Here is a 55,805-nt window from a genome sequence, read left to right on the forward strand (position 1 = left end):
GGTCCTCGGTCGAGGGAGTGGCGTCCTCGCCCCGGTTGAAGGGCAGGAAGACCGCGCCAGCGAGCGCCGCGAACGGCAGCAGATAGCCGATCCACGCCCCGGCGAAGGTGTCGAGCACGTTGCGGAAGCTGCGGTCCGGGCTCGGGCCCACCACCTCGGCGGTGGCGGCCATCACATCCTGGCCCAGCATCTTCAGCGCCACCAGATAGACGGCAAGCGGACCGGCTGCGACCAGCAGCGTCAACAGGATGCGCCGGTCGAACAACGCGCGGCGGAAGCTCGGCTCGAACAGGCTCGCCAGCACCAGCACGATGACGAAGGGCAGGAAGCCGAACTTGCCCAGCAGGCCGACGGCGATCCAGGCCCCGAGGCCCGCGTAGAGGGCGGCCGAGGGCGCGCGCACGATGGCCAGCAGCGTCAGGAAGCTGCCGGCGATGGCGACAATCATCACATTGGAATGGGTGAGGATGCGGTGGCTGTGATAGCCGATCACCCATAGCGCCGAGAGCGAGAAGACGGCGAGCGCCTGAAGCTTCGGGTCCGCGATCACCCGGCGGGCGATGCGATAGACCAGCATGCCGCAGGTAAACAGCAGCACGTAGCGCAGGATCGCATAGGGCAGCGTGCCGGGCCCAAAGATCCAGAGCAGGCCATAGAGCAGCCAGTCGAACAGCGGCGGATTGCGCGGCACATAGGAGAGCTGGAACGACTGGACCAGATAGCTCTCGATGGCGTCGTCCACATTGATGGACGATTCCAGCAGCACCGCCACCAGGGCATGCGCCAGCGCCCAGAGGCCGACGATGACCGCCACGCCCCGCGCCGTGGCCCACCAGGGCGTCGGCTCCTCGGGCGCCCGTCCGAAGGGCGGCGTGCCATAGCGGGAATCGATCGGCTGTGCAGTGGAAGACAGACGCACGGCCCTCTCCTGGGCAAGTTGGAGCGCGGTCTATAGCTCCCTTTCCCTATGGGTGGCTATGACGGGAAAAGCACGCCCCGCCCCTTTGCTGCCGGCTTAGCACTCGGCAGGCGGCCGCACGCGCAACGGCGGTTGCATTTTCATACCGTTGCGGCCACGCGGAACCCGGTTCCAGCGGGAGGCGCCTCCGCCACCGCTTCCTCGATCCGCTCCACATGGGCATGGGCGGGACCCGAGCGGCAGGCCTCGAGCATCGCGGCGACAGCCTCCGATGGGCCGGAAATCACGGCCTCCACCGTGCCCTCCCGGCGGTTGCGCACGAAGCCGGAGAGGCCACGCGCCACCGCCTCATCCGCGCACCAGGCCCGATAGCCGACGCCCTGCACGCGGCCGTGGATGACGAGATGGAGGGTATGCGTCATGTCGGCCCCGCTTCACTTCTTCGGCTGGCACGGGGTGGCAGAGGCCTTCAGCGGTTCGAACGCATCGAGCGCGCCGCGCAAGGCGAAGTCGCCATAATCGATCTTCAGCTCGCCGATGACGCCGTTGTCATAGAGCGTGAAGGTCATGACATACTCGGGGCTCGCGTCCTTCTTTTCCGCGTCATAGTAGCTGACGCTTACCGGATAGAAGGTGTGGCCCGACAGGCTCGCCTTGGCGCCGTCGAAGAGCTTGGCCGTGTCGGTGCTGGCGCGGCCGATGACGGCCAGCGTGTTATAGACCTTGGTGCCGTCGCTGGAGCCGTCATAGACCTTGGCTTCCAGAAGGCTGTCGCCCTTCGCAGCGGCCTCGAGCACATGCACCACGTGCTCGGTAGGCATCAGGATGCCGCCCTTCAGGTCCACGGTGCGGGCGTCCGGTTTGGCGATCTTCACCTGCAGGTCGCCATTGTCGAGGCGGTTCGCCTGCGCATCCACGTCCGACTTGGTGTCGCCGTCCATGCGGTCGCGCGTCTTGAAGCGGTAGGCGTTGCCGGAGCCGTCCTCCCAGCTGGTGGAGACCATCTCCGAGCGCACGGGCGCCCCCTCCCCGGTGTCGAGGCTGGAGACCTGCCGCATGTTCACCGTATAGCCCTCGCAGGCATCGCCCCGGATCTCATAATCGATGCGCCCGGATGCATCGTCGAGCCGGCCGGAGTTCTTGCTGGCGTCGAGCGTCATCTTGTACCCCGCCCGATGCGGCAGGAGCGCCTCCGCGGAGGCCGGCAGCAGGCCGGCGAGCGTGAGGACAAGAGCAAGGCTCGCGGAGCCCGGACGAAGCGGCATTTCAGATCTCCAATACGGGCGAATGGCTTGCGCCATGTCCCTGCTTCGGCCAAGAGGAAGTCGCAAATTGCGCACTTGGTGTGGCAGGAGAGGATTATGTCGCAAAGCGTTGAACAGAAACTGGCGGAACTCGGCATCACCCTGCCGACCCCCACCGCGCCGCTCGCCAATTATGTGCCGTCCGTGCGCACCGGCAACCTGCTCTTCATTTCCGGCCAGGTCTCCATCGACGGCGCCGGCAAGCTGTCCACCGGCAAGCTCGGTACCGGCCTCGACGTGGATGCCGGCCGCGCGGCCGCCCGCCTGTGCGGCATCAACCTCATCGCTCAGATGAAGGTGGCCCTCGGCGACCTCGACAAGGTGGTGCGCATCGTCAAGCTGGTCGGCTTCGTGAACTCGGCTCCCGACTTCGTGGACCACCCCAAGGTCATCAACGGCTGCTCGGACCTGTTCGTGGAAGTGTTCGGCGACAAGGGCCGCCACGCCCGCTCGGCGGTCGGCATCGCCGCTTTGCCCTTCGATGCGGCGGTGGAAGTGGAAGCCATCGTGGAAGTGGCCTGAGCGCCATGGACCTGACTGCCCGCCCCGTCGCCCATCGCGGCCTGCATGACGCGGCGGCGGGCGTCATCGAGAATACCGCCTCGGCCGTGGAAGCGGCCGTGGCGGCCGGTTACGCCATCGAACTGGACGTGCAGCTCACCCGCGACGGCGAGGCGGTCGTGTTCCACGACTTCACCCTCGACCGGCTGACGCAGGCGCAAGGACGGCTTGCAGACCGCACGGTGGCCGAGCTGAAGACGGTGCGCTTCAAAGCCACCTCCGACGTCATGATGACGCTGCCGGACCTGCTGGCGCGCGTCGCCGGGCGGGCTTTGCTCGTGGTCGAGATCAAGAGCGACTTCTCCGGCGACATGCGCCTCGTCCGGCGCACGGCCGAGCTCGCGGCGGCATATAATGGGCCGATTGCCCTCATGTCCTTCGATCCGGATATGGTCGCGGAAATCGGGCGCCGGGCGCCGGGCGTGCGTCGCGGCATCGTCGCCCAGCGCCGCTATGACCATGCGGAATGGGATTGCGTGCCGCCGGTGCGCCGCAAGGGCCTGGGCCTCCTGCTGCACTGGTCGCGGTCGCGCTTCCAGTTCGTGAACTACCGGGTATCGGACCTCGATGCGCCGGCGCTGCGGGTGGTGCGGGCCATGGGGCTGCCGCTGCTCACCTGGACGGTGCGCACACCGCAAGATCGGGCGCTGGCCGCGTCCGGCGCCGACCAGATCGTCTTCGAGGGGTTCCGGCCCTGACCGGCCGAGGGGGAGAGACGGGGCATGATCGACAACCACAAGACCTTCGGCCGCCGCACGGCCCGCCTCCTGCTCGCCGGCCTGCTGGCCGCGGCGGCCGGAACGCCCGCGCTCGCCAACGACAGCACAGCGGCCCTGAGCGCCGGCGGCCTCATCCTGGTGCCCAATCTCGATATCGAGATGGCCTCGGAGGACCTGTTCATTTCCGAGCAGGAAGTGCGGGTGCGCTATGTCTTCCGCAACACCGCCAAGCAGGACCAGACGGTTCTCGTCGCCTTCCCGATGCCCGACATCACCATCCGGGAATCGCTGAACATCACCATTCCCAATGACGCGTCGGACAATTTCCTCGACTTCAAGACAACGGTCGAGGGCAAGCCGGTCCAGACCCAATTGGAGCAGCGGGCGCTGGCGCTGGAGATCGACCGCACGGCCATGCTGCGCGACCTCAAGATCCCGCTTGCGCCCTATCTGAAGCAGACGCAGGCGGCGCTGGACGCCCTGCCGCAGGACAAGTGGAAAGAGTTCGAGGCCCTCGGCCTCGGCATGGTGGACGAATATGAGGCCGGCAAGGGTCCCGAGCGCCATCTGGCGCCGCAGTGGACCCTGAAGTCGACCTATTACTGGTCGCAGACCTTTCCGGCCGGAAAGGATCTGGTGGTCGAGCACAAATACCGGCCCAGCGTCGGCATGTCGGCGGGCACGCTCATCGGCCTCAAGCTCAAGGACAATGAGTACGCCGCCGAGGAGCAGCGCCAGCAGATGGACCAGTTCTGCGTCGATCAGGCCTTCCTCAATGGGGTGTCGAAGGCCTCCAAGGCATCGAAGAATTCCGGCGAGGTGCCCTTTTCGGATGCCCGCATCCACTACATCCTGCAAACGGGCGGCAACTGGTCCGGCGGCACCATCCGGGACTTCAAGCTCACCGTCGACAAGGGTGCCCCGGAGAACCTCGTCAGCTTCTGCGGCAAGGACGTGAAGAAGATCAGTCCGACGCAGTTCCAGATGACGGCCAAGGACTTCTACCCGGCCAGGAACCTCGGTATCCTGATCCTGAAGCCCTACCCTAAGCAGTAAGCCGACCTTCCGGAGGTGCACCGCAGCATCTTCCCGCGTCGCGCCTTCAGGCCCATGTTAGGCGGGCATGACCGAGATCCGCATTCTCCCCGCTCTGTCCGAAATCCCAGCCGCCGACTGGGACGCCTGTGCCGCCGGAGGCGCGGCGCGTCCCGAGCCCTTCGTCTCCCACGCCTTTCTCCAGGCGCTGGAAGAAGCCGGCTGCGCCCGCGCCCGCACCGGCTGGCAACCCCAGCATCTGGTGCTGGACGGGCCGGACGACCGTCCCGTGGCGGTCGCCCCCGCCTATCTGAAATCCCATTCGCGCGGGGAATACGTCTTCGACCATGGCTGGGCCGAGGCCTATGAGAGCGCGGGCGGGCGCTATTATCCCAAGGTGCAGGCGGCTGTGCCCTTCACCCCCGCCACCGGCCGCCGGCTGCTGGTGCGCCGCGATGGGGATGAAGGCGCCCTGCGCGAGACGCTGGGCGTTGGCCTCGTGCAACTGGCCAAGCTGCGCAATGCCTCATCCGTCCATGTGACCTTCGCCACGGAGGAGGAATGGGAGGCGCTGGCCGCGCTCGGCTTCCTGAAGCGCACCGACCAGCAGTTCCACTGGGTGAACGAGGGCTACTCCAGCTATGACGACTTCCTGGAGGCCCTTGCCTCCCGCAAGCGCAAGGCGCTGCGCAAGGAGCGGCGGGAGGCGCTGGCGAACGGCATCGAGATCGAGTGGCTGACCGGCAAGGACATTACGGAAGCCGCCTGGGATGCCTTCTTCGCCTTCTACATGGACACCGGCTCCCGCAAATGGGGCAGCCCATATCTCAACCGCGCCTTCTTCTCGCTGCTCGGGCAGCGGATGGCGGATGCCTGCCTGCTGGTGATGGCGAAGCGCGCCGGGCGCTATGTGGCGGGCGCGCTCAACCTCATCGGGACGGACCGGCTCTATGGCCGCTATTGGGGCTGCATCGAGCATCACCCATACCTGCATTTCGAGGTGTGCTACCATCAGGCGGTGGATTTCGCGATCGCCCGGGGCCTCAAGGTGGTGGAGGCCGGGGCGCAGGGGGAGCACAAGCTTGCCCGCGGCTACCTGCCGCGCACCACCTATTCCGCCCACTGGATCGCCGACGCCGGCCTGCGGCGGGCGGTCGCCAATTATCTGGAGCGCGAGCGCGCCTATGTGGCGCAGGCCAATGAAGATCTCTCGGCTCTTGGCCCCTTCCGCCGTGGATCGGCACCCGAAGAAGTGGAATAGGCTCGACCTGCGCCGCGACTTATGTTTGGGAGAAGCTGCGTGCGGCACGTCCGCGCGGAAGAAAGGGCGAGCCCCGAAGGGCCCTGGGAGAAACCATGACCTATTGTTGCGGCGTTCTGGTTCGGGACGGGCTGGTGATGATCGCGGACACGCGCACCAATGCCGGGCTCGACAACATCTCCACCTTCCGCAAGCTGCACATTTTCGAGGAGCCGGGCCATTACGTGATGGCGCTCGCCTCCGCCGGCAATCTCTCGGTGTCCCAGTCCGTGGTCAGCCTGCTGCACGAGGGCGTGGAGGACCATGAGGCCGGCGAACGGCAGATGATCGGCGACTGCCGCACCATGTTCCAGGCCGCGCAACTCGTGGGCCGCGCCATCCGGCAGGTGCATGCGGTGGATGCGCAGGCGCTGGAGCACAGCAATGTCAGCTTCGATGTGTCCTTCCTGCTGGGCGGCCAGATCGCCGGCGGGCCGCTGCGGCTGTTCATGGTCTATTCGGCGGGCAACTTCATCGAATGCACCACCGACACGCCCTTCCTCCAGATCGGCGAGCACAAATACGGCAAGCCGGTTCTGGACCGCGCCGTGACCTATGACATGGAGATTTCCGACGCTCTCAAGGCGAGCCTCATCTCCATGGACAGCACCATGCGCTCGAACCTCGGCGTCGGCCTGCCCATCGACGTGCTGGTGCTCTGCCCGAATACGCTGGAAGCGGAACTGAACTACCGCATCGAGCCGGGCGAGCCCTATTTCCACGACCTCCGCGAACGTTGGTCCGCCGCTTTGCGCGCCGCCCATTCCGGCATTCCGCGCCCGCCGTATCTCAAGAACGGTCGCCGCGTCATCGAGAGTTGATGGCATTCCGGCTCAGGTAGGGCCTATCTAGGCGCCCCACGCCGGAGGGTCTGCCATGGTCCATATCCACATCACCGGGGCGTCCGGTTCGGGCACCTCGACGCTGGGCGCCGCCGTTGCGGAAGTGCTGGGCATCCGGCATCTCGACACCGACCGCTTCTTCTGGATGCCGACCGAGCCACCCTTCACCACCCCGCGAGAGGTGAGCGCGCGCCTTGCGCTGTTGCAACAGGAGGCGCTGCCGGATGTGGGGTGGGTGCTCTCCGGCTCTGCGCTCAAATGGGCCGCCCCGCTTGAGCCCCTCTACAATCTCATCGTCTTCCTCCACCTCGATCCGGCGCTGCGCATGGAACGGATCCGGCGCCGGGAGGAGCAGCGCTATGGCGAGCGTATTCGGCCGGGCGGCGACATGGCCGAGGTGAGCCGGGCCTTTCTCGAATGGGCGGAAAGCTATGACTCCGCAGGTCCCGAGCGCCGCAGCCGCGCGGCCCACGAGGACTGGCTTCAGCGCCAGAGCGCGCCGATCCTGAGGCTCGACTCCGCGCAGCCCGTGGAGGCGCTGCTTGCCTTGGTCCTCGACCATCCGGCCGTGCGCGCCCGCTAGAAATGAAACGGCCCCGGTTCCATCTGGAAACCGGGGCCGTTGTCTTCAGAACGCCAGCGGCGCGCCGATCACTCGGCGGCGACGAGCTTCGCCGTCACGATCTTGTCGGGATCCTGCACGGGCTCGCCGCGCTTGATCTTGTCCACATTCTCCATGCCGGACACCACCTGGCCCCACACCGTGTACTGGCGGTCGAGGAAGCGGGCGTCGGTGAAGCAGATGAAGAACTGGCTGTCACCGCTGTCCGGGTTCTGGGCGCGGGCCATGGAGCAGGTGCCGCGCACGTGCGGCTCCGCATTGAACTCGGCCTTCAGCTTCTTGCCGGAGCCGCCCATGCCGTTGCCATACTGGCCGTCGCCGGTCTGGGCCATGAAGCCCTCGATGACGCGGTGGAACGGGACGTTGTTGTAGAAGCCTTCGTTCACCAGCTCCTTGATGCGCGCCACGTGGTTCGGGGCGAGATCGGGGCGGAACTTGATGGTGACGTCGCCCTTGGTGGTTTCGAGGACGAGCAGTTCTTCAGCCATTGGGCCTCTCCTGATGATTGTTGCAATGGATCACTTCACGTCGGCCGCGACCTGCATCTTCACGATGCGGTCGGGATTGGGCACCGCGCCATTGGCTTCCTTCGGGCCCTTCCTCAGCTTGTCGATGAACTCCATGCCGGAGACCACCTGCCCGACCACCGTGTACTGGCCGTTGAGGAAGGAGGAATCCGCATAGCAGATGAAGAACTGGGAATTGGCGCTGTCCGGCGAGGAGGCGCGGGCCATGCCCACCGTGCCGCGCACGAACGGGGTGTTGCTGAACTCGGCCTTCAGGTTCGGATACTTCGAACCGCCGGTGCCGTTGCCATACTGGCCATCGCCCGTCTGGGCCATGAAGCCGTCGATGACGCGGTGGAACGGCACGTTGTTGTAATAGCCCTCGCGGGTGAGCGTCTTGAGGCGCTCCACATGGGCGGGCGCGAGATCGGGACGCAGCGCGATCACCACGCGGCCATAGGCCGTGTCGAGATAGAGCGTGTTCTGCGGATCGCTCTTCGGCGCAGGCTTGGCGGTCTGGGCCATGGCCGGGGCGGCGAAGGCCGTGGCGAGGGCAAGGCCCGTGAATTCACGGCGGCCGATGAGACGGGACATCACGAGGCTCCTTGGATCGCCGGCGGGTCTTCGCCCGTGAGACGGCGGGTGAATGGCGGGTCGTCCGGTCAGGACGCGGAGGGGAACTTGGCCTTCAGGCGCGCGAGCACTTCCGCAGGCACGAACGGCGCGACCTCGCCGCCCATGGCAGCGATTTGCCGGACCAGCGTGGCGGTGATGGGGCGCACGCGCGGCGAAGCCGGGAGAAAGACGGTCTGGATTTCCGGCGCCATGGTGCCGTTCATGCCCGCCATCTGCATTTCATAGTCGAGGTCGGTGCCGTCCCGCAGGCCGCGGATCAGCAGCGTCGCGCCGACCCGCCGGGCGGTGTTCACCACGAGATCGGCGAAGGTGATGGCCTCGAGCGTCGCGCCCTCCTCCTGCGCGATGGGACCGCAGATGTCCTTGAGCATCGCGAGCCGCTCGTCGGCCGTGAACAGAGGGGTCTTGCCGGGATGGATGCCGACCGCCAGCACGAGATGGTCGGCGAGGCGCGAGGCCGAGCGGACCACATCGAGATGGCCGTTCGTCGGCGGATCGAACGAACCGGCATAGATGGCAACGCGGCGCGTGTGGTCGGGTCGGCTCATGGCGATGGGGTAGCCTTAGACGGCGCGCAGCGCAATGGGGCGGGTCAGCGCCGGCCGGCGGCGAGCAGCACCAAGGCCCCGCCCGCGAGAATGCCGGCGGACACCCGGTCGGCGATGCGGGTGAAGCGGCCGGCAAGCGCCGCGCGGGCCCGGTCCGCCACCACCGCCCAGATCATGTCGCCCACCAGCGCGATCACCGCGAAGATGGCCGCGAGCAGCGCGATCTGCGGGCCGGGATCGGCGGTGTTGGTGACGAACTGCGGCAGGAAGGCCGCGTGGAACAGCAGCGTCTTGGGATTGGCGAAGGCAACCGCGAAGCCGCGCCCGAAGGAGGCTCGGCGGGTGGGCATGGGCTTGTCGCCCATCTTGCCGGCGCCGCGCCATTGCAGCACGGCGAGCCAGATCAGATAGGCCGCGCCGAGATAGCGGATCACGTCGAAATGGCGGGCGAACAGGTCCACCAGCCAGGAGAGGCCCGCCGCCACAGCGGCGAGCTGGAGGATGATGCCGACATTGACCCCAAGGGCGCTCAGCATGCCGGCCTTGCGCCCGTGCTTCAGGCTGGTGCCGACAATGAGCGCCACATTGGGGCCGGGCGTCGCGCAGAGAGCGAGGCAGGCGAGGATGAAGATGGCCAGGCTCTCTGCGGAGATCATGGATCAGGCCTCGGGGTTCTCGTCGGGGGCGCCGGTCTCCTCGCCTTCGCCCTCGGTCGCTTCGCCGGCCTCGTCCTCGCTGATGTGCTCCACCGAGACCACGCGCTCGTCCGCGGCGGTGTCGAAGACGATGACGCCCTGGCTGCTGCGACCGACGATGCGGATGCCGTTCACCGGGCAGCGGATGAGCTGGCCACCGTCCGTCACCAGCATGATCTGGTCGGCGTCGCGCACCGGGAAGGAGGCCACGAGCTTGCCGTTGCGCTCGTTCACCGCCATGGCGACGATGCCCTTACCGCCGCGCCCGGTGACGCGATACTCATAGGACGAGGTGCGCTTGCCGTAGCCATTCTCGGAGAGGGTGAGGATGAACTGCTCGTTCGTCTCCATCTCCAGGAACTTGACCGGATCGAGCTTGCCCTCGGCGGCGGGCGCCTCGCCCTCCAGCTCGATGGGCGCATCCTCGGCCGCCTGGGCGCGGGACTGGCGCAGATACTGCACGCGCTCTTCGGCAGCGGCATCGGTGTGGTTGATGATGGCCATGGAAATGAGCCGGTCGCCATCCTCCAGCCGGATGCCACGCACGCCCACGCTGTCGCGACCCTTGAACAGGCGCACCTCGGGGACGGGGAAGCGGATGCAGGCGCCGTTGGCCGTGGTCAGCAGAACGTCCTGATGCTCGTTGCAGAGCTGGACCGAGGCGATCTGCTCGCCCTCCTCCAGCTTCATGGCGATCTTGCCGTTGCGGTTCACCTGGCTGAAGTCGGCCAGCGCATTGCGCCGGACGGTGCCCCCGGTGGTCGCGAACATGATCTGCCAGAGGCTGTGCTCTTCCAGATTTTCCGGCAACGGCACGATGGAGGTGATCCGCTCGTCCGGCTGGAGCGGCAGGATATTGATGAGCGCCTTGCCGCGCGCCTGGGGCGCGGCGGCGGGCAGGCGCCACACCTTGAGCTTGTAGACCTGCCCCTTGGACGAGAAGAACAGCACCGGGGCGTGGGTCGAGGCCACGAACAGGCGGGTGACGAAATCCTCGTCGCGCGTCTGCATGGCCGAGCGCCCCTTGCCCCCGCGCCGCTGTGCCCGATAGGTGGACAGCGGCACGCGCTTCACATAGCCGGCGTGAGACACGGTAACGACCATGTCCTCGCGGGCGATGAGGTCCTCGTCGTCCAGATCGCCGAACCCTTCGGTGATCTCGGTCCGGCGGGGCGTGTTGAACTCGGCCCGCAGCGCCAGCAGTTCGTCGCGGATGATCGCCCGCATGCGCGGCCGGCTGGCGAGGATTTCCAGATATTCGGCGATCTCCAGCGCCAGCTTGTCCAGCTCGTCGGAGATTTCGTCGCGACCGAGGGCGGTGAGGCGCTGCAGGCGCAGGTCGAGGATGGCGCGGGCCTGCTCCATGGAGAGGCGATAGGTGCCGTCGCTGGCCACCACATGGCGCGGATCGGCGATCAAGGCCACCAGCGAAGCCACATCCTTAGCCGGCCAATGACGCTCCATCAGCCGCTCGCGTGCCGTCCCCGGATCGGGTGCGGTGCGGATAAGCTGAATGATTTCATCGATGTTGGCGACGGCGATGGCGAGACCCACAAGCACATGGGCTCGGTCGCGGGCCTTGCGGAGCAGGAACTTCGTTCGCCGGCTTACGACCTCTTCACGGAAGGCAATGAAGGCGGTGAGCGTATCGTGCAGCGTCATCACCGCCGGGCGGCCGCCGGAGAGCGCCACCATGTTCACGCCGAACGAGGTCTGGAGCGGCGTCATGCGGTACAGATTGTTCAGCACCACGTCCGCCTGGGCGTCGCGCTTCACCTCGATGACCACGCGCATGCCTTCGCGGTCGCTCTCGTCGCGGATCTCGGCGATGCCTTCCAGGCGCTTGTCGCGCACCAGTTCGGCGATCTTCTCGATCATCGTCGCCTTGTTCACCTGATACGGGATCTCGGTGATGATGATCGCCTCGCGCTCCTTGCGCACCGTCTCGATGGTGGCGCGGGCGCGCATCATGATCGAGCCGCGCCCGGTCATGTAGGCCTGGCGGATGCCGGAGCGGCCCATGATGAGGGCGCCGGTCGGGAAGTCGGGGCCGGGGATATAGTCGAGCAGCAGCTCGGGATCCATCACCGGATCGTCGAGCAGGGCCACCGTGCCGTCGATCACCTCGCCCAGATTGTGCGGCGGGATATTGGTGGCCATGCCCACCGCGATGCCGCCGGCGCCGTTCACGAGCAGATTCGGGAAGCGGGCGGGAAGAACGCTGGGTTCGTTTTCGGAATTGTCGTAGTTGGCCTGGAAATCGACCGTGTCCTGGCCGAGTTCATCCAGCAGCGACTGCGTCACCTTCTCGAGGCGCACCTCGGTGTAACGCATGGCCGCCGGCGGATCGCCGTCCACCGAGCCGAAGTTGCCCTGACCGTCGATCAGCGGCACGCGCATGGAGAAGGTCTGCACCATACGCACGAGGGCGTCATAGACCGACTGGTCGCCGTGCGGGTGATACTTACCGATGACGTCGCCGACGACGCGGGCCGACTTGCGATACTGTTTGTTCCACTCGTAGCCGTTCTCGTGCATCGAGAACAGGATGCGGCGGTGGACCGGCTTGAGGCCATCGCGCACGTCTGGCAGAGCGCGCGCGACGATGACGCTCATCGCATAATCGAGATAGGAACGCGACAGCTCGTCCGTGATGGAGACGGGCCGGATGTCCGAGGGGGTCGCGCCACCCTGCGGGGGCGTGTCGTTATCAGCCAAACGAGCACTCTTTCATGGTCGGCGATTAGCCGTTTCTTGTAGCCGATTCATCCCCGCAACACCAGCAAAAGCCCCCTCCCCGCGCCCAATAAAACCCTTGGCGGACAAGGGCTTGCGCGGGGCAGTTCAGACATCTGGGGATTGAGTGCCACATTCGAGCCGCAAACGGCCCTTTTCGGCCCCGCCGCCTCAGCCGAACACCACCTGATGCAGCAGCCGTCCGGGAACGAGCGTGAAGGCTCCGGCGCCGATCAGGGCCAGCCAGAAGAGCTTCATCATGATGCGGCGGTGATCCAGGATCCGCCCCTGCCGGACCGCCCGCACGGCGCCCCACAAACCGACCAGCGTGATGACCGAGAGGATGTGGATGGGGCTCCATGGCCCCCAGAGGCGCAATTCGTGAATGCCGAAGGAGCTCAGCGCGACGACCGCCATCAGCGCCACCCAGAGCCACCCCATCCGCTTGTGGGCGCCACTGCCCTTGGGCCGCATGACCTGCACCGTTCCGAGGGCCAGGGCCGCGAGCGCCGTCGCCGTATGGATCTGGATGGCCGGCGAGGCGGCAAGAAGCGGTTCGAGGGTCAAGGCGGCCTCCCGGCGGAACCGGGAGACCGTAGCGCAGAGCGGGCTCGATGTGAATGATGTTCACATTGAGCAAATCCCGTCATTTCGCGAGGAACGTGCGGATGGCGTCGCCCGCCTCCGAAATGTTGACGACGCCGTTCAGATGCCCGCGCCCGCCGCCGATCTTCACCTGTTCCACCTTGGCGCCGCCGGCGCGGATGCGCTCGGCCGTCTTGGCGATCACGGGGGGCGGGAAGACGAGATCCTCGTCCGTGGAGATCAACAGCACCGGCGCCTTGATGCGCGAGACAGCGGCATCCCCTCCGGCCACGAAGAGCTGGTTGGCCTTCACGAGATAGAGGAGATGGTTGGCATCCGAGAGTTCGGCGCGGGCGGCGGAGATCTTGTCGATCGTTGATTCCACCAGGAAGCGGTTGCCCATGGCGGTCGCTGGATCCTGCTGCGGCTCGGCCCATTTGCGGCCGAACGTGTCGTCCACCCAGGTCCAGTAGCCGGCCCAGAGCGTCACCATCTTGAGCGCCTGCGTCAGCCCCGCCTTGGGCGGGGTGCGGCCGTAATAATCGCCATTGTTCCAATTGGCATCGACGCGGATGGGCGCGCCCCACGCATCCAGCAGCGCGATCAGCCAGCCGCTGGTTTCGCTGGCGCCGATCACCGGAATGATGCGCCCCACCATCTCGGGATAGCTGGAGGCCCATTCATAGGCCTGCAAGGCGCCCATGGAGGCGCCCGCGACCGCATGGAGCTTGGTGATGCCGAGACTCTCGAGAAGCGCCTTCTGCACGTTCACGAAGTCGCGGATGCCGACCACCGGAAAGCTCATGCCATAGGGCTTGTTGGTGCCGGGTTGAAGGGAGGCCGGGCCGGTGGTGATGACGTTCGGATCGTAAGCGTTGAGGTTCACCAGCGTATCGGACGAGATGATGTAATATTTGTCCGTATCGAGCGGCTTGCCGGGGCCGATGATGGCGTCCCAATAGCCGGCGACCTTGTCATCGGCCTTGTATTTTCCCGCCGCATGGCTCGAGCCCGAGAAGAAGTGCGTGACGAGGATCACGTTGCTCTTGTCGGCATTGAGCGTGCCATAGGCTTCCCAGCCGATCTTCACATCCTTCAGCGGAGCGCCACCCTGCGTCGTGTAAGCGGGGAGCGTGAAACTCTTCTTCTCCACAATGGCATCGAGCGCGGATGCGGGCGTCGGCAGCACGGAACCGGCGACCGCAAGAGCGAGGGCGAAGGCTCCCGCCATGGCGCGCACATGGTTCGATTTCAGGCACAGGCGTTCAAGCGTCTGGGTGATCGGCCTCATCGCGTTTCCTCCGGCCGCCTGCGGCGGCGGTTTCAGGGCGCCCAGCTTCTTGTGAGCGCGACGGGGGAAACGGCCACGAAGGCGGCAGGCCACGGGGAACAGACGATCGGCGGCCTAGCCCTTCGCGCGGAGCCCCCCGGATCGCGCGGGCTGGGTCCGGTTAATGTGCGACGGCCCCCGCCGGCCCGCAATCGGCTTTCGTGTCCCGAGCCGGCTCGCCATTTTCCGGCCGGCGCTGGACCGGCCGCAAAAGCCGTGCTAATGGCGCCGCCTTCCCTTGAGGGTGTCATGATCCAGGCCTGCCAGCGACGACGAGAGACCGCCCCGCGCCTTGTGGCGCGGCGTCCTGCGTTCCTGCCTGCCTGAGTGGCCGTCGCGGCCCGGGCGGGTGCATCCCGTCTCGCGCCGAAGGCCCTGATCCATGACCGAACTGCCCATCACCGTCACGACCGAATCGCCTGAGAGCAACACCGCCATCGAGCGGTTGCACCAGCGGACCTTCGGCCCCGGCCGCTTCGCCCGCACCGCCTTCCGGCTGCGGGAGAACGTCCCTCACGACCTCACCCTCTCCTTCACCGCTTATGTGGGGACGATGATGGTGGGCTCGGTGCGCCAGACGCCCATCCTGATCGGCAGCCAGCCGGCGCTCCTGCTTGGCCCGCTCACGGTCGAGCCGCCGTTCCGGGCGGTGGGCATCGGCGGCCGGCTGATGCGGGTGTGCATGGACGCCGCGCGCGAGCAGGGCCACGGCCTGATCCTGCTGGTGGGGGATGAGCCCTATTACCGGCGCTTCGGCTTCAAGGTGGTGCCGCATGGGCGCATCGCCATGCCAGGCCCCGTCGATCCCGGCCGGCTGCTGATCGCCGAGCTGAAGGACGGCGCCTTTGAGGGCATCACCGGCCCCGCCCGCTCCATCGCCGCCTGAGCGGACACGTCCCCACAAACGAAAATGCCCCGGCGAACCGGGGCATCTCCAAAAGTTTGGTGAGACGGACGCGGCTTACTCGGCCGCGACCACCTCCCGGCGCCCGCGCGACTGGCGCGCGGTCTTGAGCAGTTCGGCTACCAGGAAGGCGAGCTCGATGGACTGCTCCGCATTGAGGCGCGGATCGCAATAGGTGTGGTAGCGGTCGCGCAGATCCTCATCCGAAATGGCCCGCGCGCCGCCGGTGCATTCGGTGACGTTCTTGCCGGTCATCTCGAGATGCACGCCGCCGGGGATCGTGCCTTCCGCCGCATGGACATCGAAGAAGGTCCGGATCTCGGACAGGATGCGGTCGAACGGCCGCGTCTTGTAGCCCGAGCCCGCCTTGATGGTGTTGCCGTGCATGGGATCGCACGACCACACCACCGTGCGGCCTTCCTTCTCGACCGCCCGCACCAGCGCCGGCAGGTGCTCGGCGGCCTTCTCCGCGCCGAAGCGGCAGATCAGGGTGATGCGGCCGGCCTCATTGTCGGGCTGGAGCACGTCCAGCAGGCGGATGAGACCGTCGGCCGAGAGCGAGGGACCGCACTTGATGCCGATCGGATTGCGGATGCCGCGGAAATACTCGACATGCGCATGGTCCGGCTGGCGGGTGCGGTCGCCGATCCACAGCATGTGGCCGGAGGTGGCGTACCAGTCGCCGGACGTCGAATCGACACGGGTCAGCGCCTGCTCGTAGCCGAGCAGCAGCGCCTCGTGGCTGGTGAAGAAATCCGTCGAGCGCATCTCGGGATGCACCTGCGGATCGATCCCGCAGGCGCGCATGAAGTCGAGCGCCTCGGTGATGCGGTTCGCCAGTTCCTGATAGCGGTGCGACTGCGGGCTGTCCTTCACGAAGCCGAGCATCCACTGATGCGCGTTCGCGAGGTTGGCATAGCCGCCCGAAGCGAAGGCGCGCAGCAGGTTCAGCGTCGCCGCCGACTGGCGGTAGGCTTCGAGCTGGCGATGCGGATCGGGAATGCGGGCGTCCGGCGTGAACGCAATGTCATTCACGATGTCGCCGCGGTAGCTCGGCAGTTCCACGCCGTTGACCGTCTCGGTCGGGGCCGACCGGGGCTTGGCGAACTGGCCGGCGATGCGGCCCACCTTCACCACCGGCGAGCCGCCGGAGAAGGTCAGCACCACGGCCATCTGCAGGAACACCCGGAAGAAATCGCGGATGTTGTCTGCCGAATGCTCGTCGAAGCTCTCGGCGCAGTCACCGCCCTGGAGCAGGAAAGCCTCGCCGGCCGCAACCTTGGCGAGGTGCGCCTTCAGGCGGCGGGCCTCACCTGCAAAAACCAGCGGCGGGTAGGAGGCGAGCTTGCCCTCCACCTCGCCGAGCGCGACCTTGTCTGGATAATCGGGCACCTGGACCACGGGATAAAATCGCCAGGAATCCGGACGCCAGCCTTCGGCGCGGCGAGACACGATCTCGGCGCTCGGGTTGCGGTCGGAAACAGGGCGGGTGGTCATAGTGATCTCCATCCAGTTTCGCGCGGCGCCCATGCGCCGTGCGTCCGGTCCTTGGCTCCATGGTCAGAGGATGCGGATTGGCGCTTATACACGACCCACCGGGGGCACGAAACCGGAACATGGCGGGTCTGCCCTGCGGATTGTCACATGAGCGCGACGTCTGCCTGAAAATCAGCCACGCAATGAGCCATGCGCTCCATGCAATCATCCCCGCCCGCCCTGCCCGCACAGGGACGCGCTTTTTGTCGCGGCATCGCTTAAAAGGGCTGGCCCTGCGCGGCTGGCGTCGCGCGGCCCCACCTTGAGTAAATGTATGACCAGATCTGATCCGGGCGTCGCATCGGCGGCGGCCCAGAAGCCCAGCTTTGTCGAATTCGTCGCCCTCGTCGCGCTGATGATGGGCGTCACCGCCTTCTCCATCGACAACCTGCTCCCGGCCTTCGAGCCGATCCGCGTCGATCTGAAGGTGCCCCGCGCCGGCGATCTCCAGCTCATCGTCACCGCCTACATGATCGGCTTCGCGCTGATGCAGCTGGTGTTCGGCACCATCTCCGACGTCATCGGCCGCAAGCCCGCCCTCATCATCGGTCTCGCCATCTATGCAGTGGGCTGCGGCCTGGCCATGGTCACAGACAACTTCACGGTCCTGCTGGTGGCCCGCGCAATCCAGGGCATGGGCACGGCGGCGGCCCGCGTGCTCTCTGTCGCCATCGTGCGCGACCGCTTCAAGGGCCGCGACATGGCCCGCGTCATGTCGCTGTGCATGATGGTGTTCCTCGTCGTGCCCGTGGTGGCGCCGACGCTCGGCAGCGCCATCCTGCTGGTGGGCACGTGGCACCTCATCTTCCTCGCCATGCTGGCGCTCGGCGTGATTCTGGCCGTCTGGTTCGGCCTGCGCATGCCGGAGACGCTGCATCCGGAAAATCGCGTGCCCTTCTCCGTCGCCTCCATCGTGCGCGGGCTGAAGGTCACGGTCACGACGCGGCGGGCCTTCGGCTATGCCACCGGCATGGGGCTGATGATGGGCGCGCTGATGTCCTTCGTCGCCTCGGCCCCGCAGATCTTCGACACCGAGGTCTATCATCTCGGCAGTGCCTTCCCCCTCGCCTTCTCGTCCGTCGCGGCGGTGATGTCGGCGGCGTCCTTCCTCAATTCCCGGCTCGTGGGGCGCATCGGCATGCGCCATCTCTCGCACGCCGCCATCATCGGCTTCACGCTGGTGGGCGGGCTGCAGGTGGCATTCGCCCTCGCCTATGACGGCAAGCCGCCCTTCCTGCTCTTCTGCACGCTGATCGCGCTCAACCAGGCGCTGTTCGCGCTCACCGTGCCGAACTTCAACTCCATGGCCATGGAGCCGCTCGGCGCCATTGCCGGCACCGCATCGTCCTTCATCGGCTTCTACACGACGCTGTTCGGGGCCATCATGGGCATGGTGGTCGGCCAGTCGGTGGCGGGGTCGGTGCTGCCGCTGGCGCTCGGCTATTTCTGCCTCGGCTTCCTCGCCATCCTCTCCACCTTCTGGGCCGAGAAGGGAAAGCTCTTCGGCGGCCAGATGGGCGCGCAGCCGCATTGACCCGTATCGGCGGGGCGCAACCGCCCCGCCGAACTCGTCAGTTGCCGGTTTCCTTGGCGCAGGCAGCGATGGTGGCCGACAGCTTCACCCGGCCCGCATTGTCTTCCGTCGCCTGCCGCAGGGTGCAGGCGTCGAGCGCCGTGAAGGCGCCGTCGCTGAGCTTGCGGCCCATGAACGCGTCGAGGGTCGCCCGCCGGTCCGGGGGCGTCAGCACCTGATACTTGAGCAAGGCTCCCGCCTTGTCCTGCTGCGGCGGGATCGGCGCCGCAGAGGCGGCGGCGGAGAGGAACACAGCGGCGGCCAGCACGGCCACAGAACCTGACTTGCGCACGGAATACCCCCGAAGGAATGGAACGCCCGCTTCGGCGCCGGATCGGCTGGAGGCGAGTCGCTCCACCCGAAATCCATCGACGCCCGCCGGCTCTATGGCAAAGCCGGTGGGCGTTCGTCCAGAGGGTCCGCTGGCGAGCTCACGCGCTCTTGGTGCGCAGCGTCACGAGTTCCTCTGCCGCCGTGGGATGGACAGCGACCGTGCGATCGAAATCCGCCTTGGTGGCGCCCATGCCCATGGCGATGGCGGCCATCTGGATGATCTCGCCCGCGCCCTCGCCCACCACGTGGCAGCCCAGCACCTTGTCGCTCTGCTGATCGACGATGAGCTTCACCAGCATGCGCGTCTCGCGGCCCGAGAGGGTCGCCCGCATGGGACGGAACTGGGACTTGTAGATGTCCACCGCATGCCCGGCGGCGCGCGCGGCGGTCTCGCTGAGGCCGCAGGTGCCCACCTCCGGCTCGGTGAAGACGGCGGTCGCGACGAGGCTGTGATCCACCCGCCAGGGCTTGTTGCCGAACACGCTGTCCGCGAAGGCATGGCCCTCGCGGATGGCCACGGGGGTCAGGTTGATGCGGTTGGTGACATCGCCCACCGCATAGATGGACGGCACATTGGTGCGCCCGTCCGCATCGACGATCACCGCGCCTACCTTGTCGGTGGCAACGCCCACGACGTCCAGCCCCAGGCCCGAGGTGTTGGGCAGACGGCCGATGGCCAACATCACCTCGTCCACCGCGATGGCGGAGCCGTCGGACAGGGTCACCGTCTTCGTGCCGCCCTCTGCGGTGATGCCGGTGAGGGTCTGGCCTGTGTGGAACACGATGCCTGAATGGGCCATCTCCTGCGCCACCAGCGCGCGCACGTCCTCGTCGAAGCCGCGCAGAATCTGGTCGGCGCGGAACACGAGATGCACCTCGCTGCCCAGCGCGCGGAACAGGCAGGCGAACTCCACCGCGATATAGCCGCCGCCCTGGATCAGGATGCGCGGCGGCAGGCGGGGCAGATGGAAGGCCTCGTTGGAGGTGATGGCGTGCTCGGCGCCGGAAATCGCGGGGCCGAGCGCGGGATGCGCGCCGGTGGCGATGAGGATGTGGCCGGCCTCGATCTCCTCGCCCGTGGCGACGAGGCGCACGCGGTTGGGGCCGATGATCTCGGCCCGCCCGTCCACGATCTCGACACCCGGCGCCACGAGGTTGCGGCGGTAGATGCCCTCCAGACGGGCGATCTCCTGGTCCTTGCGTGCGATCAGCGTCGGCCAGTCGAAGCGGGCGCCCTCCACGGTCCAGCCGAAGCCGGCCATGTCTTCCAGATCATGGGCATAGCGTCCGGCATAGACGAACAGCTTCTTCGGCACGCAGCCGCGGATCACGCAGGTCCCGCCGAGGCGATATTCCTCCGCCAGCATCACCTTCGCGCCGTGCTGGGCCGCGATGCGTCCGGCCCGCACGCCGCCCGAGCCGCCGCCGATGACGAAAAGATCCACGCTACGCGACATGACTGATTCCCTCCGGCGGCCGGCAAAGCCCGCGTCTGTGCGGTGCGGCTGAGATAGGTGCGACGGCCCACGACCGAAAGGCCGGAGCGGCGGCGGCGCAGTTCAGGGCGGCGCGGCACGCACGTCAAGCCGGCTTGCCCGGCCGGCGGCTTGGTGCTTCAACCGCGCTGGCGGCCGCGTCCGGCCGCGTTTTCAGGAAAAATCCGGCGCGATGTCCGACCTCATTCCGCCCCGCCCGTTGCGGGTGCGCCGCACCGCCGAAGGCGCCGCCGAGATCGCGCTGCCGCTTCCCATCCGCTGGCGGGCGCGCCGGCGGGGCTATGCCCTCGTGTTCTGGCTCGGCGGCACCATATCGCGCGGCGGTCGCTTCGTGGATCGCACCGGCCGGCCGCTCGGACCCGCGACGCTGGAGCCGGGCACCACGGGCGCGTTCGTGCCGAAAGGGGCGGTGGCGCTGCTGCTGCCAGATGCGCCGACGGATCTGACCATCGGCTATTTCCCACGCACCAAGGTGGAGTTGAAGCTTCATGCCTTCGCGGCCGGTCGGTTCGCTCCGGGCTCGGTGTTGAAGCGCTGGAAAGCGGCAACCATTGCCGCACGCGACCTGCGCGGCCTCCATGGCGCGCTGTTGCAGGCAGGTCCCGCCCATGCGCAGGAACAGGCGGCCTTCTACCGAGCCTATCGGGCCCGGTTCGTCGAGGACTTCGTCGCCGTTCCTCCGAAGGAGGCGGCCCCACCCCTCGCCTTCATCAGCGCCCTGACTGCCGCTGCGGATGTCGCGCGCGTGGCCGCGGCCCTCGCCGCACAGACCGACCCCAACTGGCAGTGGGTTATCCTGCACCCCGAAGGCGCCCCGCCCGTTCTTCCGCCTTCCGACGCGCGCATCCGTCTCGTGGCCCATGCGGCTCCCGAGGGACCGGAGGCCTTCAATGCGGCCAGCGCGCTCGTTCCGGCCGCGCTGGTCGCGCCCCTCGATCCGCGCGGCACGCCGACCCGCGATGCCGTCGCGATGATCCGCGCCGCCTTCGCCGTTCATCCCGATTGTGCGCTGCTCTATACGGACGAGGAGCGCCTCGATGACACCGGCACGCCGGTGGATGGCCTCTTCAAGCCGGCCTTCAACCGGCATCTGCTGCGCAGCCTCGATTATGTGGGGGCCCTCCGCGTCTTCTCGCCTGCCCGGCTGGCCGAGATCGCCGGGGCGCGCGCCGGCTTCGGCGCCGCCTGGGCCTATGACCTGCTGCTGCGGGCGGCCGAACCGCTCGATCCCGCGCGCATCCTGCACCTGCCGCGCGTCGCCTTCTCCCGCCCGCCGGAGATGGGCGACGGCACCTTCGCGCCGCACGTGGTGGCGGACGCCGCCGCCGCGCTCAAGGCCGCGACCGGCGTTGCCGAGGTTGAGGCCACCGCGGGACGCCTCCAGCCGGTCTATCCGCTGCCGGAGGATGCCCCGCTCGTCTCCTTCGTGATCCCCACCCGCGACCGGGCCGACCTGCTGGGCCTCGCGCTGCGTTCCATGATCGCGCTGACGCGCTATCGCAATTTCGAGATCGTGGTGGTGGACAACGGCTCGGTGGAGCCGGCGACCTTCGCGCTGTTCGAGGAGATCAAGGCCGCCTGGCCGCGCACGGTCATCGTGCGAGACGACGGCGGCTTCAATTATCCGCGCATCTGCAATCTCGGCGTCGAGGCCGCCTCCGGCAGTCTGATCGGCCTCCTCAACAATGATATCGAGGTGGTGGAGCCGGGCTGGTTGGACGAGATGGTGGCGCTCGCCGCTCTGCCGGGCACCGGGGTGGTCGGCGCCAAGCTGCTGTTCCCCGATCGCTCCATCCAGCATGCGGGCGTGATCTGCGGCCTGTTCGATTATGCCGCCCACTGGTTCGCCCATGCGGATCAGGATGCACCCGGCTATCAGGGGCGGCTGCACAGCCGGCAGAATCTGTCCGCCGTGACCGCCGCCTGCCTCCTGATCTCCCGTGCCTGCTGGGAAGCTATCGGCCCGCTCGATGCCGAGCGCTTTGCCGAGGATTGCAACGACATCGACCTGTGCCTGAGGGCGGTGGCGGCGGGCTATGAGCTGGTGTGGACGCCCTTCGCCTGCCTCATCCACCACGAATCCGCCTCGCGCGGGAAGCGCCGCAGCAAGGCCCATCGCGAGCGGCTGAAGGCCCAGCGCCGCCGCTTCGTGGAGCGCTGGCGGTCGAAATCGCTTATCGACCCGCACTACAATCCGAACCTGCGGCGCAAGAGCCTCTACGCGGCGCTGGCCAAGGCCCCCGAAGGCCCGCGCGAAGCCCGCACCTGCGCCGTGCCGAAGCCCCAGACTTAGAAGCCGCCCCGCGAGCCTGCTGCGGGACGCGGATCGAGGCAGACCTATTGCGGCAGGGCGGCGGAGATGCGCTGGGCGGCGTCCATAAGCACGGGCAGGAAGCGGTTGCGCATGGCCTCGAGAGGGGTGCGCCCCTCATGGGTCGAGACGTTGAGCGCAGCCAGCACCTCGCCTCGGCGATTGCGGATCGGGACGGCGATGGAGCGCAGGCCCAGTTCGAGTTCCTGATCCACCAGCGCCCAGCCCTGTCGGCGCGCCGTTTCCACCTCGTCCTTCAGGGCCACCTTGGTCGGCACGGTGCGCGGCGTGCGCTTCTCGATCCGCACCCGGTCGTAGAAGGCGGCGAGCTCCGCCGGCGGCAGGCCGGACAGCAGCACCCGACCCATGGAACTGCAATAGGCCGGCAGGCGCGAGCCGATGGACAGCCCGATGGTCATGACCCGCGCCGTGGGCTCGCGCGCCACATAGACGATGTCCTCGCCGTCCAGAACGGAGAGGGAGCAGGATTCCTGCAGGGTATTCACCACATCCCGCATCACCGGCTGGGCCACCTCCCACATGGGCAGGGAGGACAGATAGGCAAAGCCCAGTTCCAGCACCTTCGGGCGCAGGGCAAACCGCTTGCCGTCCGTCTCCGCAAAGCCCTCGCGCACGAGGGTCAGGAGGAAGCGCCGGGCGGCAGCGCGGGTGAGGCCGGTATGCTGGGCCACTTCGCTGAGCGTCATGCGCGGCTTGTATTGGCTGAAGGCCCGCAGCACCTGCAGGCCACGCGCGAGGGACTGGACGTAATCCTTCTCGTCGGCCGCCCCCTCGGCCCGCCCCTCCAGCACCTCGCTCGTCATGCCCCCTCCCTCAGACCGCCGGCGGCGGTGTTCTCCCCGGGCGCAGTATAGGTGGGACTTTCCCGTTCGGCAGCACGGGCCTTCATCAGCCGCTCGTCCCGCCAGGCAACCCGTGCGCCCCAGTCCTCAAGGGGCAGCAGGGCCCGTCTTTCAGCCGCAGCACGGGCGACGAGGGTCTCGTCCCATCCGTCCGGCTGGCCCCGCTCGGCGCCCATCTGCCGATAGCGCTCGCCCATGCGGCGGGCGTGCTCCTCAAGGCCGCCCTGATAGTTGAGATCGGCCGTCTCGAACGGGCCGACGATCGACCAGCGCAGGCCGAGGCCGGAGGTCATGACCCGATCGATGGACGCCACATCGGCAATGCCCTGCTCCAGCATCCAATAGGCTTCTCTCAGCACAGCCCCTTGCAGCCGGTTGTAGATGAAGCCGTTGACCTCGCGTTGCAGCACCACCGGAACCTGCCCGGCCTGGGCCATGAGGGCGCGGGTGCGCTCGACGGCCTCCGGATCGGTGAAGGGGGCCGGCACGATCTCGGCGATGGGCAGGAGATGGGGCGGGTTGGCCGGATGGGCCACGAGGCAGCGTGCGCGCCCCGGAAGGGCCGCCGCGAACTCGGATGCCGGCAGCGACGATGTGGAACTGGCGAGCACCGCCTCCGGCGCCGCCACCGCATCCATGGCACGGAAGACCTGCGTCTTGAGGTCGAGCCGCTCCGGTACGTTCTCCTGGACATGAACGGCGCCGGCGATGGCGGCGCCGAGCGTTTCTGCCACTGTGATCCGTGCCATCACGACGCCGGGCGCCTCCGACAGCAGGTCATAGGCGGCGAGCGCGGCCAGGCGTTCCGCCACAGCTCCGAGCACCGCGCTACGCACGGCTGGCGCGGCGTCATGGACGCGCACCTCCCGGCCGGAGCGAGCGAACACGATTGCCCACCCCACCCCCATGCTGCCGCCGCCCACGACAGCCACCGGGCCGTTTCGTCCTGTGTCCATGGCGATCACCGATGTGCGAATTGAGGGAAAATGTTCGTTATGCGAACACAAAACGGGGCCCAAAAGCTTTTCAAGCGAGTGCTCGACCGATTTGGGTCGATCGCGCAAGCAAATGCAAGCGGTCTCACATTCGAGTATTTCCGGTTTTGTTGTGCAGGTGCAGCATCGATTATGCTTGACCGCAACAGCATGGCAGACGTACCAATTTCCGCATAGATGTTCGACATACGAACACGACGGTTCGAGATGCGGCGATGGGAAGGTCCCGCCTTCCATGCCCGTTCGTCCGAGATTGAGACGCAGTTCAACGCGCATCACCGCAGTGATCCCGCGCGTCCTTCGTCATCGACAGCCGGGCTGCCGCATCCTGCTTCAGCCCCCCGGGAGGAAACATGAAGACCAAGGCCCTCGCGGCGCCCTTTGCGGCGGCGCTCTTTGCCAGCGCCATGATCGTGACCCCAGCGGCCGCCCAATATGCCGGCGGCGGGGTGAAGATCGGCGTGCTCACCGACATGTCCGGCGCCTATTCGGATCTCGCCGGCGCTGGCTCGGTGGAAGCCGCGAAGATGGCCATTGAGGATTTCGGCAAGCCCATCAACGGCAAGCCGGTGGAACTGGTCTCCGCAGATCACCAGAACAAGGCCGACATCGCCTCCGCCACCGCCCGCAAGTGGTACGACACGCAGGACGTGGACGCCATCTTCGACATCAACGGCTCGGTGGCCGCACTCGCGGTGCGCGAGGTCTCCCGCGAGAAGGGCAAGGTCGACATCAATTCCGGCGCCGCTGCGATGGCGCTCACCAACAAGGCCTGCTCGCCGACCGGCCTGCACTGGACCTATGACGTCTATTCGCTGGCCGCCGGCACCGGCAACGCGCTGGTGAGCGAGGGTTTCAAGACCTGGTACTTCATCACGGCGGACTACACCTTCGGCCACGATCTGGAGAACCAGGTGGCGAAGATCGTGAAGGAGAAGGGCGGCACGGTGAAGGGCTCGGTGGCCCATCCCTTCGGCTCTCCGGACGTGTCCTCCTACCTGCTCCAGGCGCAGGGCTCGGGGGCCAAGATCATCGCCATGGCGAACGCTGGCGCCGATACCATCAACACCATCAAGCAGGCGCGCGAATTCGGCATCACGCAGGGCGGCCAGACGCTGGCGGCGCTGCTGCTGTTCATCACGGACATCCACTCCGTGGGCCTCGAAGCCGCACAGGGCATGGTGCTGACCACCGGCTTCTACTGGGACACGGACGAGAAGACCCGCGCCTTCTCCAAGCGCTTCGCCGCCCGGATGAACGGCAAGATGCCCACCATGGTGCATGCGGGCGTCTATTCGTCCGTCCTGCATTATCTCAAGGCCGCGGAAGCCGCCGGCACCGACGACGGCGAGAAGGTGGTGGCCAAGATGCGCGAGTTGCCCATCGACGACATGTTCGCGAAGAACGGCAAGATCCGTGCGGACGGCCGCATGGTGCACGACATGTATCTGGCGAAGGTGAAGTCCCCCAAGGAGTCGAAGGGCGCGTGGGACTATTACCAGATCGTCCGCGTCATCCCCGGCGACGAGGCCTTCCAGCCGCTCAGCGAGAGCACCTGCCCGCTCGTCAAGAAGTGAGCCTCCGGCGTGCCGGGCCGCTCGTGCCCGGCCGCCCCTTGGGGGATCCGGCCGCGCCGGATTGTCCGTCCCCTTTAGCTTCAGGCCGCAGGACGTTCCGTCCGCCGCCCCTCACGAGAGCCAGGGTCATGCTGTTCCACGTCGAAATGCAGGTGAACATTCCGCACGATTTTCCGGCCGAGAAGGCGGATGCGATCAAGGCGGCGGAGAAGGCCTATGCGCAGGACCTCCAGCGGCAGGGCAAGTGGCTCCACCTCTGGCGCATCGCCGGGCGCTACGCCAACGTGTCCATCTTCGAGGTGGAGAGCGTGGACGAACTGCACCAGCTTCTCTCCTCGCTCCCGCTGTTCCCGTTCATGGACATCAAGGTGACGCCGCTCGCCCGTCATCCCTCCGCCATCTGAGGACGCAGGCCTGAAGGGGACGCGCCCACATGCCCTACATGATCGAGACCTTCGACAAGCCCGGCACACTCGACCTGCGCGCCCGGGAGCGCGATGCACACCTCGCCTTCCTTGATGCGCACAAGCACCTGCTTCTGGCCTGCGGCGCCAAGCTGGACGACGAGGGCAATGCCTCCGGTGGCGGGCTCTATGTGGTGGCACTGGAGACGCGGGCCGAGGCGGAAGCCTTCATCGCAGTTGATCCCTTCTTCACCGCAGGCCTGTTCGAACGCGTTCAGATCACCCGCTGGCGCAAGGCCTATGTGGATGGCGTGTGCTATCTGCCGGAGGCGAAATGACGGACCGCACGCTGGTCACAGGCGGAGCGGGCGGAATCGGCCTCGCGGTGGCCCGGCAGGAGCGGATGGCCGGCCGTGCGTTGGTGGTGCTGGACCGCGAGCCGCCGCCGCCCGACCTTGAGGCCCGCTTCCTCTGCGTGGACCTGATGAGCGAGGCGGCGACCGCGGGGGCGCTCACCGAGGCGCTCTCCGAGGGCCCGATCACCCGTCTCGTGAACAATGTGGGCATGGTGCGCCCTGCCAGCCTCGATGACACGACGGCGGAGGATTTCGCGGCCGTCATGCGGCTTAATCTCGGCGTCGCCATTCAGGTCACGCAGGCGCTGGTGCCCAGCATGCGGGCCGCCCGCTTCGGGCGCATCGTCAATGTGTCCAGCCGTGCCGCCTATGGCAAGGAACTGCGCACCGCTTACGCCGCCAGCAAGGCCGGCCTTCTCGGCGCCACCCGCACCTGGGCTCTGGAACTGGGGCGCGACGGCATCACGGTGAACGCCGTGGCGCCCGGACCCATTGCCACGCCGCTGTTCACAGCAGCCAACCCGCCGGATGCGCCCCGCACCCGCGCCATCGTGGAGTCAATCCCCGTGGGCCGCATGGGCACGCCGGAAGATGTGGCGCAGGCCGTGAGCTTCTTCCTCGGCGAATCGGCCGGCTTCATCACCGGCCAGACGCTGCCGGTCTGCGGCGGAATCACCGTTGGCAAGGGCGCGAACTGAGGCCAATGCCCCATAGGGAGAATACCATGCCGTCCGATCGCCGCTGGGTCCGCCGTCCGGAAGGCTCCACCTGGGGCGATTTTGGGCCGGACGACGAGCTCGGCCGCCTGAACCTCATCACACCCGACAAGGTCCGCGCCGCCGTGGCCGAGGTGTCGGAAGGGCGCACCTTCTGCCTCAGTCTGCCGCTCGACAGGCCCGGCGGGAACGTCCTGAATGTGCGGCGTGTGCCGCCCGTGCTGAAGCCCACCGGTCCGGAGGACAATCCGCGCTTCAATGCCATGCTCTGCGCGGATGACGCCTGCTTCGTGGACGTGGTCTGCGACGACAAGGTGGAGATCTGCCTGCAATATTCCACCCAGTGGGACAGCTTCGCCCATGTGGGCGCCCTGTTCGATGTCAGCGGCGAGGGGCGCCCCGAGCCGGTCTATTACAACGGCTTCCGCGCGGGCATCGACATCGTGGGCCCGCGCGAGGCGGCCGAACGGGACATCGCCCCCGGCGCCCACCGTCTGGGCATCCAGAATGCGGCGGCCCATGGCGTCCAGGGACGCGGCGTTCTGGTGGATCTCCTTTCCCCCTTCGGAACGGATCGCCATCTGGTGGGCTATGATGATCTGATGCGGGCCATGGAGGCTCAGGGCGTCAGCGTGGAGGAGGCAGATATCCTGTGCCTCTACACCGGCTTCACGGAGGTCATCATGGGGATGGGCGGCCAGCCGGACGGCGCCGTTCTCGCCCGGAGTTGCGCCGCGCTCGATGGGCGCGACGCGCGCCTCCTCCAGTGGATCGCCGACAGCCGCATTTCGGCGCTGGTTGCCGACAATTATGCGGTGGAGCAATTGCCGGCCAAGCGCCTTGCCTCCAATACGCAGGCCTCGATGCCGCTCCATCATCACTGCCTTTTCAAGCTGGGCGTGCCGCTGGGCGAACTGTGGTGGCTTGCCGATCTCGCCGCCCATCTGCGCGCCGCCGGCCGCAGCCGCTTTCTGCTCACCGCCCCTCCCTTGCGCCTCCCCGGCGCGGTGGGGTCCCCCGTCACGCCGATTGCCACCGTCTGAACGCCCCGCCGGAGACCTGCATGCCCTTTCTCGCCATCGACGGACGCACCGTTCACTACGCCCTTGAAGGACGTACCGACGCGCCGGTTCTCCTGCTCGCCAACTCTCTGGGGACCAGCTTCCTTGTTTGGGACGCGGTGATGCCGGCGCTCGCCGCGCACTTCCGCGTGCTGCGGTACGACATGCGCGGCCACGGCCTCTCCGACGTCGCCCCGCTGCGGGACGAAGCCAACGGCTATTCAATTGCGGACCTTGCCGGCGATGCCCTTGGGCTTCTGGATGCGCTGGGCATCGCGAAGGCCCATGTGTGCGGCCTCTCCATCGGCGGCATGGTGGCCCAGCACCTGGGCGCCCAAGCCCCTGCGCGGGTGGATCGCCTCGTCCTGTGCGACACCGCCATGCAGATCGGCCCGGCCTCGGTCTGGAACGAGCGCGTCGCGGGCATCCGCCGCGATGGTCTTGCCGCCATCGCCCCGGGCGTGATGGGCCGGTGGTTCACCGACGGGTTCCGGGAGCGCGTTCCGCACATCGTGCGCGGCTATGCCAACATGGTGGCCCGCACCACGCTGGACGGCTATGTGGGCTGCGCCCTCGCGGTGCGCGACGCCGACCTCACCGCTTCCGCCGCCCGCATCACGGCTCCCACGCTGGTGGTGGTCGGCGACAAGGACCCCTCCACACCCCCGGCCGCCGCCGAGGCCATGGCCGCTGCCATTCCCGGCGCCCGGCTGGAACTCATCGCCGATGCCTCGCACATCCCTTGCGTGGAGCAGCCGGAGGTTCTTGCCCGCCTGCTGCTGTCTCATCTGGCGGGTTGAGGGATCGGCGGGAAACGTGTTTGGCGAGCTGGTGCAAGGCTCCTCCTTGGCCCGTCCCTATGCCATGCTCGGAGCGCCGACGACACAGGCGAGGGGCTGATGGCAGGCGAAGCCGATAATCCAAGCGCACTGATCGACGCCAAGATCGCCGGGCTGAGCGACTGGCGCGGCGAGACACTCGCCCGGATGCGCAAGCTGATCCGGGACACGGTCCCCGGCGTCGTGGAAGCCGTGAAGTGGCGCAAGCCGACCAATCCCGCCGGCGTGCCCGTCTGGGAACAGGACGGAATCATCTGCACGGGCGAGATCTACAAGGCCTATGTGAAGCTCACCTTCCCAAAGGGGGCGCTGCTCGCCGATCCGGCTGGACTCTTCAATGGCAGCCTGAACGGCCAGTCCATGCGCGCCATCGATATCCGCGAGGGCGATGTCATCGACCCGGACGCGTTTGCTGAACTGGTCCGCGCAGCGGTCGAATTCAACGCCGCCAAGACCAAACGGTGAAGGGGGGCCACTGCCCGCGGCTCAGGTCCTCTGGGCCGGATCCGAGCCGAGCGCCGACAGGGTCGCCGCCTGCGGCGGCAGACGCAGGGCATTGAGGACCAGTTCGGCCACATGGGCGCGGCGGGCGGCCAGTTCCTTCTTGGACGCCAGGTCGCGATTGAGGATGACCGACAGCGTGAAGATGTTGGAGAAATAGAAATAGGACAGGCCGGCAATGGATATCCAGAGCTGCGCCGGATCGTGCCCGTCCCGGAACACGCCCTCCTTCACGCCCCGCTCGACGATAGCGCTGATCATGCCGATAAGCGGCGAATGCATGTCCTTCACCCGCTCGGATTCCTTCAGGTGCCGGGCCTGATGCAGGTTTTCGCTGTTCAGCAGGTTGATGAAGGTGCGCTCGCCGATGAAGCTGTCGAACGTGAAGGTCACGAGCCGCCGCATGGCGTCCTCGGGAGAGAGGCTTTCGAGATTGAGCTTCAGTTCCGAGGTGCGCGCTCGCTCGTAGGCGGCCTCCAGCACGGCCAGCCAAAGCCCGCGCTTGGAGCCGAAGTAATGATAGATCATCCGCCGGTTGGCGCCCGAGCGCGAGGCGATGGCGTCGATGCCCGCCCCGGCGAAACCGCGGGCTGAAAATTCGGCTGTGGCAGCGGAGAGGATGCTCGCCTTGGTGCGCTCCGGGTCGCGGGTCCGCACCACGCGTCCCCCCTCTGCGGCCTTGGACTTCGCCGGCGCACGGGCTCGGCTGGGCGTTTCCGGCGCACCCGCCCCCATGTCCTGCTCGTCCAGCCCGCTCGCACCAGCCACGCGTGCCACTTTGCCCCTCGCTCCAGCCGTTTTGCCGCTTATACGACGGAGCGGTGACGGGAGATACAGGTGCCAAGCACCTCCTCCATCGGCTTCGCCCACCAGTGCTCGGAGAAGATCTCCACTTCCGCGAAGCCTTGATACCCTTGGGCTTCCACCTGCGCGCGGATGGCTTTCAGGTCGATCGCGCCGTCGCCCATCATGCCGCGGTCGTTCAGCATGTCGGCCATGGGCACCAGCCAGTCGCACACGTGATAGGCCAGCAGCCGATCGCGGCCCGCCCGCACGATCTGGGCGGACAGGTCCGGGTCCCACCAGACGTGGAACACGTCCAGCGCGACGCCCAGAATCCCGCTTCGCTCCGGGTCCAGCCGGTCGCAGATGTCGAGCGCCTGCCCCATGGTGTTCACGCAGGCACGCTCAGCGGCATACATGGGATGGAGCGGCTCGATGGCGAGCGGCATGTGGGCGCTGCGGGCGTACTCCAGCAGCGTGCCGATGCCATCCTCCACCAGGGCGCGCGCCGCCCCGATATCCTTCGAGGGTGCCGAGCCCGGCCGGGCATATTGCGGCAAGCCACCCACCACGAGAACGAGGCAGGACGCGCCCAGAGCGACCGCCTCATCCACGGCGCGCCGATTGTCGTCGCGGACCTCGGACAGGCGGGCGGGGTCAGCCGGGAACATCCCGCCCCGGCAGTAGCCCGAGAGCGCAAGACCGGTCGCCTTCACCGCCTCCACCGCGCGGGGCAGCCCGATATGGGCCACCTGATCGCGCCAGGGCGAGATGGCGCGGATCTGCGCCCGCGCGCACGCCTCGATGATGGTCGCAAGATCGCCCTGCCTGCGCACCGTCGCGGTGTTGATGGAGAGCAGGCGGTGATCTGCCGAGAAGTCCCTCAGGGCGGGCTTGAGGGCGCTGGGTGCGACACGGTCCTGCATCTCAGGCCTCCACGCCGCGCACGGCGAGCACGGCACGCATCCGTTGCACCGCCAGATCTGGATCGGCCAGCAGCCCGGCCAGATCCGCAAGACGGAACAGTTCGGCCAGATGAAGCGTCGAGCGGGCGCTCTCCTGACCGCCGACCATGGTGAAATGGTCCTGATGGCCATTGAGATAGGCCATGAACACCACGCCCGTCTTGTAGAAGCGCGTGGGCGCCCGGAAGATATGGCGCGACAGAGGAACGGTGGGCGCCAGGATGTCGTGGAAGCCCGCCTCGTCACCCGCCGCCAGCGCGGTGAGCGCGGCCGAAGCGGCCGGGGCGATGGCATCGAAAATACCCAGCAGGGCGTGGGAATAGCCCTGAGCATCTCCGGCGATCAATTCCGCATAATTGAAGTCGTCGCCCGTATACATGCGCACGGCCGGGTCCAGCCGGCGGCGCATGGCGATCTCCCTGTCCTTGTCGAGGAGCGAAATCTTCACGCCATCGACCTTGGCCGCATGGGCATTGATGATGGCGACTGCCGTATCCATGGCTGCGTCGAGATCGCGTGTGCCCCAGTAGCCGGCGAGCGCGGGATCGAACATGTCGCCCAGCCAGTGGATGATGACCGGCTGGCGCACCTGGCTCAGGATTCGGCCATAGACGGTCTCGTAATCCGCAGCCGATGTGCCGATGCGGGCAAGCGCACGGGAGGCCATCAGGATGATGCGCCCGCCCACCTTCTCCAGCGCTGCCACCTGCTCTTCATACGCGCGGATCACGTCGTCGAGCGACCTTGCGGCCTCGGGTGCGAGGTGGTCCGTGCCTGCGCCGGAAAAGACCAGCGCCTCCGGTCCGTATGCCTTCGCAGCCTCCACGGAGCGCCGGATCAGGTCCAGCGAGGTCGGCCAGTCGAGACCCATGCCGCGCTGGGCCGTATCCATGGCTTCCGCCACGCCGAGGCCAAGGTCCCACAGGCGCTGCCGATAGGCGATGGTGCGGTCCCAGTCGATGGCGGCTTCGAGCCACGGATCGCTGGCCGCCAGCGGGTCCGCCACCACATGGGCGGCGGAAAAGGCGATACGGTTCATCGGCCCCGACGCACGCGCGGGAAAATCGCGGGGCGCCGAGAGCTTGAACGTCTCAAGCCCACCTCCGGCGAGCGGCAGACGAAGGGACAGGGCGGTGGCGTTCGCGCGTTCGTTCATCGTTTCTGATCCTTCTTGGTCGCGGCTCCGCCGCCGCTGAAACCCATGTCCCCGTGGTCCGGTGCGAGCGCCTCCGTGCGCTGCGTCCCCACGGTCATGGCCAGGCGTGTCCCGGCCATGACCGTGGTTCGGCTAGGTGCGCGGACGGTGGACCGTCATGCCCGGACCAAGTCCGGACATGACGGCTGTGCCGGAAGGTGCAGCCCTCACTCGGCGGCTTGCAGGACGGCCCGTTCGGACGCTTCCAGCGTCGGCACGTCGATCCAGCGGCGCTCCTTCCAGCTCTGGAGCGCGCATTCCACGAGCTGCACGCCCTTGGCGCCTTCGCGGAGCGTGAAGCGGTAGGGCGCATCCTCCACCACGTGCCGGATGAACATCTCCCACTGCACCTTGAAGCCGTTGTCGAACACCGCCGTGTCGGGCACCGGCTGCCAGTCGTTGTAAAAATCCATGGTCTGCTTCTGGTCCGGATTCCACACCGGGCGCGGGGTGCCGACGCGAGACTGGAAGACACAGTCCGAAAGCCCCGCCACCGCCGAGCCCAGCGTGCCGTCCACCTGGAAGGTCACGAGGTCGTCGCGATAGACGCGGGTGCACCAGGACATGTTGATATGCGCGATCACGCCGTCCTGAAGCTCGAAGGTGGCATAAGCGGCGTCATCCGCCGTCGCCTCATAGGGCTGGCCGCGCTCGTCCACGCGGGAGGGGATGTGGGTCGCGCCGATACAGGACACGGACTTCACTTCGCCGAAGAGATTGTCCAGCACGTAGCGCCAGTGGCAGACCATATCGAGGATCATGCCGCCGCCGTCCTGCGAACGGTAATTCCAGGAGGGGCGCTGCGCTGGCTGGCCCCAGTCTCCCTCGAACACCCAGTAACCGAACTCCCCGCGCACCGAGATCATGCGGCCGAAGAAGCCGGAATCCCGCAGTAGCTTGAGCTTCTGAAGGCCGGGCAGGAAGAGCTTGTCCTGCACCACGCCGTTCTTCACGCCCTTCTCTTCCGCGAGGCGGCAGATGCGGACGGCTTCCGGCAGATTGGTGGCGATGGGCTTCTCGCAATAGACATGCTTGCCGGCGCGGATGGCCTTTTCCAGCAGGATGGGACGCATCTGGGTGGTGGCGGCGTCGAAGAAGATTTCGTTGCCGGGATCGGCCAGAGCGGCGTCGAGGTCCGTGCCCCAGCGCTCGATGCCATACTGCTTCGCGAGCCCTTCCACCTTGTCCGCATTGCGGCCGATGAGGATGGGATCGAGCTGCACTTTCGTGCCGTCGGAAAGGGGCACGCCCCCTTGCGCGCGGATGGCCACCACGGAGCGGATGAGGTGCTGGTTCAGCCCCATTCGCCCGGTGATGCCGTTCATGATGAGGCCGAGGCGCTTCTGTGTCATGCCGGTATCTCCTGATGAAGTCTGGTTTCGGGAAGCGTGACGGGCTCAAGGCTCGCCCAGTCGGGTTCGGCCCGCCGGGCAAAGCCGGGGGCGGAGAGCAGGGAGCCGGTAGCCAATACGCCGCGCCAGACATCGAGCGCGGCGCCCGCATCCGAGAGGCGATAGAGATCCGGGTGCGCCGCCGCGAAGGCGCCGGCCTCTGCCTCGGGCGCGGGACCAAAGCCCGCGACATAATGGTGGCCGTTGCGCTCGCCATGGGTGAGGCCGAGCGTAGCCACGAGGGCAAGGTCCTGCTGGAGACCGAGCCCCGGCTGGCAGGTGAGGTCCTCGGCGGTCAGGAAAGCGCCCTCCCCCACCTGCACCCGTACCGCATTGAGAATGGACTTGTAGAGCCCCTTGCAGGCTTTGGAGGACACGCCGCGATAGCCGAGCGCGATGGCCCGAGGGAAGGCATCGAGCCCGCCATCGGCCTCGTCGATGATGACGGGAATGCCATCAAGCGCCGGCGGCAGCGGACGCGTGAAGGTCTCCGCCCGGTCAAAAGGCTGCTCGATATAGAGCAGCCGCGCCTTCAGAGGCCTGAGAGCCGGCGTGTCGAGCCCGGCCGCGAGCTGGCAGAGACGCTCGGGGTCGTATTGCTCGTTCGCATCCAGCGTCGCGCGGAAATCCGGCGCGAGATGGGTGAGCAAGGCCGTGATGGCGGCGAGCCGGTCGAAGTCGGCGGCAAGATCGCCACCGATCTTGATCTTGAAGAAGCGCAGCCGCGCGGCCGCGATCTCGGCGGAAAGGCCGTGCGGCCCCTCCAGCGGATCGAGCAAACCGATCGTGTGCCGCACAGCCACGGCCGGGACAGGCGCGAGAGACGCAAGGAGCGCGGAGATGTGGTCAGGAGAGAGGTCACGCGCGTTCCGGGCATCAAGCCCCATCACATTGCGGGAAAGCCCCTCCGGAAACGTCAGGGACAGGGCGCGCAACAAAGCATCCACGACCGCCTTGTCCAGCAAGGCGGGACCGAAATGGGCCGCGAGCGCGGGGATGCCCCGCCCTTCCGCCCAGCCGAGTTGCATGGCCGCCGCATCCGCCGAAAGGCCGTAGGCCGTGGACCATGGCGCATCCGCATAGAGGGCCGCGGCGTGCAGCAGGACCCGGCGCAGGTCATCGACCGTGTGTTCGGGCGACTTGTGCGGCGCCTTGTCGAACCAGCGCGGCATCATCATCTCGGCCGACTGTCCCACGGCACGACCCGCGCCTTCTACCTCCAGCTCTATCCGCACGAACGCCTGCGGGGCCGCCTCGACCACGGACGGGCCGAAGCGGAAGGGACGCACGAACGGCATAATCCGTTCGCGGACCTCGACCGACAGGATGCGGAGGCGGGGCGCAGTCATGGCGGGCTCAGTCGATGTGCCCGCGGGCATAGAAGTGGCCGCGCACCTGCTGGGCCAGTTCGGCGAAGGCGGGCGTTCCCATCAGTTCCAGAGCCCGGGGACGGGGAAGCGGCACGTCGTAGATGGCGGCGATGGAGCCGGGACGGTCCGTCATCACCACCACCCGATCGCCGAGGAAGATGGCCTCAGGAATGGAGTGGGTGATCAGCAGGATGGTCTTGCGGGTCTCGAAATGGATGCGCTGGAGTTCCAGGTTCATCCGCTCCCGCGTCATGGCATCGAGCGCGCCGAAGGGTTCGTCCATCAGGACGATCTTGGGGTCGTGGACGAGGGCGCGGCAGATGGCGGTGCGCTGCTGCATCCCGCCGGACAGCTGCCACGGATACTTGTTCTCGAAGTCCGAAAGCCCAGCGGTCGCCAGAAGCTGGCGGGCTCGCGCAAGGTGCGAGGCCTTGTCCAGCCCCCGCACCTCCACGGGCATCATGACGTTGCGCAGAACCGTGCGCCAGGCGAGCAGGACCGGGCTCTGGAATACGATGCCCACGTCATCCGGCGGCTCGGTGACGCGCGTACCGTCGATGATGATCTCGCCGTCGCTCGCCGGGATGAGGCCAGCCACCAGCTTCAGCAAGGTGGACTTGCCGCATCCCGAGGGACCGACCACGGAGATGAACTCGCCCTCGCGGATGTCGAGAGTGATGGGCTTCAGCGAGGGCATCTCGCCGTCGCGCGTCCGGTAGGTCTTGGTCAGGCCGCGGATCTCGATGAGCCGACGGCGCACGTCGGTCGTCTCGTCGCGCGACACGACCCGCAGGGTATTGGCGGCCATGAGGTTCTCCATCGGAGTTCGACTGGTCCGCGCGCCGGACCACCGGCGGGCGGCGACGGGTCAGTTGCCGGCGGCGGGGAGATAGTCGCGCGTATAGAAGGACTTGGTGTTGTCCTTCGCCGAGGCTTCGAGACCGCCGTATTCGATGAGGAGATCCACCGTGGAGGTCATGTCCGCATCGGTGACCTGAAACGGCGGGCGGCCTTTGGTTTCGTCTGTGTGATAAAGGGGCGTCGTCAGCGCGAAGCCCTCCAGCAGCGTCTCGCGCTTGCCCGCCTTGGGCAGGTCCGCGAGCAGCGCATCGACCGCCGCGCCGGGATCCTTCTCCGCACCGATGAAGGCAGCCGTGGTCGCCTTCATGAAGCGGCGGACAAGGTCGGGATTGGACTTCAGCAGGTCCTTGTTGGTGATGATGCCGGACGAGACCATGTGGATGCCGTAGTCGGCGAACATGATCGGACGCACATCCTTTCCGGTGGCATCCTTCAGCTTCATGCTCTGGTCCATGACATAGCCGAGCAACAGGTCGGCGCGGCCGTTGGCGACGGCATTGAGCTTGGTTTGCGCGTCACCCGACACCACCTGGAAATCGGAGGCCTTCAGCCCCGCCTGCTTCAGGAAGAGCGGCCAGATCTGGGACATGGAGTCACCCGGCGTGGTGGCGACGATCTTGCCCTTGATGTCTTCCGGCTTGCGGATGTTCTTGTCGGCAAAGCCCATGACGGACATGGGGCTTTTCTGAAGCGCCACGCCCACGGCCACGACGGGGGCGCCCTTGGCGGCGGCGCGGATCATGGTTGGCACGTCCGCATAGCCGAACTGCACGGTGCCGGCCGCCACCGCCTGGATGGTGACGGCAGACCCGCGGCCCTCCTGGATGTCGAGATCGATGCCCTCGGCAGCATAAAGGCCCTTGGCCTTGCCGTAGAAGAAGGGCGCGTGCTCGCCATAGACGTACCAGTTGAGCAGCAGCGTCACCTTGTCGGCCGCGGCCGCGGGTATTGCGGTGGCAGCGAGAAGCGAGGCACCCAGCGCGGCGCCAAGGCACCGCAGGGCGGTGCGGCGAACAACGGTCATGATTTCCTCCCGGACATTTTTCTTTGCTGGCGAACGCATCACGCACACAGGGCGCCGCCTTTGCGGCGCCGGATCAGGCGGTAGCGAACACGTCCTGCCGCTGGCTGGCGTGCCACGGGACGCACAGACGCTCGATGACATCGACGACCCAGAAGAGCACCACGCCGATGAGCGCCAGCAGGATCAGCGCCGCGAACATGGTTGGGAGCTCGAAATTGCCGATGGAACGCTGGAGCACGAAGCCCAGCCCGGAATTGGCGCCGACGAACTCGCCGACCACCGCCCCAACCACCGCGAGCGTCACCGACACCTTCAGGCCGGCGAAGATGGCCGGCATGGCATGGGGCAGGCTCACCATGGCAAAGGTCTGGAGCTTGGAGGCCTTCATGGCGCGGGCGAGATCGCGCATGTCGCCTTCCACGGACTTGAAGCCCTGAACGCCTGCGACGATGACGGGAAAGACCCCGAGCAGGAACGCGGAGATGACCTTCGGCACCATCCCGAACCCGAACCAGACCACGAAGAGCGGCGCGATGGCGACCTTCGGGATGGATTGGGAGAAGACGAGCAGCGGATAGAGATAGCCCTCCACGGTGCGGGAGCCGGCGATCATCATGGCGAGCGGAATGCCGATCAGCGCGGACAGCGCAAAGCCGGATACCGTCGCGATGGTGGTGGGGATGGCTTCCTGCAGCAGCATGCCGCCTTCCGTCCGGAAGGCCATGAACACATCCCACGGCGCCGGAATGAGATAGGGCGGAATCTTGAACAGCCGCACGCTCACGTCCCACAGAGCGACGAGCACGATAAGAAGCGCGACGGGCTTCACGGACGGCGAATTGAAGAAGGCGTGCGCGGACAATCCCGGGCGTCGTGGCGCCATGGCGATCTCCTCCCATGTATCTGCGGGCTCTTGCGGCTCGCTAAATAACTAACCGGTGAATTACATGCAGAGGGTCGAGGCCCTGTCAAGCGGTGCCGCAACGGTGATTGCGGGGCGCCCCGGGCACGTGTCCGTCACGTTGCGGCGCACAAGAAGTGAGGAACGGACGAAAGACAGTGCCTCACTCGAGGCCGCCGTGTGAGGCTTCCCTTGAGCGCCTAAGGCGGTGCCGCGATCGGTCGGGTTCGGATGCGGACACTGAGCCTTCGGGCCAACCGCTACCAGGCATAAAGGAAGCTGCTGACCTGCCGCTTCTCTCACCAATGATCTTCTGCTTATCTCCGAGCGGTCACCCTAAGGTCGCCGCCGGAAAAGGGGCATCCGGCTCTATGCGGGACCAGTCTTCCGACAGGATCCACTCGCGGAACGCCGCGACGCTCTTGAGCCGTCGATTGGAGCGCGGCAGCACGAGGTAAAAGCCCGGCACGTCCGCCGGGTCCATGTCCGCCATCGCATCAAGGCCGAAGGGCGCGACCAGGCGACCGGCTTTCAGGTCCTCCTGGGCATCCAGCACCGAGATAAGGCCGATCCCGAGCCCGGAGAGCGTCGCCCGGCGCATGCTGGCGGCGTCGTGGAACTGGATTTCCTTCTGCACCTCGCCCGGATCCACGCCGAGATGTTGCAACACACGCGGCCAGAGGTTCGTTGCCAGCACCAGATGGAGCAGCGGTGCGGTCCTGAGGTCCTGCGGACTGCGCAGGGCGGAAGCGCGCGCTGGTGAGCAGCAGATCACCTTCGGATCCTGGACCAGCAGCGTCGATTCATAATCCCGCCACTGGCCGAAGCCCCACTGAATGGCCGCATCCACCTCGTCGGCTGAAAAGTCCGGAAGCTCCACCATCGTCTTCAGCCGGATATCCGCACCGGGCAGACGATCGCGGAATCGATCGAGCCGGTCCACGAGATAGCGCGTCGCGAAATAGGGGCTGGCATTCAGGTTGATGCGGTTGCGATGGCCCACCTTGCAGATGCGCCTCACCCCCTCGCGGAACTCGTCGAAGCCGCTCTGCACGTAATGGGAGAGGAGAATGGCCTCTTCAGTGGGTTCGATCGCCCGTCCCCGTCGATCAAACAGGGGCACGGCGAGGGTGTCTTCCAGAAGCTTGATCTGCTGGCCCACAGCCTGCGGGGAGACAAGCAGTTCGTCCGCGGCGCTGCGGAAACTGCCGTGACGCATGACCGCGTGGAACACCCGCAGGGCATTGAGAGGGGGCAGACGGACAGTATCGGACCTCATCGCCAGCCCTTGTCCCCCCGGATCGATGCACGGCAGCGGGCGCAAGGCTAGGCCCGCGTGCCCGCCATCGCAAGGCATCCACGGGAGGTGCCCCCACCTCACGGCAGGGGCACGTCTCAAGCCCGCCGGTGTGCGAGAGCCCACCCGGACAGAACGCCTTAAGCCGGGCGGGCTCCGGTTCAGTGCTCGCTTTCCGTCACATACCCCTTGATGGCATCGTCATGCCGCGCCGCATCCGAACGTCCCTCGGGCGGCCCGTAGCCGCCGCCACCCGGCAGAGTGAGAAGGAGCCGGCGGCCCGCCGGCACATGCTGCCAGCCCTTGCCGCGCATCTTCGTGCCGTCGTCAAGGCGGACGCCGCCAGGCGCGCCCTGCCCTCCCCCGGCGCGGCCTCGGGCGGGATAGGTGATGCGGTCGAACATGGCGGAGAAATCGAACTCATGCCCTTCGGCGGCAGCGATCTCGATGATCTGGCCGAGGCCGCCCCGATAGGTGCCGTCGCCGCCGGAGTCGGGCCGCAACTCCTTGCGCCAGATCACCACCGGGCCGGTCTGTTCCGTGGCCTCGATGGGCATGGTGTGGACGCCCGAGGGGAAGGCCGTGGCCGAGAGCCCGTCGAGCCCAGGGCGGGCCCCCATGCCGCCCGAGTTGAACATCAGCACTTCCGCCCGGCGGCCGGCGCTGCCCGCCACCGGCCGCAGCGAGAGATGGATGTTCCACAGGGAGGCCGCGCCTTCCGCAAGCACCTGCCCCGGCAGGGCATCCGCGACGGCGCCGAGCACCAGATCCGGCACGAGGTGGCCGAGCACATGGCGCAGGCTCACCGGCGCCGGGCGCTCCGCATTGAGGATGTTCACCGGCGAGGACACGGTGAAGAAGCCGAGCGAGGCCCAGTTGTTCGGAATATCCGGGGCGACCACGCACTTCAGCGCATAGGAGGCATAGGCCTTGGTGTAGCTGATGGGCACGTTGATGCCCCACCGGCTCACCGGCGCGCTGCCAGTGAAGTCCACATGCACGCTTTCGTCCCGAATGGTGACGCAAGCGGCAAGGGGGATCGCCTCATCATAGCCATCGGTGACCATGGTGTTGGACCACGAGCCCTTGGGCAGGGCGCGGATGCGTTCGGCCATGGCGCTGCTCGTGCGCGTGAAGATGAAATCCGCCAGCGGATCGAGGCTGGCGAGGCCCACTTCGCGCATCATCTCCACGAGGCGACGATGGCCCACGTCGTTACACGCGGCGAGCGAATAGAAATCGCCGACCACCTGATTGGGCTCACGCACGTTCTGGCGCAGGATGCGGACGAGGTCCCGGTTCACCGTGCCGCGCTCGGCGAACTTCATGATCGGGATCTGGATGCCTTCCTCATAGACGGACTTGCCGTCCGCGCCGAAACCACGCCCGCCCACATCCACCACATGGGCGGTGCAGGCGAAGAAGCCGACCAGTTCCCCGTCGAGAAAGGACGGGGACACCATGGTGATGTCGTGCAGGTGCCCAGTGCCCTTCCATGGGTCGTTGGTGACGTAGGTGTCGCCCTCGTACATCTCGGCGCGGGGGATCTCCGCCATGAAGTTCCCCACCGCCTCGGCCATGGTGTTCACATGGCCCGGCGTGCCGGTGACCGCCTGCGCCAGCATGCGGCCCTTGGGATCAAATACGCCGGCGGACAGGTCGCCCGCCTCGCGCACCGAGGTGGAGAAGGCCGTGCGCAGCAGGGTCATCGCCTGCTCTTCCACCACCGAGATCAGGCGATTCCACATCACCTGCATACGGATGTCGTCGATATCGCTCATCAGTGGCGGCCCTTGCGGACGAGGAGGATGGAGCCGTCGCTTTGCAGCACGGCATCGAAGAGAGACGTGATCACCGTGGCGGTCTCCCGCTCCACGATCACTGCGGGGCCACTCACGCGGTCCCCGGCCGAGAGCGCCCCGCGCTCGACGATGGCGCTGTCGCGCAGCGCGCCACTGGCCGGATCGAACACGGCGCGGGTGGCGCCGGCGATCGCTGCCGGGCGGCCTCGGGTATCCAGGGCGACGGGGTCCGGTGCGGGCCGTTCGTCCTGCATCTTCACGGAGATGGTCACGATCTCGATTTCGAGACCATCCAGCCCGTCGATGGCGCGGCCGAAGAAGCGCGCATAATTGGCGCGGAAGGCCTCACGGATGAGATCGGCATCAGCCGCCGTGAAGGCGCGATCGGCAAGCGCGACCGGGATTTCCCAGCCCTGTCCGGCATAGCGCATGAAAGCGGTGATTTCGCAGATCAGCGGCGCGTCGGTTCCGGCCCGCACGAACTGCTCAGCGCTCGCCTTCAGGTCGGCCACCAGCCCGTTCACAAGCGCCGGATCGAACTGTGACAGGCGCACGAGACGCGAACCCACCGCCTCATAGCCGAACGGCGCCTTGAGGAAGCCGATGGCCGATCCCACACCGGCGCCGGACGGCACCAGGCACAGGTCGAGGCCGAGCTTCTCGCACAGCCGCGCCGCATGAAGCGGGGCGGCGCCGCCGAAGGCGATCATGACATTGTCGGAGATGTTCTTGCCATTCTCCACCGCATGCACGCGGGCGGCATTGGCCATGTTCTCGTCCACCACCTCGCAGATGCCGAAGGCGGCGGACAGGGGGGCGAGGCCGAGGCGGTCTCCCACTTCGGCGCGGATCGCAGCCCCCGCCTTCTCGCGCGAGAGGCGGATTGCGCCGCCGGCGAAATTGTCGGGGTCGATCTTGGCGAGCACGAGATCGGCATCCGTAATCGCGGGCCGCGTGCCACCGCGCTGGTAGCAGGCCGGACCCGGCTCGGAGGCCGCGCTCTCGGGGCCGGTCTGGATGCGGCCCATGGAATCCACCCAGGCGATGGAGCCGCCACCGGCGCCGATCTCGATCATCTCGATGACCGGGATGGAGATGGGCATGCCCGAGCCCTTACTGAAGCGATAGGTGCGTGCCACCTCGAAGGTTCGGGCCGTGCGGGGCTGATAGTCCTCGATGAGACAGATCTTCGCCGTGGTGCCGCCCATGTCGTAGGAGGCGGCCTTCCCGATGCTGAAGCGCCGGGCGATGTCCGCCGCGAAAATGGCGCCGCCCGCCGGCCCGGATTCCACCAGCCGCACAGGAAATTCCGCCGCCGTCTCCACGGAGACGAGACCACCGCCGGAATGGATCATGAAGATGGGACAGGTGGCGCCGGCCTCCTTCAGCCGCACCTGGAAGCGGCCGAGATAATCGGCCATCTGCGGGCGCACATAGGCATTGGCGCACACCGTGTTGAAGCGCTCGAACTCGCGCATCTGCGGCGAGACTTCCGAGGAGAGAGAGATGGGCGCGGAGATCCTGCGCGCCAAAATCTCCTTGGCCCGCTTTTCGTGGGCCGGATTGGCATAGGCATGGATGAAGCCGATGGCCACGGCGCCGAAGCCCGCGCCCGCCAGTTGCTCCGCCAGCGCCTCCAGCGCCGCTTCGTCGAGCGGCAGGAGTTCGCGCCCGTCGGCACCGATGCGGCCCTTCACCGTAAAGCGGTGCTCGCGCGGCACCAGCGGGGTGGGCAGCCGCAGGTTGAGGTCATATTGCTCGAAGCGGTTCTCGGTCCGCATTTCAATCACATCGCGGAAACCTTCGGTGGTGACGAAGGCCGTGCGCGCCCCCCGCCGCTCGATGAGCGCATTGGTGGCGAGCGTCGTGCCATGAATGACGAGATCGATTTCCGCCACGCCGATTCCCGCTTCCTTGGTCAGGATCGCGATGCCGTCGAGGATCGCCTGTTCGGGGGCGGTGTAACTGGTGAGGACCTTGGTGGAATGAAGCCGCCCACGCACATCGAGCACGATGTCGGTGAACGTGCCGCCGATGTCGGCACCGAGGCGGATCTGCCGTGAGGAGGTCATGCGCTTTCCTTTGCCGCGGGAACTGCGGCTCGGATCGGGGAGAGGAGATGGCGGGGCGTGAGCCCGATTGCAGAGATGGCGAGATTACAGACCTTCGGGAGAAGGATGCTTGGGAAGGCGCCGGGGATCTTGAGCCACATGGTTCGCACCTGCTCGCCTTGCGCCATGGCCATGCCTTCCGTCGCTCTGTCCCTAGCCGCACTCGCCGCTCGAACGATCGGACGTTTCGCGGCGAAAGTGGCAACCACCCAAAGGCTGGCGCGCCGATCCGAAAAATCTACGACAGGGTGAGTGCGCGCGAAGCGAAGAACGTCCACGCACAGCAAAGAAAAACTTTCGCGGCACCTTCTTCTCGAGGGGCGCCGCGACGGGGCGATGTCGGCGCGCGTGTGCAGGCCGCGCAGCACCGTGGGAACACCGCGCGGCGTGCTTTAATACCCCCTGTGATGATCCGGGATGTCTTCACCCCATGCACGATTCGGCCGTTCTCGCGTGGCTGCTGTTCGCGGTCCATGCCAGCCTCCAGCTCTTCTTCATCGTTCGGGCGCTGCTGCGCCCGCATCGCGAACCGTCCTCGCGCATCGCCTGGGTGCTGGTGATTGGCCTCGCGCCGGTGGTGGGCATCCTCGCCTATGTGCTGTTCGGCGAGGTCAATCCGGGGCGCAGGCATGTTGCCCGCCTGAGGGAGGCATTCGAGAAGCTGCCTCCGGCACAGACCATCGCCGGGCCGTCCGCCGAGGCCAACCTGCCGGAGCGCTATGTCCCCTTGTTTCGCGTCGGCCAGTCGGTCAGCAATTATCTGCCGGTCGCTGGCAACACCGCCCGCCTGATGGCCGATTCCGCCGCAGCGATCGCATCGATGGTCGATGACATCGATGCCGCGCGCGAGAGCGTGCATGTGCTGTTCTACATCTGGCTGGCGGACGACAGCGGACTGAAGATCGCCGAAGCCCTCAAGCGCGCAGCGGCACGCGGCGTCGTGTGCCGGGCGATGGCCGATGATCTCGGCTCGCGGCATCTCATCCGCTCCTCCCATTGGGCCGACATGGCCAGCGCGGGAGTGCGCCTTGGGCGCGCGCTGCCGGTGGGCAACCTGCTTCTGCGGCCGTTCAAGGGGCGGATCGATCTGCGCAATCACCGCAAGATCGTGGTGATCGACAATGCCATCACCTATTGCGGAAGCCAGAATTGCGCGGACGCCGCCTTCGCGCCCAAGGCCCGCTTTGCCCCATGGGTGGACGTCATGGCGCGCTTCGAAGGGCCGGTGGTGCGCCAGAACCAGCACCTCTTCGCCAGCACCTGGATGGCGCAGGTGGAAGAGGACCTGTCTGCCCTATTCGCGCCGATCATCTCAAGTGACGAGTCCAAAGTGGGGTTCGTGGCACAGGTCATCGGCTCCGGCCCCAGCGTGCGCTATTCGGCGATGCCCGAAACCTTCGTGGCTCTGATGAATGCGGCGCGCCGTGAACTGGTGATCACGACGCCCTATTACGTGCCCGACGAACCGATCCAGGCCGCCCTGCGCGCAAGCGCGCGGCGTGGCGTCGCCACCACCATCGTCTTCCCGCGGCGGAACGATTCCTGGATCGTCGCCGCCGCCAGCCGCAGCTATTATCAGGACCTGCTGGAGGCGGGTGTCGCGATCCGCGAATATGCTGGCGGCCTTCTTCACGCCAAGACGCTGACGATCGATGGCGAAGTCACGCTGATCGGCTCGGCCAACATCGACCGCCGCAGTTTCGAACTGAATGCCGAAAACAACATCCTGCTCCATGATCCCGCCTTCACTCAGGCGCTGCGGGAACGTCAGCAGGTTTTCATGGATGCTGCGGAGCGGGTCACTCTCGCCCATGTAGAGAGCTACGGCCTCTTGCGGCAGCTCTGCAATAACTCCGTCGCGATGCTCGGCCCGATACTGTGAGCGCGGTCATGCGCGTCCGGCTCCGGTCAAAATCATCCTCGTCGAAGGAATCTGCCGGGACCGCACGCGCCATCAAGTGACGTCATGCGGGTGCGGGCCCGGACATGCACCTGGATACGAGGCCCGGCCTTCCCGCCGGGTCCAAGAACAGGGCGAAACCCCATCCTTGGCCCGCTCTGGCAAAGGGGCGCCCGCAGGGCGATCAGAGATCGTAGCCCTGCTTCTTCATTTCCTCGCGGATGCGGTTCATGGCCTCGCTGTTGAGCTTGGCGCCCCAGGCCTGAATGGCGATCACCGCCTGCTGCACGATCTGCGCGCGGTCGCTCACCAGCTTCTTGCCGACGGGGGTCTGGTAGAAGGCGAGCGCGTCCTTCAGCTCCTGCTCGGTGAAGCGCTGGGCATAGGACGCAGCCAGGATGTCCATCAGCTCGCCCTTGCGCTTCTCGAACTCCGGCCGCAGCGCCTTGGCCGTGTCCCGCAGCTTGGGCGCGAGATCCGGATTGGTCTGCAGGAAGCCGAGCGCCGCGCCATCCACGATGTTCGGGATGATGCCGTCGAAGGCATGGGCCTCGCCATTGGCTTCCACGAGCTGGCGGGCGATCTGCATCTGCGCCGCCGTCGGCTGGGGCAAGGCGGCCGGGGCGGCGGGCGCCGCTGTCTGGGCCAGCGCGCTGCCCGCCATCAGCCCGAGGGCGAGAAGGCCGGCTCCGAAAGAGCGAACCGAGGGAAACACAGCCATGACATTCTCCAGAAGGGGCGTTCTCTATAACTGATCCAGAGTGGGATGCATCCAGAAGCTTGCCGCTTCCGGCCGCTCGTCCTCAGGGCGTGATGACCGAAATGCCATTGGCGCCGGCGAGCACCGCGCGGCGGGCGAGGCCGAGGAACAGGCCATGCTCCACGACGCCGGCCACCTCTTCCAGCGCACGGGCGAGTGCACGCGGATCGGGGATGCGGCCGAGATGCGCGTCGACGATCACATTGCCCTGATCGGTGATGAAGGGCGTGCCGTCCGCCTTGTGGCGCAGCTTCAGCTCGCCGTCGCATCCGGCCGTCACGATGGCGCCCTTCAGCCGCAGCTTGATGGCCTCGACGCCGAAGGTCACGACCTCGATGGGCAGGGGAAAGCGGCCGAGGGTCGCGACATTCTTGGTCTCGTCGGCAATGACGATCATCTCGCGGGCGGCGCTGGCGACGATCTTCTCGCGCAGCAGAGCGCCGCCGCCACCCTTGATGAGAGCGAGCTCCGGGCCGATCTCGTCGGCCCCGTCGATGCACAGATCGAGCTCCGGCAGTTCATCCAGCGTCGCCAGCGGTACGCCGAGGGAGAGGGCCTGCGCCTTCGTCTGCTCCGAGGTCGGCACCCCCGTCACCTTGAGGCCGGCGGCAACCCGCTCGGCCAGCAGCGCCACGAAATGCTTGGCGGTGGAGCCCGTGCCGAGGCCGAGGCGCATGCCGTCGGTCACGTATTCGAGCGCCTTGGCGGCGGCGGCGCGTTTCAGCTCTTCGGCGTCGGCCATGTCTGTGCTCCAGCGGTTCGCCGGTTGCCTAGCCGCGAACGGCGCGAACCTCAAGCGGCTGGCGCATCTTCGCGTCCCTCTGCCGCCGGCTTGAACAGGCAAAGCGGCGCAGCGGCCGCCCGTGCCGTCCCGCAAACGCCGCCCTTGAAGGTGCGGCCGAACCTGCGACAAGGAGGCAAGGCGCCCCGTGCGCCGCGTTTGCTCCGATGACTTCAGCAGGGATTGCGTCATGTCTCAGGTTCGCCCGGTGATCGCCTTCGACCTCGACGGGACACTCGTCGATACGGCACCGGACCTTCTCTCCACCCTCGACGTGGTGCTCTCCGCCCATGGCATCGCGCCGGTGGACCGCGCGGAAGCCCGCCCCATGATCGGCGGCGGCGCCCGGATGCTCATCGTGCGGGCGTTGAAGCGCGCCGGCGTCGAGGTTCCACTGGAGGAACTCGACCGCATGAACCGGCAATTCCTCGACCATTACGCCGCTCACATCGCAGATGAGTCGCGCCCCTTCCCCGGCATGGTGGAGGCGCTCGACAGGCTTGCCGCCCAGGGCGCCGTCCTCGCGGTCTGCACCAACAAGCTCGAATATCTCGCCCGCCTGCTGCTGGACGGCCTCGGCCTCTCGCCACGCTTTGCTGCCATTACGGGCGCGGACACCTATGGCATCGCCAAGCCCGACCCGCTGCCGCTCCTCTCCACCATTTCCGCCTGCGGCGGCACGCCCGCCCGTGCGGTGATGGTGGGCGACAGCGCCACTGACATCGCCACGGCCAAGGCAGCGCAGATTCCCTCGGTGGCGGTCTCCTTCGGCTATACGGAGACGCCGGCCGCCCATCTCGGCGCCGATCGGCTCATCGAGCATTACGCTGACTTGGTTCGGGCTGTGGAAGACGTACTGTCATCCACAGCCGCCTAAGGGTGTCAGCGGGGGCGAAACGGGGGGACGCTTGACACCCCCGAGCCCACGACCTAAACAGCCGACCTCGCCGGTTGGCAACTGCCTCGGCGCCGCATCGGATGGGCGATTAGCTCAGCGGGAGAGCACTCCCTTCACACGGGAGGGGTCGCAGGTTCAATCCCTGCATCGCCCACCATCCGGCCTTCAAAGCTCAGACACTTCGATCGTTTGTGCCTTCGGTCTCAAGCTAAGCCGCAAGGCGCGCTTAACCCTGCCGCGCATTCCCTTGCGCCGTCCGACAATTCGGTTGCATCACCTGCGCGTTTGCGGCGAGATTTCGGCAGTCTCGTGTCCGGCTCTTTCGCGTGCGTGGAGTGACCGACTGATGATGCGTCGAAGCCTTGCCGCCGCAGCTGTGCTGGCTGTCTCCCTCGGGTCGGCGGTCGCCGCCCCTTCCCAATCGCCCCAGCCCACCGATTTCTTCGGCTTCGCCGCTCTGTTCAGCGGCGCGGGCAATGTGGCGGGCACCTCGCCCTTTCCTCGGCATCTGGTGGCCTTCGATGCCAAATACCAGCCGGGCAGCATCGTGGTGAACACCGCCCAGCGGCGCCTCTATTTCGTCACCGCCCCCGGTCAGGCCATGGAATATGGCGTGGGCGTCGGTCGCGACGGCTTTCAGTGGTCGGGCGTGAAGACGGTGAGCGCGAAGAAGGAATGGCCCTCCTGGACGCCGCCGGAGCAGATGCTGAAGCGTCGCCCCGACCTGCCGCGCTATATGCCCGGCGGCATCGAAAATCCGCTGGGTGCGCGGGCCATGTATCTGGGGTCTAGCCTCTACCGCATCCACGGCTCGAACGAGCCGGAGACCATCGGGCAGGCGGTGTCGTCCGGCTGCATCCGCATGACCAATGACGACGTCATCGACCTCTATAACCGCGTGAAGGTCGGCGCGACGGTCTATGTGATGCGCTGAGGGGCTTACAGGCGCCGCGCGTCCGCCACGCCTGCCGCAGTTGGCCGGGCTTGTCCCTGCCAACTACGGGCGCCGCTTCGAACGGTAGCGGTCGGGCGAGCCGATCGGCGTGGATGCCCGGGTCGAGCCCGGGCATGACGCCTGTTCTGCCGCGGATAACACCTCCGGCAGCGACTATCCTCACTTGATGGTTTCGGCGGCCTTCTTCACGAACCTGCCATCGAAGGTCTTCGGCAGGTCGATGGTGGCGCTCTTAAGCTCCGGATCGAACTCCACCAGCATGTTGAGCGCATTCTTCATGCCGCTCTCGGGGATGACGCCGGTCTGCGAATAGGTGGGCTTGGAGGCCTTCACCGCCGCCACATAGAGCGCCCGTTCACCCAGCAGGTATTCCGGCGGCACGACGTTCGCCACATCGTCGGGGCTCGCCTTCTCCAGCCACTTGAGCGCCTTGTAGAAGGCGTTCGTGAGCTTCTGGGTGGTCACCGGGTTGGCTTCGACGAAATCGCGCTTCAGATAGAGCACGGCGGCCGGATTGGTGCCGCCGAAGATTTTCTGGTTGCCCTCCTCCGTCCGCGTGTCCGCGAGGACCGTCACGTCGCCGTCGCTCTCCAGCTTGGTGATGACGGGATCGAGATTGGCCATCGCGTCGATCTCGCCGCGCTTCATCTGCGCGACCGCAGAGGCGCCGCCGCCGACGCCGATATAGGAGACGTCGCTGGGCTTGAGGCCGTTCTTGGCGAGCAGGAAATCGACGAAGAAATTGGTGGAGGAGCCCGGCGCGGTGACGCCGATCTTGGCGCCCTTCAGATCGGCGATGGTCTTCAGCTTCGCCGCCTTGTCCTTCTGGACCACCAGCACGATGCCCGGATAGCGGCCGAGCTCGATGACCGAGACGATGTCCTGCCCCTTCGCCTGCATGCGGATGGTGTGCTCATAGGCGCCGGTCACGGCGTCGATGGAGCCGCCGATCAGCGCCTGGAGCGACTTCGCGCCGCCGCCGAAGTCGTTGATGGTGACGTCGAGCCCCTCCTCCTTGAAGAAGCCCTTCTGCTCCGCGATCGTCAGCGGCAGATAATAGAGCAGCGGCTTGCCGCCCACCCCGAGGGTGAGGCTGGGCTTCTCCGCCTTCTGCGCCGCCGCCGGCGTGGCCGCGAGACCGAACAGGGCTGCCGCCGTCGAAACGGCGAGCAGCGTGCGCCGTGTCAGGGTGATGCTGGACATGGGTTTCCTCTCCATGGGGCGTCTTGTTGGGTGATTTATCGTTGCTGGCTGGCGGGCGCCGGCCGCCAGACCGTAAGCCGGTTCTCGATCACCGTGACCACGGCATCGATGAGGATGACGAAGACGGCGAGCACGAACATCCCGGAAAACACGCCCGTCACGTCGAACACGCCCTCCGCCTGATGGATGCGATAGCCGAGGCCGGCGGCCGAGCCGAGATATTCGCCCACCACGGCCCCCACCAGCGCGAAGCCAACGGACGTGTGGAGCGAGGAGAACATCCAGGTGAGCGCCGAGGGCCAATAGACGTGGCGCAGCAACTGGCGCTCGCTCATGCCGAGCATGCGCGCGTTGGCGAGCACCGTCGGGCTCACCTCCTTCACGCCCTGATAGACGTTGAAGAAGACGATGAAGAACACGAGGCTGACGCCCAGCGCCACCTTCGACCAGATGCCGAGGCCGAGCCAGAGCGCGAAGATGGGCGCCAGCACCACGCGCGGCAGGGCGTTCGCCATCTTCACGTAAGGATCGAACACCGCCGCAACGATCTGCCGGCGGGCGAACCAGAAGCCCACCAGAATGCCGCCGATGGCGCCGATGGCGAAGGCGAGCGCCGTCTCCAGCGCCGTGATGCCGAGGTGATACCAGATGACGCCCGTGGCGAAGTCCTGCCAGGTGCGCTGGAACACGGCGATGGGCGTTGAGAAGAAGAAGGGATCGAGCGGATAGAAGGCCTTGGCGGTGAGGACACCGGCCGGGATCTTGATGGTCGATCCGAAATGCCAGAGCGCGATGAGGACGATAGCGACCAGAACCTGCAAGGCCAGCAGCAGGGGCCGGGACATGGCACCCCGCATCACGCCACCTCTTCCGTCTGCCTATACCCCTTCACCACTTCCTCCCTCAGCGCGCCCCAGATTTCCCGGTGCAAGGCATGGAATTCCGGCAGCAGCCGGACCTCGGCGATGTCGCGCGGCCGGGCAAGGCCGATCCGCCATTCCCCGATGATGCGCGAGGCCGGGCCCGCGCTCATGATGACCACCCGGTCGGCGAGCGCGATGGCCTCATCGAGATCGTGAGTCACGAACAGCACCGCCTTGCGGTCCTGCGTCCAGAGATCCAGCAGCAGATTGCCCATGATCTGGCGCGTCTGCGCGTCGAGCGGGCCGAACGGCTCGTCCATGAGCAGGATCTTGGGATCGCGGATCAGCACCTGCGCGAGGCCGACGCGCTTCCTCTGGCCGCCGGAGAGCATGTGGGGATAGCGGTCGGCGAAGGCGCCGAGACCCACCCGCTTCAGCCACGCGGCCGCGCGCTCGCGCGCCTGCGCGGACGGCACGCCCGCGACGTCCAGTCCGATGGCGACGTTATCGATGACCGTCTTCCAGGGAAACAGCGCCTCGGCCTGGAAGAGATAGCCCGCGCTGCGGTTGAGCCCCTTCAGGGGCGCGCCGAAGATGGAAACGGACCCGACGCTCGGCACGAGCAGGCCGGCGGTGGCATTGAGCAGGGTGGACTTGCCACAGCCCGTGGGGCCCACGATGGCGACGAACTCGCCATCGGCCACCGTAAGGCTCGCCCCCTCGACGGCGATGAACTCCGCGCCGCGCGGACCGCTTGCGGGAAAGGAAATCCGGACGCCGTCCAGTTGCGCAGCAGGTGCCGCGCCCGCCGCCGCCTGAAGCGCGCCGGGGGCGGCCGTGTTGAGCCCCGTCATGTTTCCTCCGGTGCCGGGGTCGAGCCCGGCTGATTTGGGGCCGTGAGGTTAGCCAACCCGATTGGCGGCGCAAGCCCGGGTGCGGAAGATCGCCGGACCGGATGGGTCTTTGAAAGTTCACGGAAGCCGCCATGACACGCATGGCGCGGCGTGCTAGCGGAGCACCATGATGCAAGCCCTGCCCCTCCCCGTCCGCATGCCTCCGGGTGAAACCGGTACGGCCCCTGCGTCATCCGCTCCGCCGGCCTTCAAGACGCGCATCGTCCTCAGCCAGGCCGCGCAGTCCCTCGTCGTCCAATCCGGCCTTTCGGTGCGGATGACCTGGTTGTCGGAGCGGGCGGATGAACTGTTCAGCACGCTGCAGCAGGGCGACCGTGTGGCCCTGTCCGATTCCGGCCGGCACGACCTCGTGGTCCTGAGGCGCCGGCTGGTGGCGGACCCGGCGGCCCCGGTGATCGAGGTCCTGCTGGATCTCCCATCGAGCCGCCTCTGACGTTTCCATCGGGACACCTGAACGCAAAAAGGCCGGGCGCAAGCCCGGCCTTTTGCATCTGACGTCTGGCGCCGCAGCCGCAATCAGCGGCGGCGGAAATTCTGCTGGCGCCGGGCGCCGGGCGGCGGCGCGTTGCCTTCCGCCTTGTGGCGGAAATTGATCCGGCCGCGATCGAGATCGTAGGGGGACATTTCCACCACGACGCGGTCGCCTTCGATGGTGCGGATGCGGTTCTTCTTCATCTTGCCGGCCGCATAGGCCAGGATCTGATGATCATTGTCGAGCCGCACGCGGAAGTTCCCGTCGGGCAGGACTTCCGTCACCGTTCCTTCGAACTCCAGCAGTTCCTCTTTCGCCATATAGTCTTCTCCAGCTTCCCCGAATTTCAGCGGACCGGACGACGTGCCGGACCGGTCTTGTCGCTACGGGCAGGCGCCCGCATGAAACCAATGGCTCCGATCTCGGAGCTCTGAGCGCGCTGGCCGCCCTGCGCCCGGCCGCCACGCTCGCTGCGCGGCTGCTCGGCGCGGCCACCATGGGCCGGACGGGCGTCGGCCTTGCGGCCCTCACCATGAGGCCCGGCCGCCGAACGCTGACGCGCCCCCGCCGGACGCTCGGAGTGCACGCGCTCGGCGCCATGACGCTCAGCACCATTGCGCTCGGCACCGTTGCGCTCCGCGCCGGTGCGCTCGCCACGCGGACGTTCACCGCGCGGGCGATCGCCCTGGACGCGCTCACCCTGCGGGCGCTCGGCCCGCGGCGGACGCGCTTCCTTGCGTTCGCCACGCGGCTCGCGCCGCTCCTGACGTTCGCCCCGGGGCTGGGCATTCGCCCGCGGACGATCCTCGCCCACCACCTCCGCAGCCTCCGCCGGGCGGGCTTCGCCCCGGCGGTCGGTGGTCGGAAGCGTCATGCGGATGAGCTTCTCGATGGACCGCAGGTAGGCGCGCTCCTCGCCGTCACAGAACGAGATGGCGATGCCTTCGCGCCCCGCGCGGGCCGTGCGGCCGATGCGGTGAACGTAGGATTCGGGAACGTTCGGCAGGTCGTAATTTATCACATGGCTCACGCCGGTGACATCAATGCCGCGTGCGGCGATGTCGGTGGCCACCAGGGTGCGCAGAGAACCTTCGCGGAAGGCCGCGAGCACACGGTCGCGCTGGTTCTGTGACTTGTTGCCGTGGATGGCCTCGGCCTTGTGGCCGGCGCGGGCGAGCACCTGCACCACCTTGTCCGCGCCATGCTTGGTGCGGGTGAAGACGAGGGCGCGGTCGACCTCCTCGGTGCTGAGCACCTCGGCGAGCATCTTCGCCTTGGCGGGCTTCTCCACGAAGATGACCCGCTGGTCCACGCGGTCGGCCGTCTTGGCGACGGGCGTCACTGCAACCGTGACCGGATTGCGGAGCATGGAGGCCGCGAGATCGGCGATGGCCGAGGGCATGGTGGCGGAGAAGAAGAGGCTGTGCCGCTTGTGCGGCAGGCGACGGACGATGGCCTTGATGGCATGGACGAAGCCCATGTCCAGCATCTGGTCCGCCTCGTCGAGCACGAACACCTCGACGGTGTCGAGCTTCAGGGCATTATTTTCGACCAGGTCCATGAGGCGGCCGGGGGTGGCGACGAGCACGTCGACGCCCCGCTGGAGCGCCCGGATCTGCCGACCCATGGGCACGCCGCCGATGGCGAGTGTGGTGGAGAGGCGGATGTGGCGGCCGAACTTGTCGAGATTGTCGAGGATCTGGCCGGAGAGCTCGCGGGTGGGCGAGAGGATCAGCACCCGGCAGGAGCGGGGCTCGATGCGGCGCGGGTTGCGCGAGAGGTGGTCAAGGATGGGAAGGCCGAAGGCGGCGGTCTTGCCGGTGCCCGTCTGGGCGATGCCGATGAGATCCTTGCCGGAGAGGATGGCCGGAATGGCCTGTGCCTGGATGGGCGTGGGCGTCACGTGCTTTTCTTCGGTCAGCGCACGGACGATGGGCTCGGCAAGGCCGAGTTCAGAAAATGAGGTCAAGCTCTGTCTTTCATGGGCGAGAGCCGCGCGCCTGTCGTGTTGAGGCGCAGCGCAATCGCGAGGGCGTTTGACACCCCGCGTGGCCTGGGCTGTCGCAATCGATCATACGGTAGTCGGGCCGAAGCCGTTCGGGTGCGGCGAGCAATGCTCTGCCTAACAACCCTTGAGCGGTTTCCGCTACGCGGCCCGAGCGCGACCGTAGATGACGCTTCATCAGTCATCCTGATCGCTACGGCTGGCATATGGCTCAGATCCGTGGAGATTTCAAGGCACGCCCGCGCTTATTCGCGCCGGAATGGCGCTTTCCCCCGCCGGCGGACGCAAATTCCCGTCAGACCGGAGCCTTGCCTTGCAATCGCCGACAATGCCCTCGATCTAGTTCCGCGGAGGACCGATGATCGACTTCAGCTCTTTCGTTGCCGATACACTGGCCCTGGTTGAACAGCACAAGCAATGGGCAGTGCCTATCGTGTTTGCACTGGCTTTCGGGGAATCCCTGGCTGTTCTTTCGATCTTCATTCCCGCGACGGTGCTTCTGCTGGGCATCGGCGCGCTGATCGAGGCATCCAATCTCGCCTTCTGGCCCATCTGGGTCGCCGCCGCTACGGGCGCAATGCTGGGCGACAGCGTGTCCTATGCACTCGGCTACTATTTCAAGGACGGGGCGAAGACCGTGTGGCCGCTCTCCCGCCGGCCGGAGATGGTCGCGCAGGGCGAAGCCTTCTTCGCCCGCTTCGGGGTCTGGAGCATCGCGGTGGGCCGCTTCTTCGGGCCGGCCCGTGCCGTGGTGCCGCTCATCGCCGGCATCCTGGCCATGCGGCAGATCCCTTTCCAAGTGGCCAATGTGGCGAGCGCCCTCCTCTGGGCTTTCGTGATGCTCGCGCCAGGCGGGGCCGCGCTCAAGCTCATCGGCTACTGACCGGAACAGGGCGGGCGGCGGCCGGGTTTGCCTTCCGACAACAGGAAGGAACGGCAATGACCCGGCATATCCCCCTCGCCGTCTCGCTGGCCCTCGCCGGCAGTCTGGCACTTGGCGCCGCCCCCGCCGCCCATGCACAGGCGGGCAACGATCCCCGCCCGCCGACCGCGCCCGGCCCAACCCTGCCCGCGCCCCAGCCGGGCGACACGCCCTCCGACCAGCTTCGCCGCAACGACGGCGTCATTCCCCCGCCGCGCAGTGTCGATCCGGACATGCACAAGCCTGCGCCAGACACCGGGACCATGCCCGTGATCCCGCCGCCGGACGGAAACGGCAGCGTGCAGCCAAAATAGGCATCCACAAGGTGCCCCTCTTTTGACGTGGCCTTCGGAAGGGAAGCTATATATGAGGAGATATAACTTCCTTTCCGGAGGCGGACATGTCTCTTGTTTCCTTTGCCGTTCAACGCCTTGCCACCAGCCGTTTCGCGCGCCGCACCTTTCTGTCCCTCGCCCTGTCCGCACTCGCTCTTTCGGCGCCTGCCGCCCACGCGCAGGAGGCCGTCACGGTTTTCGCCGCGGCCAGTATGACGAATGCGCTTCAGGACATCGCCAAGGCCTATACGGCGAAGACCGGCGTGCCGGTGCGCTTCTCGTTTGCCGCCTCCT

The 55,805-nt window shown here is 67.0% G+C and carries 55 protein-coding genes, 1 tRNA gene and 1 pseudogene (2 of these 57 running past the window's edge); 24 read left to right on the top strand and 33 right to left on the bottom strand.

Annotated features, from left to right (window positions below):
* The 3 genes from DFO45_RS05855 to DFO45_RS05865 form a co-directional block, all read right to left on the bottom strand.
* Positions 1–919 carry the 5' portion of a glycosyltransferase family 39 protein gene (locus DFO45_RS05855; protein WP_012170842.1) on the bottom strand. 632 nt of this gene lie to the left of the window's left edge, so the window shows 919 of its 1,551 coding nt (coding positions 1–919); the start codon lies at positions 917–919; the stop codon falls past the left edge of the window.
* Between the two features lie 140 nt (positions 920–1,059).
* Positions 1,060–1,341 (bottom strand): acylphosphatase, encoded by a 282-nt coding sequence (locus DFO45_RS05860; RefSeq protein WP_133864144.1) that lies wholly within the window; start codon positions 1,339–1,341, stop codon positions 1,060–1,062.
* Positions 1,342–1,353: 12 nt separating this feature from the next.
* Entirely contained in the window at positions 1,354–2,184 is an 831-nt protein-coding gene (locus DFO45_RS05865) for a cell envelope integrity EipB family protein (RefSeq protein ID WP_166657056.1), read from the bottom strand.
* 96 nt (positions 2,185–2,280) lie between these two features.
* On the opposite strand from DFO45_RS05865, the gene DFO45_RS05870 reads away from it, so the two are divergent.
* From DFO45_RS05870 to DFO45_RS05895, 6 genes are all read left to right on the top strand, one after another.
* Positions 2,281–2,745, top strand: coding sequence for a RidA family protein (locus DFO45_RS05870; RefSeq protein ID WP_133864146.1), 465 nt, complete (start codon positions 2,281–2,283; stop codon positions 2,743–2,745).
* Complete coding sequence (locus DFO45_RS05875) at positions 2,742–3,482, top strand: glycerophosphodiester phosphodiesterase family protein (protein WP_133864417.1); 741 nt, start codon at positions 2,742–2,744, stop codon at positions 3,480–3,482. The genes DFO45_RS05870 and DFO45_RS05875 overlap by 4 nt, the downstream gene beginning before the upstream one ends.
* Positions 3,483–3,506: 24 nt before the next feature.
* On the top strand, positions 3,507–4,559 hold the full coding sequence (locus tag DFO45_RS05880) for a DUF4424 domain-containing protein (protein ID WP_133864147.1): 1,053 nt from the start codon (positions 3,507–3,509) through the stop codon (positions 4,557–4,559).
* 67 nt (positions 4,560–4,626) lie between these two features.
* Positions 4,627–5,799: a GNAT family N-acetyltransferase gene (locus DFO45_RS05885; RefSeq protein WP_133864148.1), complete on the top strand. Its 1,173-nt coding sequence runs from the start codon at positions 4,627–4,629 to the stop codon at positions 5,797–5,799.
* A gap of 95 nt (positions 5,800–5,894) precedes the next feature.
* Entirely contained in the window at positions 5,895–6,659 is a 765-nt protein-coding gene (locus DFO45_RS05890) for a proteasome-type protease (RefSeq protein ID WP_012170849.1), read from the top strand.
* 55 nt (positions 6,660–6,714) lie between these two features.
* The gene (locus DFO45_RS05895) at positions 6,715–7,263 is read left to right on the top strand and encodes an AAA family ATPase (RefSeq protein WP_133864149.1); all 549 of its coding nucleotides are present in this window, start codon (positions 6,715–6,717) and stop codon (positions 7,261–7,263) included.
* Positions 7,264–7,331: 68 nt separating this feature from the next.
* Here the strand turns inward: DFO45_RS05895 and DFO45_RS05900 are convergent, their stop codons facing one another.
* The 7 genes from DFO45_RS05900 to DFO45_RS05930 form a co-directional block, all read right to left on the bottom strand.
* On the bottom strand, positions 7,332–7,790 hold the full coding sequence (locus tag DFO45_RS05900) for a peptidylprolyl isomerase (RefSeq protein WP_012170851.1): 459 nt from the start codon (positions 7,788–7,790) through the stop codon (positions 7,332–7,334).
* A 30-nt stretch (positions 7,791–7,820) separates the two neighbouring features.
* Positions 7,821–8,402 (bottom strand): peptidylprolyl isomerase, encoded by a 582-nt coding sequence (locus DFO45_RS05905; RefSeq protein WP_133864150.1) that lies wholly within the window; start codon positions 8,400–8,402, stop codon positions 7,821–7,823.
* A 68-nt stretch (positions 8,403–8,470) separates the two neighbouring features.
* Positions 8,471–8,992 (bottom strand): pantetheine-phosphate adenylyltransferase, encoded by a 522-nt coding sequence (gene coaD / locus DFO45_RS05910; RefSeq protein ID WP_133864151.1) that lies wholly within the window; start codon positions 8,990–8,992, stop codon positions 8,471–8,473.
* Positions 8,993–9,036: 44 nt separating this feature from the next.
* Entirely contained in the window at positions 9,037–9,648 is a 612-nt protein-coding gene (locus tag DFO45_RS05915) for a LysE family translocator (protein WP_133864152.1), read from the bottom strand.
* Between the two features lie 3 nt (positions 9,649–9,651).
* Complete coding sequence (gyrA, locus tag DFO45_RS05920) at positions 9,652–12,405, bottom strand: DNA gyrase subunit A (protein WP_133864153.1); 2,754 nt, start codon at positions 12,403–12,405, stop codon at positions 9,652–9,654.
* Positions 12,406–12,594: 189 nt separating this feature from the next.
* Positions 12,595–12,990: a DUF2306 domain-containing protein gene (locus tag DFO45_RS05925; protein WP_133864154.1), complete on the bottom strand. Its 396-nt coding sequence runs from the start codon at positions 12,988–12,990 to the stop codon at positions 12,595–12,597.
* A 79-nt stretch (positions 12,991–13,069) separates the two neighbouring features.
* Positions 13,070–14,299: a homoserine O-acetyltransferase gene (locus tag DFO45_RS05930; protein ID WP_245517960.1), complete on the bottom strand. Its 1,230-nt coding sequence runs from the start codon at positions 14,297–14,299 to the stop codon at positions 13,070–13,072.
* Between the two features lie 421 nt (positions 14,300–14,720).
* Here DFO45_RS05930 and DFO45_RS05935 point away from each other — a divergent pair, with 421 nt between their 5' ends.
* Positions 14,721–15,224 carry an N-acetyltransferase gene (locus tag DFO45_RS05935; protein WP_133864155.1) on the top strand — a complete coding sequence of 168 codons (504 nt, stop codon included), beginning with the start codon at positions 14,721–14,723 and terminating at the stop codon, positions 15,222–15,224.
* A gap of 75 nt (positions 15,225–15,299) precedes the next feature.
* Here DFO45_RS05935 and DFO45_RS05940 read toward each other — a convergent pair whose 3' ends face one another.
* Complete coding sequence (locus tag DFO45_RS05940) at positions 15,300–16,739, bottom strand: 3-deoxy-7-phosphoheptulonate synthase class II (RefSeq protein WP_133864156.1); 1,440 nt, start codon at positions 16,737–16,739, stop codon at positions 15,300–15,302.
* Positions 16,740–17,052: 313 nt separating this feature from the next.
* Here DFO45_RS05940 and DFO45_RS05945 point away from each other — a divergent pair, with 313 nt between their 5' ends.
* Positions 17,053–18,312: a multidrug effflux MFS transporter gene (locus DFO45_RS05945; RefSeq protein WP_043879277.1), complete on the top strand. Its 1,260-nt coding sequence runs from the start codon at positions 17,053–17,055 to the stop codon at positions 18,310–18,312.
* A 37-nt stretch (positions 18,313–18,349) separates the two neighbouring features.
* On the opposite strand, the gene DFO45_RS05950 is transcribed toward DFO45_RS05945, so the two are convergent.
* Together DFO45_RS05950 and gor are read right to left on the bottom strand one after the other, a co-directional pair.
* Positions 18,350–18,643, bottom strand: a complete 294-nt coding sequence (locus DFO45_RS05950) for a hypothetical protein (RefSeq protein ID WP_133864157.1) — start codon at positions 18,641–18,643, stop codon at positions 18,350–18,352.
* Between the two features lie 92 nt (positions 18,644–18,735).
* A pseudogene (gene gor / locus DFO45_RS05955) lies at positions 18,736–20,141 on the bottom strand (glutathione-disulfide reductase).
* 211 nt (positions 20,142–20,352) lie between these two features.
* Between gor and DFO45_RS05960 the strand changes: the two are divergent.
* Positions 20,353–22,473: a glycosyltransferase family 2 protein gene (locus tag DFO45_RS05960; RefSeq protein WP_133864159.1), complete on the top strand. Its 2,121-nt coding sequence runs from the start codon at positions 20,353–20,355 to the stop codon at positions 22,471–22,473.
* Between the two features lie 44 nt (positions 22,474–22,517).
* Here the strand turns inward: DFO45_RS05960 and DFO45_RS05965 are convergent, their stop codons facing one another.
* Complete coding sequence (locus DFO45_RS05965; protein WP_133864160.1) at positions 22,518–23,315, bottom strand: IclR family transcriptional regulator; 798 nt, start codon at positions 23,313–23,315, stop codon at positions 22,518–22,520.
* Positions 23,312–24,310, bottom strand: a complete 999-nt coding sequence (locus DFO45_RS05970) for a 3-hydroxyacyl-CoA dehydrogenase (RefSeq protein WP_133864161.1) — start codon at positions 24,308–24,310, stop codon at positions 23,312–23,314. Before DFO45_RS05970 ends, DFO45_RS05965 begins: the two co-directional genes overlap by 4 nt.
* A 392-nt stretch (positions 24,311–24,702) precedes the next feature.
* Between DFO45_RS05970 and DFO45_RS05975 the strand changes: the two genes are divergently transcribed.
* The 7 genes from DFO45_RS05975 (at position 24,703) to DFO45_RS06005 (ending at position 29,767) form a co-directional block, all read left to right on the top strand.
* A complete protein-coding gene (locus DFO45_RS05975; protein WP_133864162.1) occupies positions 24,703–25,926 on the top strand; it encodes an ABC transporter substrate-binding protein in 1,224 nt (407 codons plus the stop codon).
* Between the two features lie 128 nt (positions 25,927–26,054).
* Entirely contained in the window at positions 26,055–26,330 is a 276-nt protein-coding gene (gene catC, locus DFO45_RS05980; protein ID WP_133864163.1) for a muconolactone Delta-isomerase, read from the top strand.
* A 29-nt stretch (positions 26,331–26,359) separates the two neighbouring features.
* The gene (locus DFO45_RS05985; RefSeq protein ID WP_012170867.1) at positions 26,360–26,668 is read left to right on the top strand and encodes a YciI family protein; all 309 of its coding nucleotides are present in this window, start codon (positions 26,360–26,362) and stop codon (positions 26,666–26,668) included.
* Positions 26,665–27,384 (top strand): SDR family oxidoreductase, encoded by a 720-nt coding sequence (locus DFO45_RS05990; protein WP_133864164.1) that lies wholly within the window; start codon positions 26,665–26,667, stop codon positions 27,382–27,384. Before DFO45_RS05985 ends, DFO45_RS05990 begins: the two co-directional genes overlap by 4 nt.
* Positions 27,385–27,410: 26 nt before the next feature.
* On the top strand, positions 27,411–28,445 hold the full coding sequence (locus tag DFO45_RS05995) for a cyclase family protein (protein WP_133864165.1): 1,035 nt from the start codon (positions 27,411–27,413) through the stop codon (positions 28,443–28,445).
* 20 nt (positions 28,446–28,465) lie between these two features.
* Entirely contained in the window at positions 28,466–29,263 is a 798-nt protein-coding gene (pcaD, locus tag DFO45_RS06000; RefSeq protein ID WP_133864166.1) for a 3-oxoadipate enol-lactonase, read from the top strand.
* A 99-nt stretch (positions 29,264–29,362) separates the two neighbouring features.
* Positions 29,363–29,767 (top strand): DUF1801 domain-containing protein, encoded by a 405-nt coding sequence (locus DFO45_RS06005; RefSeq protein ID WP_133864167.1) that lies wholly within the window; start codon positions 29,363–29,365, stop codon positions 29,765–29,767.
* A 21-nt stretch (positions 29,768–29,788) separates the two neighbouring features.
* On the opposite strand, the gene DFO45_RS06010 is transcribed toward DFO45_RS06005, so the two are convergent.
* The 11 genes from DFO45_RS06010 to DFO45_RS06060 all read right to left on the bottom strand — a co-directional run bounded on the left by DFO45_RS06010 (position 29,789) and on the right by DFO45_RS06060 (position 43,464).
* Positions 29,789–30,571 (bottom strand): TetR/AcrR family transcriptional regulator, encoded by a 783-nt coding sequence (locus DFO45_RS06010; RefSeq protein WP_245517961.1) that lies wholly within the window; start codon positions 30,569–30,571, stop codon positions 29,789–29,791.
* 38 nt (positions 30,572–30,609) lie between these two features.
* On the bottom strand, positions 30,610–31,473 hold the full coding sequence (locus DFO45_RS06015; RefSeq protein WP_133864420.1) for a sugar phosphate isomerase/epimerase family protein: 864 nt from the start codon (positions 31,471–31,473) through the stop codon (positions 30,610–30,612).
* Positions 31,474–31,513: 40 nt separating this feature from the next.
* Positions 31,514–32,707 (bottom strand): dihydrodipicolinate synthase family protein, encoded by a 1,194-nt coding sequence (locus tag DFO45_RS06020; protein ID WP_133864168.1) that lies wholly within the window; start codon positions 32,705–32,707, stop codon positions 31,514–31,516.
* Positions 32,708–32,913: 206 nt separating this feature from the next.
* Positions 32,914–34,098: a Gfo/Idh/MocA family oxidoreductase gene (locus tag DFO45_RS06025; RefSeq protein WP_133864169.1), complete on the bottom strand. Its 1,185-nt coding sequence runs from the start codon at positions 34,096–34,098 to the stop codon at positions 32,914–32,916.
* Positions 34,095–35,486, bottom strand: a complete 1,392-nt coding sequence (locus DFO45_RS06030) for an enolase C-terminal domain-like protein (RefSeq protein WP_133864170.1) — start codon at positions 35,484–35,486, stop codon at positions 34,095–34,097. The genes DFO45_RS06025 and DFO45_RS06030 overlap by 4 nt, the downstream gene beginning before the upstream one ends.
* A 7-nt stretch (positions 35,487–35,493) precedes the next feature.
* Positions 35,494–36,315, bottom strand: a complete 822-nt coding sequence (locus tag DFO45_RS06035) for an ABC transporter ATP-binding protein (RefSeq protein WP_133864171.1) — start codon at positions 36,313–36,315, stop codon at positions 35,494–35,496.
* Between the two features lie 60 nt (positions 36,316–36,375).
* On the bottom strand, positions 36,376–37,392 hold the full coding sequence (locus DFO45_RS06040) for an ABC transporter substrate-binding protein (RefSeq protein WP_133864172.1): 1,017 nt from the start codon (positions 37,390–37,392) through the stop codon (positions 36,376–36,378).
* Between the two features lie 73 nt (positions 37,393–37,465).
* Complete coding sequence (locus DFO45_RS06045) at positions 37,466–38,275, bottom strand: ABC transporter permease (protein ID WP_133864173.1); 810 nt, start codon at positions 38,273–38,275, stop codon at positions 37,466–37,468.
* Between the two features lie 349 nt (positions 38,276–38,624).
* The gene (locus DFO45_RS06050; RefSeq protein ID WP_133864174.1) at positions 38,625–39,572 is read right to left on the bottom strand and encodes a LysR substrate-binding domain-containing protein; all 948 of its coding nucleotides are present in this window, start codon (positions 39,570–39,572) and stop codon (positions 38,625–38,627) included.
* Between the two features lie 179 nt (positions 39,573–39,751).
* The gene (locus DFO45_RS06055) at positions 39,752–41,371 is read right to left on the bottom strand and encodes a hydantoinase B/oxoprolinase family protein (protein WP_133864175.1); all 1,620 of its coding nucleotides are present in this window, start codon (positions 41,369–41,371) and stop codon (positions 39,752–39,754) included.
* Positions 41,371–43,464 carry a hydantoinase/oxoprolinase family protein gene (locus DFO45_RS06060; RefSeq protein WP_133864176.1) on the bottom strand — a complete coding sequence of 698 codons (2,094 nt, stop codon included), beginning with the start codon at positions 43,462–43,464 and terminating at the stop codon, positions 41,371–41,373. Before DFO45_RS06060 ends, DFO45_RS06055 begins: the two co-directional genes overlap by 1 nt.
* A gap of 469 nt (positions 43,465–43,933) precedes the next feature.
* Between DFO45_RS06060 and cls the strand changes: the two genes are divergently transcribed.
* Entirely contained in the window at positions 43,934–45,385 is a 1,452-nt protein-coding gene (cls, locus tag DFO45_RS06065; protein ID WP_133864177.1) for a cardiolipin synthase, read from the top strand.
* Between the two features lie 202 nt (positions 45,386–45,587).
* Here the strand turns inward: cls and DFO45_RS06070 are convergent, their stop codons facing one another.
* Both DFO45_RS06070 and rpiA read right to left on the bottom strand, forming a co-directional pair.
* Positions 45,588–46,124, bottom strand: a complete 537-nt coding sequence (locus DFO45_RS06070) for a DUF2059 domain-containing protein (RefSeq protein ID WP_012170884.1) — start codon at positions 46,122–46,124, stop codon at positions 45,588–45,590.
* A gap of 82 nt (positions 46,125–46,206) precedes the next feature.
* Positions 46,207–46,905 carry a ribose-5-phosphate isomerase RpiA gene (rpiA, locus tag DFO45_RS06075; RefSeq protein ID WP_133864178.1) on the bottom strand — a complete coding sequence of 233 codons (699 nt, stop codon included), beginning with the start codon at positions 46,903–46,905 and terminating at the stop codon, positions 46,207–46,209.
* 229 nt (positions 46,906–47,134) lie between these two features.
* Here rpiA and gph point away from each other — a divergent pair, with 229 nt between their 5' ends.
* From gph to DFO45_RS06090, 3 genes are all read left to right on the top strand, one after another.
* Entirely contained in the window at positions 47,135–47,821 is a 687-nt protein-coding gene (gph, locus tag DFO45_RS06080; RefSeq protein WP_133864179.1) for a phosphoglycolate phosphatase, read from the top strand.
* 103 nt (positions 47,822–47,924) lie between these two features.
* Positions 47,925–47,999, top strand: a tRNA-Val gene (locus DFO45_RS06085).
* A gap of 192 nt (positions 48,000–48,191) precedes the next feature.
* Positions 48,192–48,776 (top strand): L,D-transpeptidase, encoded by a 585-nt coding sequence (locus DFO45_RS06090; RefSeq protein WP_133864421.1) that lies wholly within the window; start codon positions 48,192–48,194, stop codon positions 48,774–48,776.
* Positions 48,777–48,956: 180 nt separating this feature from the next.
* On the opposite strand, the gene DFO45_RS06095 is transcribed toward DFO45_RS06090, so the two are convergent.
* The 3 genes from DFO45_RS06095 to DFO45_RS06105 are packed head-to-tail and all read right to left on the bottom strand — an operon-like array spanning position 48,957 to position 51,717.
* Positions 48,957–49,991 (bottom strand): ABC transporter substrate-binding protein, encoded by a 1,035-nt coding sequence (locus tag DFO45_RS06095; protein ID WP_208299757.1) that lies wholly within the window; start codon positions 49,989–49,991, stop codon positions 48,957–48,959.
* A gap of 44 nt (positions 49,992–50,035) precedes the next feature.
* On the bottom strand, positions 50,036–50,845 hold the full coding sequence (locus DFO45_RS06100; RefSeq protein WP_133864180.1) for an ABC transporter permease: 810 nt from the start codon (positions 50,843–50,845) through the stop codon (positions 50,036–50,038).
* Between the two features lie 11 nt (positions 50,846–50,856).
* Positions 50,857–51,717 carry an ABC transporter ATP-binding protein gene (locus tag DFO45_RS06105; RefSeq protein ID WP_133864181.1) on the bottom strand — a complete coding sequence of 287 codons (861 nt, stop codon included), beginning with the start codon at positions 51,715–51,717 and terminating at the stop codon, positions 50,857–50,859.
* A 169-nt stretch (positions 51,718–51,886) separates the two neighbouring features.
* On the opposite strand from DFO45_RS06105, the gene DFO45_RS06110 reads away from it, so the two are divergent.
* Positions 51,887–52,210, top strand: a complete 324-nt coding sequence (locus DFO45_RS06110) for a hypothetical protein (protein ID WP_133864182.1) — start codon at positions 51,887–51,889, stop codon at positions 52,208–52,210.
* A gap of 83 nt (positions 52,211–52,293) precedes the next feature.
* Here the strand turns inward: DFO45_RS06110 and infA are convergent, their stop codons facing one another.
* Positions 52,294–52,569, bottom strand: coding sequence for a translation initiation factor IF-1 (gene infA / locus DFO45_RS06115; RefSeq protein ID WP_012115181.1), 276 nt, complete (start codon positions 52,567–52,569; stop codon positions 52,294–52,296).
* A gap of 26 nt (positions 52,570–52,595) precedes the next feature.
* Positions 52,596–54,218 (bottom strand): DEAD/DEAH box helicase, encoded by a 1,623-nt coding sequence (locus DFO45_RS06120; protein ID WP_133864183.1) that lies wholly within the window; start codon positions 54,216–54,218, stop codon positions 52,596–52,598.
* Positions 54,219–54,612: 394 nt separating this feature from the next.
* Between DFO45_RS06120 and DFO45_RS06125 the strand changes: the two genes are divergently transcribed.
* The 3 genes from DFO45_RS06125 to modA all read left to right on the top strand — a co-directional run.
* Positions 54,613–55,137 carry a DedA family protein gene (locus DFO45_RS06125; RefSeq protein WP_133864184.1) on the top strand — a complete coding sequence of 175 codons (525 nt, stop codon included), beginning with the start codon at positions 54,613–54,615 and terminating at the stop codon, positions 55,135–55,137.
* A gap of 56 nt (positions 55,138–55,193) precedes the next feature.
* Positions 55,194–55,490 (top strand): hypothetical protein, encoded by a 297-nt coding sequence (locus DFO45_RS06130; RefSeq protein WP_133864185.1) that lies wholly within the window; start codon positions 55,194–55,196, stop codon positions 55,488–55,490.
* 86 nt (positions 55,491–55,576) lie between these two features.
* Positions 55,577–55,805, top strand: partial view of a molybdate ABC transporter substrate-binding protein gene (modA, locus tag DFO45_RS06135; RefSeq protein WP_133864186.1) — the 5' end (the start) only. It continues 584 nt past the right edge of the window; only the first 229 of its 813 coding nucleotides appear in the window; its start codon is at positions 55,577–55,579; its stop codon lies off the right edge, out of view.

Origin of the sequence: Azorhizobium sp. AG788 (assembly GCF_004364705.1) — a bacterium.
Lineage (GTDB): Bacteria > Pseudomonadota > Alphaproteobacteria > Rhizobiales > Xanthobacteraceae > Azorhizobium > Azorhizobium caulinodans.

Excerpts from the sequence above, each read along its gene's own strand:
- DFO45_RS06020 (WP_133864168.1), bottom strand. The coding sequence starts at position 32,707 with ATGAACGAACGCGCGAACGCCACCGCCCTGTCCCTTCGTCTGCCGCTC.
- DFO45_RS05915 (WP_133864152.1), bottom strand. The coding sequence starts at position 9,648 with ATGATCTCCGCAGAGAGCCTGGCCATCTTCATCCTCGCCTGCCTCGCT.
- DFO45_RS05885 (WP_133864148.1), top strand. The coding sequence starts at position 4,627 with ATGACCGAGATCCGCATTCTCCCCGCTCTGTCCGAAATCCCAGCCGCC.
- coaD (WP_133864151.1), bottom strand. The coding sequence starts at position 8,992 with ATGAGCCGACCCGACCACACGCGCCGCGTTGCCATCTATGCCGGTTCG.
- DFO45_RS06055 (WP_133864175.1), bottom strand. The coding sequence starts at position 41,371 with ATGAGCGATATCGACGACATCCGTATGCAGGTGATGTGGAATCGCCTG.
- DFO45_RS05895 (WP_133864149.1), top strand. The coding sequence starts at position 6,715 with ATGGTCCATATCCACATCACCGGGGCGTCCGGTTCGGGCACCTCGACG.
- DFO45_RS05880 (WP_133864147.1), top strand. The coding sequence starts at position 3,507 with ATGATCGACAACCACAAGACCTTCGGCCGCCGCACGGCCCGCCTCCTG.
- DFO45_RS05985 (WP_012170867.1), top strand. The coding sequence starts at position 26,360 with ATGCCCTACATGATCGAGACCTTCGACAAGCCCGGCACACTCGACCTG.
- DFO45_RS06045 (WP_133864173.1), bottom strand. The coding sequence starts at position 38,275 with ATGGCGCCACGACGCCCGGGATTGTCCGCGCACGCCTTCTTCAATTCG.
- DFO45_RS05870 (WP_133864146.1), top strand. The coding sequence starts at position 2,281 with ATGTCGCAAAGCGTTGAACAGAAACTGGCGGAACTCGGCATCACCCTG.
- DFO45_RS06060 (WP_133864176.1), bottom strand. The coding sequence starts at position 43,464 with ATGACCTCCTCACGGCAGATCCGCCTCGGTGCCGACATCGGCGGCACG.
- DFO45_RS06090 (WP_133864421.1), top strand. The coding sequence starts at position 48,192 with ATGCGTCGAAGCCTTGCCGCCGCAGCTGTGCTGGCTGTCTCCCTCGGG.
- DFO45_RS06070 (WP_012170884.1), bottom strand. The coding sequence starts at position 46,124 with ATGGCTGTGTTTCCCTCGGTTCGCTCTTTCGGAGCCGGCCTTCTCGCC.
- catC (WP_133864163.1), top strand. The coding sequence starts at position 26,055 with ATGCTGTTCCACGTCGAAATGCAGGTGAACATTCCGCACGATTTTCCG.
- cls (WP_133864177.1), top strand. The coding sequence starts at position 43,934 with ATGCACGATTCGGCCGTTCTCGCGTGGCTGCTGTTCGCGGTCCATGCC.
- DFO45_RS05860 (WP_133864144.1), bottom strand. The coding sequence starts at position 1,341 with ATGACGCATACCCTCCATCTCGTCATCCACGGCCGCGTGCAGGGCGTC.
- DFO45_RS06005 (WP_133864167.1), top strand. The coding sequence starts at position 29,363 with ATGGCAGGCGAAGCCGATAATCCAAGCGCACTGATCGACGCCAAGATC.
- DFO45_RS06130 (WP_133864185.1), top strand. The coding sequence starts at position 55,194 with ATGACCCGGCATATCCCCCTCGCCGTCTCGCTGGCCCTCGCCGGCAGT.
- pcaD (WP_133864166.1), top strand. The coding sequence starts at position 28,466 with ATGCCCTTTCTCGCCATCGACGGACGCACCGTTCACTACGCCCTTGAA.
- DFO45_RS05995 (WP_133864165.1), top strand. The coding sequence starts at position 27,411 with ATGCCGTCCGATCGCCGCTGGGTCCGCCGTCCGGAAGGCTCCACCTGG.
- DFO45_RS06025 (WP_133864169.1), bottom strand. The coding sequence starts at position 34,098 with ATGACACAGAAGCGCCTCGGCCTCATCATGAACGGCATCACCGGGCGA.
- DFO45_RS05935 (WP_133864155.1), top strand. The coding sequence starts at position 14,721 with ATGACCGAACTGCCCATCACCGTCACGACCGAATCGCCTGAGAGCAAC.
- DFO45_RS05965 (WP_133864160.1), bottom strand. The coding sequence starts at position 23,315 with ATGACGAGCGAGGTGCTGGAGGGGCGGGCCGAGGGGGCGGCCGACGAG.
- DFO45_RS05975 (WP_133864162.1), top strand. The coding sequence starts at position 24,703 with ATGAAGACCAAGGCCCTCGCGGCGCCCTTTGCGGCGGCGCTCTTTGCC.
- DFO45_RS06105 (WP_133864181.1), bottom strand. The coding sequence starts at position 51,717 with ATGACGGGGCTCAACACGGCCGCCCCCGGCGCGCTTCAGGCGGCGGCG.
- DFO45_RS06125 (WP_133864184.1), top strand. The coding sequence starts at position 54,613 with ATGATCGACTTCAGCTCTTTCGTTGCCGATACACTGGCCCTGGTTGAA.
- DFO45_RS05865 (WP_166657056.1), bottom strand. The coding sequence starts at position 2,184 with ATGCCGCTTCGTCCGGGCTCCGCGAGCCTTGCTCTTGTCCTCACGCTC.
- DFO45_RS06110 (WP_133864182.1), top strand. The coding sequence starts at position 51,887 with ATGCAAGCCCTGCCCCTCCCCGTCCGCATGCCTCCGGGTGAAACCGGT.
- DFO45_RS05970 (WP_133864161.1), bottom strand. The coding sequence starts at position 24,310 with ATGGACACAGGACGAAACGGCCCGGTGGCTGTCGTGGGCGGCGGCAGC.
- DFO45_RS05930 (WP_245517960.1), bottom strand. The coding sequence starts at position 14,299 with ATGAGGCCGATCACCCAGACGCTTGAACGCCTGTGCCTGAAATCGAAC.
- DFO45_RS05900 (WP_012170851.1), bottom strand. The coding sequence starts at position 7,790 with ATGGCTGAAGAACTGCTCGTCCTCGAAACCACCAAGGGCGACGTCACC.
- DFO45_RS06035 (WP_133864171.1), bottom strand. The coding sequence starts at position 36,315 with ATGGCCGCCAATACCCTGCGGGTCGTGTCGCGCGACGAGACGACCGAC.
- DFO45_RS06030 (WP_133864170.1), bottom strand. The coding sequence starts at position 35,486 with ATGACTGCGCCCCGCCTCCGCATCCTGTCGGTCGAGGTCCGCGAACGG.
- gph (WP_133864179.1), top strand. The coding sequence starts at position 47,135 with ATGTCTCAGGTTCGCCCGGTGATCGCCTTCGACCTCGACGGGACACTC.
- rpiA (WP_133864178.1), bottom strand. The coding sequence starts at position 46,905 with ATGGCCGACGCCGAAGAGCTGAAACGCGCCGCCGCCGCCAAGGCGCTC.
- infA (WP_012115181.1), bottom strand. The coding sequence starts at position 52,569 with ATGGCGAAAGAGGAACTGCTGGAGTTCGAAGGAACGGTGACGGAAGTC.
- DFO45_RS05945 (WP_043879277.1), top strand. The coding sequence starts at position 17,053 with ATGACCAGATCTGATCCGGGCGTCGCATCGGCGGCGGCCCAGAAGCCC.
- DFO45_RS05990 (WP_133864164.1), top strand. The coding sequence starts at position 26,665 with ATGACGGACCGCACGCTGGTCACAGGCGGAGCGGGCGGAATCGGCCTC.
- DFO45_RS06050 (WP_133864174.1), bottom strand. The coding sequence starts at position 39,572 with ATGAGGTCCGATACTGTCCGTCTGCCCCCTCTCAATGCCCTGCGGGTG.
- DFO45_RS06100 (WP_133864180.1), bottom strand. The coding sequence starts at position 50,845 with ATGTCCCGGCCCCTGCTGCTGGCCTTGCAGGTTCTGGTCGCTATCGTC.
- DFO45_RS05940 (WP_133864156.1), bottom strand. The coding sequence starts at position 16,739 with ATGACCACCCGCCCTGTTTCCGACCGCAACCCGAGCGCCGAGATCGTG.
- DFO45_RS05960 (WP_133864159.1), top strand. The coding sequence starts at position 20,353 with ATGTCCGACCTCATTCCGCCCCGCCCGTTGCGGGTGCGCCGCACCGCC.
- DFO45_RS05890 (WP_012170849.1), top strand. The coding sequence starts at position 5,895 with ATGACCTATTGTTGCGGCGTTCTGGTTCGGGACGGGCTGGTGATGATC.
- DFO45_RS06040 (WP_133864172.1), bottom strand. The coding sequence starts at position 37,392 with ATGACCGTTGTTCGCCGCACCGCCCTGCGGTGCCTTGGCGCCGCGCTG.
- DFO45_RS05905 (WP_133864150.1), bottom strand. The coding sequence starts at position 8,402 with ATGTCCCGTCTCATCGGCCGCCGTGAATTCACGGGCCTTGCCCTCGCC.